Raw genomic sequence first — 40415 nt, 5'->3', positions numbered from 1 at the left:
GGGATGGACGGACCACTGGTGTATCTGTTGTCGACCAACGGCATGGCAGAGTAGCCAAGTCCGGAAGGGATAAACGCTGAAGGCATCTAAGCGTGAAGCCCCCCTCAAGATGAGATATCCCTTCCCAGGAGGAAGTAAGACCCCTTGAAGACGACAAGGTAGATAGGGCAGAGGTGGAAGTGTGGCAACACATGGAGCTGACTGTTACTAATAGGTCGAGGGCTTGACCAAAAGCGGAGAAAACAGGAAAGACATGCAGGAAGGCTGTGACGGAAGCTTGCTTACGGAACAGACGGCATGCATGCCTGGAAGTTTGCGTAGCAAACACATCGAGATGAAGCGAAGCGGAATCGAGATGACCTGTTTTGAAAGCAGTAAGAACAATAAATCGGAATCTGTATGAAGTTTTGAAGGTATGATAATACCTGTAATCCTCACAATTGGGGATTAATTTTTTCTAACAATCTGGCTCCATGGTCAAGCGGTTAAGACATCGCCCTTTCACGGCGGTAACACGGGTTCGATTCCCGTTGGAGTCACTTATAATACGGCCTAATGGCTCAGTTGGTTAGAGCGCCGCCCTGTCACGGCGGAGGTCGCGGGTTCGAGTCCCGCTTGGGTCGTTTGTAGAGAGTAGTTTGTTGATTTTGACACTCGCTACAAAGAATGCGTGGGATCTTAGCTCAGCTGGGAGAGCATCTGCCTTACAAGCAGAGGGTCACAGGTTCGAGCCCTGTAGGTCCCACTTTTTGCCGATGTGGCTCAATTGGCAGAGCAGCTGATTTGTAATCAGCAGGTTATCGGTTCGAGTCCGATCATCGGCTTCTACAATTTTATATTGTAGTAATGGGCAGATTCCCGAGTGGCCAAAGGGGACAGACTGTAAATCTGCTGCAATTTGCTTCGGTGGTTCGAATCCACCTCTGCCCATTATGTGTGTGTAGCTCAGCTGGATAGAGCACTTGGCTACGGACCAAGGTGTCGGGAGTTCGAATCTTCTCACGCACGTTCATCCAATTGGATATAATTATGGGATATTAGCTCAGTTGGTAGAGCACTTGACTTTTAATCAAGTTGTCCGGGGTTCGAATCCCCGATGTCTCATTATGAGAATCATATATACCGGATTCGAACCACGGACAACGTAGTTGTCTGGGGCGCACGAGGTCCGGGGGACCTCGGTTTTGCGCCGACCGAAGCGGAGCGTAGACCGAATCCCCGATGTCTCATTGCTCGACAGAGCATTAATTGAATATGGAGAGGTATCGAAGTGGTCATAACGAGGCGGTCTTGAAAACCGTTTGTCCGCAAGGGCGCGTGGGTTCGAATCCCACCCTCTCCGCTTTATGTGACGGGGTGTGGCTCAGCTTGGCTAGAGCGCCTGGTTTGGGACCAGGAGGTCGCAGGTTCGAATCCTGTCACCCCGATTTTTAAATAATAAATATAGAAAAGAGAGTTTGCAGAATATCAGATTGATATTTTGCTTTTTTTAATTTTCTTAAAAACAGCGAAAAAAAACACCACCAAATGCTTATCACATCTGTGGTGCTATTGCTTTGCATTCCCAACAAAGCAAGGGGGTTTTATAAAGGGAATAAAGGAAAGGGTTACAATATATAGTCAAAGTTAATAAATGGGGGCTTATTAACTTTTTGTCCTTAATGAAGTTCTTTTTCATTTGCAAGATTATAATAACATGGGTGAATTGATTCTACAACACGTTATATTTGCATAACAAAAATGACCGTGAATAATTAGTACTATTTTTTGAAAAAGAATATTGTGTTTTGACAATAAAGGTTGTATATTGTTAGAACATGTGTAAAAAACAAAGGAGGAAATCAACGCATGGCAAAAGATATGACATCGGGAAGTCCGTTAAAGATCATACTGTTATTTTCATTACCGGTTTTGCTTGGAAATATATTTCAGCAGTTTTATAATATGGTAGATACGATTATTGTAGGTCAGTATCTGGGAGAAGACGCTTTAGCGGCAGTTGGTTCGACCGGATGTCTGATGTTTTTAGTGCTTGGATTTGCGAATGGAATTGCACAGGGATTTGGAGTTATGGTGTCTCATGCGTTTGGGGCAAAAGATTTTCCAAGACTGAAACACTATGTGGCGCTGTCACTTATGCTGACTGTGATTATTTCTGTAATTTTGACGATTCCGACAGTTGCAGCATCCAGAGTATTTCTGGAATGGATGAAGACGCCGGAGAATATTATTGGAATTGCAGATTCCTATATTAAAGTAATTTTTGGCGGTATTATTCTTACGATGTCCTATAATGTGGCATCTGGAATCCTGAGGGGAATCGGAGACAGCAAAACACCGTTATATTTTCTTATTCTGTCCTCCGTTTTGAATATTGTACTGGATATATTTTTTATCGTAGTTGTAAAACTCGGAGCGCCGGGAGCAGCTTACGCGACCATTATCGCACAGGGTGTGTCAGCGCTGCTTTGTTTTATTTATATGTTCCATAAATATATCATTTTAAAAACACGAAAAGAAGATTATTATCTCGATGCTTCCGGAGTATTTCATATGCTGTCAGTTGGAGTGCCAATGGCTTTGAATTATTCCATTACGGCAGTAGGAACCATGATCCTGCAGGGCGCTGTAAATGTGTTTGGATCAAGCGTTGTGGCTGCGTTTACAGCGGCTTCGAAAGTTGAGAATCTTTCTACTCAGACAATGCCTACGCTTGGAACCGCAATTTCTACATATTGTGGACAGAACCTTGGGGCAGGGCGTCATGACCGCATTTATGAGGGAATGAAAAAGGGATTTTATATCTGTATTCTGCTTGCGGCAGGGGCATCTGCAGTCTGTGTATTTTTAGGCAGGTTTATTGTAAGCTGGTTTGTAAGCAATCCATCGGAAGATATTTTTAATTATGCAATGCAGTACCTGACAACGATCGCCTGGTGTATGCTGCCGTTGGCATGGATTTTCTTATACCGCAACGCACTTCAGGGATTGAACAGAGGATTTGTACCAATGATCAGTGGTGTGGTAGAATTAGTATGTCGTGTCCTTGTAATTATGATCACATTAAAGCCGTTCGGTTATTGGGCTGTCCGGCTTGCAAGCCCGATCACATGGATTTTTACGGGACTTCTTCTGATCGTGACTTATTATGTGTGGGAATATAGAGATCGCAAGGCACATAAGAAAATAAAAGCTTGAGGTTTATATGATACTGAAAAAACGAATACCGGAAGGATTTTATAAATTATTCCGGACAAGGAACATGGATGCTTATATGCAGTTCCTTGTAGCTATCTATGAAGAAAATAATGAGATTTATACATCGCTTGGTTTAACAATTGAGGAATGCAGGGCGATCATATCGGAAATGATCGCAAAACAGGGAATTTTTCTGCAGGAGGATGAACTTGAGGAGCAGGAAGACCGGGATGGCCAGATGGAATTTGCAGGCTTGCGGCATTCTCCGGCGGCAATTGTGACAAGATTGATTCATTGGGGCTGGATGCGAAAAGAATTTGATGACCGTCTGAACCAGTATGTAATTGGATTTCCGGAGTACAGCCAGCTTTATATCGAACTGTTTGAGCAGCTTTATCATGAGGATGACAGCAGGGAAAGAGAAAGCATTCTGGCAATCTACAGTGCACTTTATACGTATCAGTCAGATAAGGATAAAAATAACGATATTCTGATCAATGCCGTGCGAACCTGCAAACGGCTTGGACAGATGCTGTCCAATATGCAGGATGGCATGCGTGCGTATTTTGATGAGCTTTCCAGCAGAAAAAATTTTATTGGAATTCAGGAAGTGCTTGTCGAGGAGATCAATAACAGTGACAGTAAGAAATATGCGATTCTGACAACGAGTGACAGTTTTTACCGATATAAAGAGTCGGTAAAGGAACTGATCAGTGATATTCTGAGTGAAACAGAAGTGAGAAAGGAAACACTGCTTCGGGAACAGCAGGGAATGGAGCCGGAATCGGCTGCGTTTCGTTTTTCCCAGATGCGTATCCGGGATTGCGAGGAAGCGAGTGGCCTCGTATATCACATTGAACGGGAATTTGACCGGATTGAACGAAAATACAATAAACTGATTGAGCAGAAATCAGTTTTTGCTAAGAGAGCGCTTGCACGAATCCAGTACATTATGCAGGAAGGTGCGGATAACGAAGATAATATCGTAAATCTGATCGGACTTCTGAACAGAAGCGCAAACCGCGAGGACATTTTAAGGGATCTTTCCGGAAGAATGGGATGTACAACGCAGTATAAGATCTGGTCAGACCGCAGTCTGTTTACACCGCGGGGAACCACGCCGGCAGAATTTGCACCGGTGGCGGTAGAAAAAAAACAGCAGAGCGGGCAGGAGATTGCAGATTTTGTCCCGAAACCGTTATACACCAGGAAAGAGCTGGATGATTTCCGAAGAAAGAATCAGAGGGACGGGGCTTTTGTTGCTACAAAAGATACCGTACGATCGATCGAGGACCTTGAAAAATTACTGTTTTTATGGCAGGAGGCAACTGAAAACCGTCTGGAAGAAGATCGTGTAGCAATTGGAGAAGAGATTCAGTCAGAAGACGGGTTTACTTACTCAGGTCTTATGATCGCAGATAATACCAGCAAAGTACAATCAGAAACGGAGTAGCCGATGTTTGAATATATGGAAAATCTGTCTCCTACAGAGGCAGATAATATTAAAAAAACGATTCAGGATCTGTTTCGCCAGACATGCATTTTACAGGTGAAATATGATCCGGTCACAATGGAACAGAAGAATAATCCACGTTATCAGATCTGTATGAGACACAGAGATTTTATAGCAGATTATGTGTCTGTTATGGGATGTGAACTGATCTATGATGCAATGACACATATTTTCCGCCTTGGCGGGGAAGGTGCGCCGGTAGAGCATATGAATCTTTTTACCACAAAGCTTGTGGTACTTCTTAAGAAAATCTATTATGACAAAATCATGGGTGAAGGGCTGAATGCACCGGTTACCAATCTTGCAGAGATCAGGGAATACGGTATGGACACCAGTCTTTTGCCGGATCGTGTTCCTGAGCAGGACTGGAATGAGGCGCTTGGAACGCTTAAGGTACATCAGATCATCGAGATTCCGGGAGCAATCATGAATCTGATGGATAACACACCAATCTATATCAACACTACAGTGAATATGTATTGTTCAGCTGTGGATATCAATGAGCTCGTTGCAAAATACAGTGGAGAACTTGACATAAAAGAAGCGGGAGAGGAGAGAATGACAGATGAAACAGGCAAAGAAGATCTTTACCAGAATGTGTCTGAATAACTGGGGTGGAATCGATCATAAAATTCTGGAATTTCACGAATATGTGAATCTATTCAGTGGAAAAAGCGGATCGGGAAAATCAACCGTTATGGATGCAATCCAGGTAATCTTATATGGAAGCTTTTCATCTGCGTTTCTGAATAAGGCAGCGGATGATGCCAAAAACCGGCGAAGTGTTTTGAGTTATCTGCGTGGAGAACAGAAGGATGGTTCTGCCAACAGGGAAGGAAGAGACTTCTGTTCTGTTATTGCATTAGAGATTGAAGACACAGGAACACATATTGTAAACTGTGTGGGAATTGCATTTGAAGTAAGAAGAAATGATACCGACCTGAAAAAATACCAGTTTTTCAGTCATTCCGGAAGAATGCCGGAGAATGGTTATGTTACAGAGGAAGGATATCCGTATTCAAATGCGGACATCCGTAAACTGATCGAGAAACGTTCTGCTTCTACAGAAAATCGTGGAAGAGGAGACGTAAACCGTATTTATGCATCCAGAGAGTCCTATCTTGCAGTTTTATACGATGTAATTCTGGGATATATTGATGGTTCCCGCTTTATCACGATGGAAAAAAGTGCAATCGCACTTAAGATGTCAAACGGAACCGGACAGTTTATTCGTGATTATATGTTTCCGGCAAGTTCTGCAGACACGATTGAAAAGATCAGTGATCAGCTTGGCGCTTATCGCGATATACGTGAGAAAATTAATGATCTGAAGGATCGTATTGATCTGCTTACTGAGGTTCAGGAGGCAGGAAGAAAGAAAATCCAGGTAGAAGGAGACATCATTCATGCCAATGCTGTGATCCGCTGTCTGGAACTGCAGGAATTAGAGGCAAAGATTGAGGGCGGAAGTGAGAATCTTGAGATAAACCGGAAAGCCCAGGAAGCAAAAGAAAAAGAACTTTTAAAGATCCGTGAGGAGAAGAAAAAAGCCGATGAAGAACTGATCCAGATCAAAGCAGATTTAAAGGCAAGTGATCTTGGAAGCAAAGAGCAGCATCTGAAGGATCTGAAAGGTCACAGCGAGATGCTTGTAAATGCCAGCAGACAGTGGAGAACACTTGTCAGAGGGCTTGCAAGATGGGAAGAGGACGAATATGTCAACGAATATATTTCCAATCCTCTTTTACATATGATCGCGGAGTTTAAAAAAGGAAATGTAACGGCAGAGCAGGCTCAAAAACTGCGTGACCGTATCGCCGATGAAAAAGAGAATATTGAGTCCGAATATGAGGACTACAATGCGAGACGCCGTGAAGTGCAGAAGGAACTGAAGGAAAAACAGGAGCTGGTGGACGCCATGGTACAGGGCGTGAAACCATATCCGGAGAACCTGAAAAAAGCACGTGGGGCGCTGGAACGCCGTCTGAGTGAAGCATTTGGAAAGCCGGTGCATGTTCATGTACTGGCAGACCTGTTTGATATCCGTGAGGAAGAGTGGAAGAATGCAATCGAGGGAAGACTTGGCAGACTCAAGTTCTCGCTGATCACAGAGCCTCAGTACGCGCACGACGCAGCAAAAATCTTCCGCAACATGAAAAGTTATGAGAATGTTGATCTGATCAATTCGGCAGCGATTGAGAAAAGCAATCCGAAGGCGGATGACAACTCTTTATATGAAGCAGTTGCTGCAGACGAAGCCTATGTGGATACCTGTCTGAAACGGTATCTTGGACATATTGTAAAATGCCAGAGTATTGAAGAACTGGAAAAGGTACGGGACGGAGTTACGCCGGACTGTTATTCTTACAGCAATTTCATTTTCCGCCATTTACGGGAAGAAGATTATGGAAGAAGAGCCTGCATCGGACGAAAAGTGTCTAAAACAAAACAGGCAGAATACGAGCAGGAGATCTTAAAGCTTTCCAAAGAACATGCAGATCTTGTACGTATCACGGATGGATTAAAGGCATCACGTGATTTTGAGTGTTTAAGATCAGAGCCGGAAGATATTGCTGCATTGTCAATTGCAGGAGAAGAGCTAGATGTTGTGAATGAGGAAATTGCAAAACAGCATGAGCAGATCCAGACCTTAAAAGAAGGCAGATTTAAGGAACTGGACGAAAAACGCAGACAGCTTGAGACAGTCCTTTCCGGAATCTCAGACCGTGAGGCGCAGGTACAGAGTGAACTTACGGGAATGGTACGTCAGGAAGGTAATTTACAGCGTGAGATCGAAGAACGCAGACAGACTCTGGAAGAAAAGAAACAGGGTTATATCCCAAATGAACTGATTGAGCAGGAAGTGGAAAATGCACTTGCAAAAGCATCCGGACAATCTGTAAGAAATACACAGCTTCGTGCAATCAGCGCATTGGAAATCAAGGTACAGGATGAAACGGAGAATCTGCAGATGGCGAGAAACCGTTTTATCCAGAAATATCCGTCCTGTGGATTCAGTGGTATGGAGAAGACCAACGCAGCCTACGAGAAGCTTCTTCTGGATTATCAGAACGATTATGAACCGCAGTATCAGAAAGAGTTTTCCAAACAGTGCGATTTCATCTATAAGAGTCTGCGTGATAACGTCATTGCAACGATCCATGGTGACATCAAGGCTGCAATCCGTCACAAGAACGAGATCAACCGTCTGTTGAAAAAAACGAATTTCTCAGACAGTACCTATCAGATCAAAATCGAGCCTGCGGAAAATGAAAACGGACAGTTTTACGAGATGCTGATGGCAGAAGAACTTGACAGCAAGAATTTAAATAACGATGGCATGGAAGGCCAGATGAGTTTTGGAGAGGATGTATTTTTCCAGAAATACGAAAAGCAGATCGAACTTCTGACAGAGAAGTTTATGCCGGTCCGCGGTGGGGATGATGAACGTCAGCTTGAAAAACGGAAAAAAGAGATCGAGCAGTATGCAGATTACCGCAATTATCTGTCGTTTAGCATGTACGAGCAGGTAACCGATGAAAACGGCAATCTGATCCGAGAGAATCATGTCGATGACATGGCGGGAAGAGATTCCGGAGGTGAGGGACAGAATCCGAAATATGTTGCACTGCTTGCAGGTTTTGCAATGCTCTACATGCAGCAGAACAACCGTGATTCAAGAATCCGTCTGGTGCTTTTGGATGAGGCATTTTCGAAGATGGATCAGGAGCGAAGTGCAGTCTGCCTGAAATATGCAAGACAGATGGATCTGCAGCTTATCGTCTGTGTGCCGGATGAACGTCTGCAGTCACTAATCCAGAATGTGGACTGCGTGTACGGATTCCGACGCCATAATAACCGCATTTCCATGATGCACATTGATAAAGGTGATTATCTGGAGCTTATGGAAGGCAGAAACGAATAAGATCCGTATTTATTCCGGCAGATCCGGGATGATCTCAACGTAAATCTGATCAAAGGATTTGCGGAGTTCATCGCGGATCTCGTCGCGTATACGGTTTAATGTTTTCAGAGTAATGATATCGTTTGGGCTGTCAATATAGATCTCGACCCAGGTTTTTCGTCCGGTCTGGATGACATCCAGGAACTGAATGGTATAAGAAGATGTGGACATGCTCTGTTCTGCAATGGCACGGATCTTATCCATGATTTCCTGATTTGGTGCAAAAAGCACCAGACTTTTCAGATTCACAAAGATCATATGTATTGGTTCACGGATCAGAAAAAGAGCCATGACGATCGCCACAATCGGATCAATGTATGGACCGAACCAGGCAGCACTCGTTTTGCGCAGTATCACTTCAAGTGCAAAGGCAAGTGAAACACCGAGACTTCCGATGATATCCAGTTTCCAGGCATAGAGTTCTGCATGAATGGTCATGGATTCATAGCGTTTGCTGAAATAAGAAAGCAGCAGATAAAGCGCTACGCAGCCGAGAAAAATGACAAATTCAAAGATTGCGATCGCACCGGCATTGACACTGTGTCCACCATCGAGAATGGTTTGTACACTATCAATGATCAGCTGGATCGTGATAACAAGAAGTACGGTGTATTTGATAACGAGAAAAAGGGATTCCACCTGCGCAAATCCATATGGGCGGCGTTCTGTTACCGGACGGTAAAGCAGTGGAACGAGAAAAAGAAAAGGACCGATCATGACAAGATCCGTCACATCAAACACGCAATCCATCAGAATGGAATGGGAATGTGTGATGTAGGCCATAATTCCTTCAACGATCATAAAAAGGATACTTCCGATCAGGGAAAGATCCATGATCCGTTCTTCGATTTTTTGCTTATTTTCTGAATTCATAAAAAACTCCTGTGTATGATTGGTTGTTGCGCTCCTTGTATCATGTGCGTAACAGCTCCGGCAAAAGTCCGAAAAACCTTTGGTTTCCGGACTCGCGGGCACGTTCTCATTATATCATATATCCAGGGGAATGCGAAACTAATATAATAATGATAGACAACCTGTCCTGCAGGTACAGGTAACTCGCAGGTGCTTCAGAGCGGCCGGTACTTAGACGGCGTATTTTGACGTCTTATGTACCGCTGCCAGCGATGAGCAGCGGAAGCGTGCCTGCGATTATCTGTACTTGTAGGACATGTTAGAATAAATACTGGAAATATTGACTAAAAATGCGGAATAAGATATTCTGAAAGATAGCAAGTACAAATACAAAGGTAAAATAGGGCATGAACCAGCTGAAGACCAAATGGGGAGAACAATTGAATACCGGGAAGATACACAGTGAATATCCTCGTCCGACTATGGTCAGGGACAGTTTCTTCAGCCTGAACGGAGAATGGGATTATGCAATCGGCGGAAAGGAAAAACCTTCAAAATACGATGGCAGGATCCTGGTTCCGTTTTCTCCGGAGACGGAATTATCCGGCGTGCAGAAAGTATTGCAGCCGGAGGAATATCTGCATTACCGGAAAATATTCACGATTCCGGAAGCGTTTATAAGTGAACGGGTACTGCTTCATTTTGGTGCAGTGGATCAGGAATGTGAGGTCTGGATCAACGGGAAATGGATCGGAGGACATAAAGGCGGATATCTGCCGTTTACGTTTGATATTACGGATGGTCTTAAGCCGGAAGAGGATAATGAACTGACTGTGCGGGTGCGCGATCTGACGGAGAAATCTTCGCATGCAAGGGGCAAACAGAAGCTTGTGCGGACCGGAAAGATGGCATCCATTTTCTACACACCAAGCAGTGGCATCTGGAAACCGGTATGGATCGAAAGCGTGCCGGGCAGATACATAAAAAGCCTGAAACTGACACCTCTTTTTGATGAGGGAAAGCTTGAGATCAAGACTGTCACAAACGACGGAGAAGGACTTTTCGGACCGGAAGAATATCATGGAGTGCTTGAGAGAAACCCATATCCGAATATGCTTCATATTCAGATCTTTTTCAAAGGCGCATGTATTTATAATGGAAAAATGGACAAAAATGCCGAAGATACCACGATCACGATCCCTGAAATGCATCCATGGACACCGGAGACACCGGACCTCTATCAGATCCGGATCCAGTATGGAAGGGATGTTGTTCTGTCGTATTTTGGAATGCGCAAATTCCACAAGCAAAAGGACGGGAATGGAATCTGGCGTTTTTATCTGAACAATCAGCCATTTTTCTTTCATGGAGTGCTGGCACAGGGCTACTGGCCGGAAAGTCTGATGACACCTCCGACAGACCAGGCACTGAAATATGACATCATGAAGATGAAAGAACTTGGCTTTAATACTCTGCGGATGCATGTAAAGGTAGAGACGGAGCGTTTCTACTACCATTGTGATAAACTTGGAATGATCGTATGGCAGGATATGCCAAATGGCGGGGGAGAATACAATACCACATTCGTTACCTATCTTCCGAATGGCATTCCGATGATTGGAAAACACGTAAAAGATAAGCATTATGGATGGTTTGCAAGAAAAGACGAGGCAGGCCGGCTGCAGTATCAGAAAGATTTGCAGGAGATGATTCTGTTTTTATATAACCATCCGTCAATTGCCCTCTGGACGGCATTTAATGAGGGATGGGGACAGTTTGATGCGAAAAAGGCAACGGAACTTATCCGCGCCGAAGATCCATACCGGCTGATCAACGAAGCCTGTGGCTGGTTTGACCAGAAGGGCGGAGATGTGAACAGCATCCATAATTATCTTCGTCCGCTCCAGTTCAAAACGGATGGAAAACGGGTGACTGCATTGACAGAATTTGGAGGTTATGCGTGTCCGGTGCTTGGACATCTGTACAGTGAAACAGAATTTGGCTATAAGGACTGCAAAAATGAGGATGGACTTAGCGATGCATACGAACAGTTGTATGAGAGGGACATTTATCCGAACATCAGCAAGGGACTCAGCGCAACAATCTATACCCAGTTAAATGATATTGAGGATGAGATCAATGGAATACTGACCTATGACCGCAAGATCTGCAAATTTTCAAAAAGCAGGATCAGAAGGGTTAATGAAAAGGTATACCGTGTGTTTGAAGAGAGTGTTGAATAGACCTCCGGTAAAGAAACGGTAAATAATTCCATAAAAATAACTTAAAAACTTTATAAAAACTTTATAAATTTGTCGATTCCGTAGAAATTTGTCGTTATTTGCGGAATCCCCTTTTTATTTTGCAGGAACTTTGCTAAACTAATATTAGTTTAGTTATGTGATGGGACAGATTCTCGTAATTTGTCCCTTTTCTTATGCAAAAAAGAAAGGATTTAGTTATGAAAGTTTTTCGCCCAATGCTGTTTACTACCATGAAAAATTATAGTAAAGAGCAGTTTATCAAGGATGTAATATCCGGTATTATTGTAGCAATCATTGCACTGCCATTGTCGATCGCACTGGCACTTGCGTCCGGTGTTGGACCGGAGCAGGGACTTTACACTGCGATCATTGCAGGATTTTTGATCTCGTTTTTCGGTGGAAGTACCGTACAGATTGCAGGACCGACAGCAGCGTTTGCGACGATTGTTGCCGGAATCGTAGCTACAAGCGGAATGTCAGGACTCATCGTTGCCACCGTTATGGCAGGTATTTTCCTGATTCTTATGGGAATTTTCCATTTTGGAAGTTTGATCAAATTTATTCCGTATACGATCACAACCGGTTTTACAGCAGGTATCGCTGTCACAATCCTCATCGGACAGCTGAAGGATTTTGGCGGGATTACTTATCAGCATGGGGAAAAACCGGTAGAAACCGTAGAAAAATTTCATGCATTTATCTCGAATATCGATACGATCAACTGGATGGCAGTTCTCGTTGGCGTGATCTGTCTGGCGATTCTGATCATCTGGCCATATATTAATAAAAAAATTCCGGGTTCTCTTATTGCAGTTGCTGCCGGAATTCTTATGGTGAAAGGTCTGAACTTAAAGGTTAATACCATTGGTGATCTTTATACGATCAGTAATAAGCTTCCGACTTTTGCACTTCCGGATTTAAGTTTTGGACTCATCAAATCGCAGCTGTCCAATGCACTCGTTATCGCAGTACTGGCTGCAATCGAATCCCTTCTTTCCTGTGTGGTTGCGGATGGAATGGTAAACAGTAAGCACAGATCCAATACGGAGCTGATCGCACAGGGAATCGGTAATATGGGATCGGCACTGTTTGGAGGAATCCCTGCAACCGGTGCAATCGCAAGAACCGCAGCCAATATCAAAAGTGGCGGACGTACGCCGGTAGCCGGAATGGTGCATGCACTGACGCTGGTGTTGATTCTTGTTGTACTTATGCCGTATGCAGCATGGATTCCAATGCCGACGATCGCAGCAATCCTGTTCCAGGTCGCTTATAATATGTGTCAGTGGCGGCCGTTTGTGAAGCTTTGTAAAACAGCACCGAAAAGTGATATTTTTGTCCTTGTTGCGACGTTTGTACTTACCATTGCATTTGATCTTGTTGTAGCGATTGAGTTTGGAATGGTCATGGCATGTCTGTTATTCATGAAACGTATGAGCGATGAGACGGACGTATATGGCTGGCATTACAAAGAGGAAGAAGATCTGGATGTGGATAAGAATGAACTGGCAGATGTACCAAAACATGTCCGCGTTTACGAGATCTCAGGTCCTCTGTTCTTTGGAGCTGCAGAAGTGCTTACAGAGATTGAATTCAAGGATTTTACAAAGTGTCTGGTACTTCGTATGAGATCAGTTCCGGCGCTTGATATTACTGCAATGAATGCACTTGAGAACCTTCTGGATATCTGCAGGAAACAGAATATCCGTCTGATCTTATCCCATGTCAATGCACAGCCGATGCATGTTATGGAAAAAGCCGGATTTATCGATAAAGTTGGAAAAGAGAATTTCCGTCCGAATATTGAGGCTGCTCTGGAGTGGGCAACGCAGTGTGCGACAGGAAATGAGGAATAAAATGCGAACATCTGAATAATCATAGGATATAGGAAAACTATGAGGGTCAGATGTGGCAGGAAGAAGAAAAATTTATCGTTTTGCAAGAAGCAGAGCCAGCCGCGTAAAGTGGCTGGCTCTTGGCATTGGTGCGGAGCTTTTGGGGATCATACTTGTCATGATACAGATTGTATCACATACTCCGGAGGAGAACACAAAGTTCGCAGAGGCGAACAAGAACAGCGGTGATTACATCCACTATGTGGAATTTAATCCCACTTATGAGGCTTTGTGCCGGGCATATGAGCTGGATGTAAAATCGCATGAGAAACAGGACACAAAGGCAGCTGAGAAGTCGGATGATACGGAAAAAACGGTCAGCTGGATCGATCTGCTCGCCTACGCAGCTGCAAAAAATGGAGGCAAATTTGGAAAAAATGCCTTATCCTGTGTTGACGAAGCCGCAGAAAGCCTGGAGTCTGGAACTTCTCTGGAGGAACTTACCGAGGGTATGGAGTATTTTAATTATTATGAAAAGGCATATACGGCCGTACTTGGAGGAATGGTTGGCACATTTCAGGAAGAGACCGAGGATGGAAGTATGAAAGAGCAGTATGGACTTATGGCGTATTCCCCGATTGCGGAGGGTTTCGACTATTCTTCAGGAGATGATTTTGGCTCTGCCCGGTCGTATGGCTACAACAGACCGCATCTCGGACACGATATGATGGGACTCATCGGTACACCGATCATTGCAGTGGAAAGCGGGTATGTAGAAGCGCTTGGATGGAACCAGTATGGTGGCTGGCGGATTGGAATCCGCAGTTTTGACAGGCAGAGGTATTATTACTATGCACATCTGAGACAGGATCGGCCATATGCGGAAGGACTGAAAGAAGGGGACATTGTTACGGCTGGAGACGTAATTGGCTATATGGGGCACACCGGATACAGTAAAAAGGAAAACGTGAACAACATTGAAGTCGTACATCTGCATTTTGGAATGGAACTGGTCTTTGACGAAAGCCAGAAAGAGAGTGATAATGAAATCTGGATCAACTGTTATCCGCTGACAGAATTTCTAAAGAAACACCGGAGTGCGGTGACAAGGGACGAAAAGACAAAAGAGTGGAGCAGGACAACGAAGATCTGCATTTCGGAAGTAGAGAAACAGAAGGCGCAGTAAGAGAGAACGGGCGGTATACAGAAAAAGGAGCTGCACACAAAAGTGTGTCAGCTCCTTTTAAATAATCTGGATTATTCTGCTCTGGACATAGCTTCTTCGAAGTCTTTTGTTCCTTTGAATACTTCCTGTTTGTATGGGTTGATTCCCTGTGCTTTTGCACGTTTTGCGATAGCAAAGATGCAGATTACGTTTGCAACGAGTGCAAGTACAGCTACAACACCCTGCATAGTAGGATTTACAGCAGATGGATGTGTTAATTTATCCATTGTGCCGTCTGCGTATAATACAGGGAGAACTGCGAATTTACCCTGATCCTGGAATAATGGGAATACCTGGGCAAACATGCACCATAATGCAAGTGTGTTTGCACGGTTCTGAATCCAGCCACCCTTGTTCCAGAATACATTTGCAAATGTAGGAGCAAGCAGTAATGCAAGACCACAATACCAGGAATGTGTAGGAAGGTTGTTGTATGTGTAGGTGAAGTTCCAGATGTCATAAGCAACGATAAATGCCCATGTCATATCCGGCCATAACATATCATCTTTTTTCTTGGATGAGTAGATTCCCCACCATCCTGTCATACAGAAGATGTTAATCAGACCTGCGATACCATTGACAACGTTCCACCATCCACCGTATAACCATACGCCTTCAGATGATAACCACCATCTTGTTCCTGTTTCAGATAATGCCTGAGCACCGCAGATAGCAGATTCGAAATCACTTCCGACAGCGATCAGAATGTTGATTGCTACGATTACGAATGGGAAAACTTTAAACCATTCTTTGGAACCGATGCTCCATTTGTATTTGAGCATCATGAAACCGATACATCCTGCAGTTGCAGCATATAACTTCGCATAGTGGAACCAGCTGGTCATATGTACGTAAGTCGGGTTGTTTAAAGCCCACTCGGCACCGTTTGCCGCACTTACATAGATTGCAATAAAGTAAACGGTAAGAATTGCTGGAAGAACTACAAAGCAAAGAAGTCCTCCGATTTTTGTACGACGTGCGATCTCATTCATGATTACAAGAGCTGCGAATACAAGAATCCAGCCGAGTAACTGATAAGAAGATCCGTCACCATAAACTTGAAATAACATATGTATACTCCCTTCTTTTGTATAATGTTATTTAAAAATGTTATAAAAAAAGTATGAACTTTATAAATTAATTATAATGGGTGGATTTGTTTTGTGCAATATACATTTCTTTAGATATGAGTGCAAATTGGTATGGAAAAAAATACCAGAAAATGCTACATTGATAAGTGTGAAAAACGGAAGGATGAGGAAATATGAACAGAGAAGCAGCAAAACAGGCTTTTGCTGAATATACGGATCACTATAACAGCAGCGATCCGAAAATAAAGCTTAAGATTGATCATACATACCGCGTGGCAGGACTGTGTGACCGGATCGGCCGTTCGATCGGACTTTCCGGCGAAGAACTGGATCTGGCATGGATGTGCGGACTTTTACATGATATCGGAAGGTTTGAACAGATACGGAGGTATCATACATTTTCGGATGCGGATTCCGTTGACCATGCGCAGTTAAGCTGTGAGATCCTGTTTGGAGAAGAGGGGCGCATACGCAGCTTTCTGCCTGAGAACAGATGGGACAAACTTCTTCAGACCGCTGTGCGGTGGCACAGTGCATACCGTATTCCGGAAGGACTTGATGAAAAAACACAGATGTACTGTAATCTGCTGAGGGATGCCGATAAGATCGATATTCTGCGCGTAAACCTTGACACACCGATGGAAGAAATCTACAATGTGACAACAGAAGAACTCCGCACCAGTGAAGTTACCGCAGAAGTGATGCAGGCATTTGACGGGCATCATGCGATATTAAGAAGTTTAAAGAAGACGGCAGTGGATCATGCAGTGGGACACATTTCCCTTGTGTATGAGCTTGTGTACCCTGAGAGCCGGGCAATTGTAAAAGAACAGGGATATCTGGACCGGATGATGGATTTTCCGACGGATAATCCGGTGACAAAGAAACAGTTCGTCCATATCAGGGAAGAGATGAACCGTTTTCTGGAGCAGGACAGGAACTTCCAGACATAGAATAATAAGAAAGAGAACAGGAAAATGCAGGACTTTTTAAAAGCAAATTATCATGCGCATACATTCCGATGCCAGCATGCAAACGGAACAGAAAGAGAATATATTGAGGCAGCAATTGATATGGGAATCGAGACATTCGGATTCTCGGATCATATCCCATGTCCGTTTCAGGATGGTTTTGTTTCCAATATACGAATGACGATGGATCAGGCAGGAGAATACGTTGGATGTATCCGCAAACTTGCAGAAGAATATAAAGATGACATTAAGATCTATGTTGGATTTGAAGCTGAATATATTCCGGAGTTTTATCCACAGCAGATGGCAATGTTCAGAAGCCTCGGCTGTGATTACATGATCATGGGACAGCATTTCTTCAAAAGCGAGAAAGATGGTCCGTATACGGGAACTCCAACGAATGATGAGAGCAGGATTCGGGAGTATGTAGACATTGTGATCAGCGGAATGGAGACTGGAAGTTATCTTTATCTTGCACACCCGGATATTATAAACTATCAGGGAATGGATTCGGTATATGACTGGGAGATGACCAGACTCTGCAGAAGAATGAAAGAACTGCAGATTCCGTTGGAAGTCAATGTTCTTGGCATGGCAGAGGGAAAACAGTATCCGGCTGACCGTTTCTGGAAAGTTGCCGGTGAAGTGGGAAATGATGTAGTACTTGGACTGGATGCACATTGTGTGAATAATATAAAAGATGTCGATAATTACAGAAAATGTATGGAGCTGGTAGAACGTCATCACCTGCATCTTCTGGATGAACTTACGATCGGAGAATAGAAAAAAACACCATCAAATGGGGGTACATTTGTGGTGTCGTGCTCTGCATTCCCGGCAGAGCTGGGGGTATATAATTTTATAAGGGGAATAAAGGAAAGGGTTACAATATATAGTCAAGTCAAAAGATGGGGTCAATTGACTTTATTTGCTTCATTCTCAGGAAAATGTTTTACTTCGTTTCCTGTTTACAAGAGTATAATAGCATGGTATATTTGTGGAAACAAGGTGTAAAATTTGCAGGACAAAATAGACCATGGTGCAAAAGCACCAAAAATGGAGGACTATGGAAACGCTTCAGATTTATACAAGGAAATTTGATATTAGTGAGATCACAGATTCCGCTTGTTTTGGACCCTTTGAGAGAACGGTAAAGGAGTTTCATCTCAATCATGCCTGTGATATGGATTTGAACAGGCCGTTGCTTTTTCTGATCCGTTTTACAAATGCGGAAGGACATGGGGAAGCATATCAGGAATGGGTAAATGAGAACCATGAGACGCTCTGGAATTTTTTTGACAGATTAAAGACCAGAAATAAATGTGCCGCAGTGATTTTGTTTATACAGGAGAAAAGCTTTGAACTTTTGTACCGGGCAGTGAAGGCACATGTCGATGAAGTGATCCTTGAAACTGAGGATTCCGGCGAGATCACAGAACGGATCGCCAGATGTACGAGACGGCTTCTGGCGCTCTGCAAGCAGCGTGAGGATCGAAGACGGCTGGAAGAATATGAGTTCAACAAAAGGCAGAAGATCATGGAACGGCTTTTACAGTATCTTCTGGATAAACCGGAGGATGTGGATTATCTGCTTCCGGAGATAAATCGGAGATATGGAACGAAGCTGAATGCACTTCACTATCAGGCTATTGCAATTACGGTGGATCAGTTTGAACTATATAATAAGGATTCCAGGTTTTTGCGGGAGATTTCACTGCTTATTATTCATCAGCTGGAGAGCGCCGGTGAAATCATCATTGGGGAAGTAGATCCGTTTGGACTGGTTGCGATCGTAAATTACCCGGAGGATTGTGTAGAGTCACGTAAGAGAGAAGAACTGGAAGAACTGCGCAGACAGATCACACAGATGCAGGATACGTATGGTAAATTTGAGGTTACGATTGCTGTTGGGCCAATGGTGGAACAGATGAAAGACATCCGTGCGTCCTTGGATGGCGCTATGTACGTGTCGGAATACCGCATGGCAGAACCGGGGCAGGTATTATATGCGAGTGAACATCCGGGAGTGACAGAACGTCTCGACCGCTGCCTGTCGAACCGTAGTATCCGTGAGTTGTGCCGCTATGTGGCTTTGGGAGATATGGAGCATATCGAAGCATGGTTTGAGCATTTTTATCAGGAAACGGAGCCAAAATTTCAGGAATATCCCCCTGCATATGCAAGGTTCTGCTGGCAGATGCAAAAGCAGGTCAAGAAAATGGAAAAGGCAAGCCGGATCAGGATTTTTCCGGATATGCGTTTTTTTGCTTTGCAGCATGTATTTGACGGACATGAGAGGATGAAGGAATTGCAGCTTCTTCTTCTGGAGATCAGCCATATGATGCAGAATGAATTATCGGATGAACACGAACTGGCTTCACATGCGATTGCTTATATGAAAGTGCATTATGCGGAGCCTGTGAATCTGGAGACGATCGCAGAACACTGCGGGTTCAGTACGAGTTATTTCAGCCGTAAATTCAAGGAACAGACCGGAGAAAATTACATTGATGTTTTGACGGAGATCCGCATGAAAAAGGCGCAGCAGCTTCTTCGGGAAACGGATCTTGGCATTGAGCAGATCATAGAACAGACCGGATATTATGATGATAAACATTTCCGAAAACTGTTTGCAAGACAGACCGGAATGACACCGAGTGAATATCGCAGACTGGAAAAAGAAAAGCGGTCATCCGTTGCAAAATGAGAGAAATAGTAGTATAGTACTTCCTTGGACTTTGATCCAAGGGAGTTTTCATTTATGGAAAAAAAAGAAAGAGATTATTATTTTGATAATTTAAAAGCAGTATTGATTTTCCTTGTGGTGCTGGGGCATTTTCTGCTTCCAATCCACGATAATGCTGTGCTTGTTATATTGAAGCGGCTGATCTATGTGTTCCACATGCCGCTTTTTGTATTTGTGTCCGGCTATTTTGCCAAGACGATCTATCGCAACGGAACGTTTAATTTTAAAAGGATATTATATCTGATCAAGGCATATATTCTGTTTGTTATTGCGATCCAGCTTGTATATGTGCTGGCTGGTTTCCGGAGCTTTGCACAGATTAACTTCTTTGCGCAAAGCGGTGCACCGTGGTATCTGTTTGCAATGATTGCATGGTATCTGTGCATTCCGCTTATCCGCAGGCTGCATCCCGCGGTTGTCCTCGGAGGAAGTGTTCTGCTTGCACTGGCAGCAGGGTATTTCAGGCAGATCGGAGATTTCCTGTGCCTGTCGAGAATCCTTGTGTTTGGTCCGTTTTTTTATCTTGGCTATTATATGAAAAAAGAAGACATACAGAAAGTATTGTCTCCAAAACTGAAAAAACCGGTCATAACGGCTGCGTCGGGAATCTGTATCGGAATTCTGTTGTTTGGCGACCGCCTGCATGACGAATTATCAATGGTATATGAAAATATTTCATATTTTGAACTGGATCACTGGGCAGAGGGTGCAATCGTGCGTCTGGTTCTTATGGTGTGCGCAGTTTTTCTGTCCTGGGCAGTGATGTTCTTAGTGCCGGACCGGAAAACACAGATATCATTTATCGGGGAAAGAACGATGCCGGTGTATATGCTCCACCGTTTGATCCGTGACATTCTGATGTTTATGGGAATGTATGATTATCTCGAACAGCTGGATCTGCTTTCCGTATTGCTTTTGATCTGCGTCGCAATCTGCCTGACTTTCTGGCTGTCCAGTGAATGGGTCACAAAACAGGTCAACCGGGTGCTTCGGTTAAGGCTGTGGTAAAATGTTTGTAAAGTCCTTTTTTGTGCAATCAAAGAGTGTTAGAATGAATTTACAGGGGAATCCGGGAGGGGATTCTTTCTGTAAATTTTTTGTTTTATAGGAAAATATAATGCAGGAGGTTTTTACATGAAACTGAATACCCGACAGACCATACGGATCGGCTTTGCATTTCTGTCGATCTGTGCGTTCTGGCAGATGTATAATAGCGTGATTCCACTTATGCTGACCAATACATTTTCCATGAACGAAACATTTTCCGGCATGATTATGGCAGCGGACAATGTGCTTGCCCTGTTTTTGCTTCCGCTGTTTGGAGGAATCTCAGACCGGTGCCACAGCAGGATCGGAAAACGAAAACCGTTCATTCTGTGCGGAACGATTGCAGCGGTATTTTTTATGCTGATGATCCCATTTCTGGATAATGCATATTTTACAGAACCATCTACCGCAAAACAGGTGATCTTCATCTGCGTGCTGGGAGGGCTGCTTGTTGCAATGGGAACTTATCGGAGTCCGGCGGTTGCACTGATGCCGGATGTGACGCCAAAGCCGCTCAGGAGCAGAGCGAATGCAATCATCAATCTGATGGGAGCCGTTGGCGGAATACTGTATCTGCTGATTGCAAGTGTGATGTATTCTTCGTCGCAGACAAAAGGGCTTGCACATGTGAATTATGTTCCGCTTTTTCTTGTGGTTGCTGGAATCATGATTTTGTCTCTGATCATTGTGATGTTTGCGGTAGATGAGGTGAAATTAAACAGGGAAATGGAAGCGTATGAGGCTGCGCATCCGGAAGAGAATCTGGCAGAGGAGAACCCGGAAGGGAAGGAAGTGCTTCCAAAGGAGGTAAAGCGGAGTCTGACATTTCTTCTGATCTCGATCGCACTCTGGTTTATCGGTTACAATGCAGTTGAAACATGGTTTACGACATTTGCCAGCCGCATGTGGGATATGAGTCTTGGCGGTGCGTCTATGTGTCTGACAATTGCAACCGGAGGAGCCATCCTTTCTTACATACCGGTGGGACAGCTGGCAAGCCGGATCGGCCGTAGAAAGACAATCATCGGCGGTGTGTTACTTCTGACAGCATGTTTTGCAGCAGCATTTGTGTATACCTGCTTTTTCCATACATTTCATGCAGCGTTGTACCTGCTGTTTTTACTGGTAGGGCTTGCGTGGGCTGCCATTAACGTCAACAGTCTTCCGATGGTACTTGAAATGTGCAGTGGAAGCGACGTTGGAAAATTTACCGGATATTACTATACGTTCAGTATGGCAGCACAGATTGTGACACCGATTGTGGCGGGATTTCTGCTGAACCGGATCGGTTACAATGCACTGTTTCCATATGCCGCAGTTTTTGTATTTGGATCATTCCTTACGATGACAATGGTCAGACATGGAGATAATAAAGTTGAAGCAAAAAAGGGCCTTGAAGCCTTTGATGTAGATGATTAAAAATGAGGTGACAGATATGAGTTTTACAAATTTCAAAAAAAATGGAAATGCCCCGCTTGTATGGGCACACAGAGGAGCAAGTGCATATGCACCGGAGAATACGCTGATCGCATTTCAGAAAGCAGTTGATATGAAAGCGGACGGTGTAGAACTGGATGTGCAGCTGACAAAGGACGATCAGCTTGTGGTCATCCATGATGAAAAGATCGACAGAACCAGCGATGGAAAAGGCTGGGTCAAAGATTATACGCTGGAAGAACTGCGCAAATTTAATTTTAACCGGACGCATCCGGAGGTGGAGCATGCGGACATTCCGACACTTCGCGAAGTGTATGAGCTGTTAAAACCGACTGATCTTACCATTAATGTGGAACTGAAAACCGGAATCGTTTTCTATGAGGATCTGGAACGAAAAGTAATCAATCTTACAAGAAAAATGGGAATGGAAGACAAGGTACTTTATTCTTCATTTAACCATTATACCTGTGTAAAACTGCATCAGATCGATCCAAAGGCATATGTTGGATTCTTATATGCAGATGGACCGATCGCCATGGCAGAGTACTGTGCAAAACATGGCGGCAATGCCCTGCATCCGGCTCTTTACAACCTGCAGTTCCCGAATTATATGAAGGACGCTGCGGCAAACGGACTGGATGTAAACGTATGGACCGTAAACGAGAAACCATATATGCAGATGTGTTGTAAGCTTGGTGTAAATGCGATCATCACCAATTACCCGGATGTGGCACGCGAGGTTACGGAACAGTTTAAATAACATAAAGTTTTTATTAAACAAAAATAAGAAAATCTTAAACAAACATTGGAGGACTCTATGATACAATGTACGCGAAGGCAAAAGTGAGCATACAGTCCGGAAAAACGGAGGTTTTTCGGACTTTTGCCGTAGCGGTTAAGCAATATCAGCCGAAGGCATCATGTGCGGAGCACATGATATATAATCAGTGTACAGACAGATAGGAAAAGGAGGAGGAAAATGTTAGCAGGTCTTGGAATTTTCAATATCGGGAATATTGAGATGGAAATGTATTTTGTGATGGCAGTAGGGCTTCTTTCCGGAGTGTATTGTTATCATATGTTTAAGGAACTGGATCTTGTATACGTTGGGATTTTTGGGTCGGTCATTGCAGTTGCATTTTGCGAACTGATCTCGGTGATCGGATATGGCACGGCATCCGAAAGTCTTTTCCAGCTGATTGCAATGCTGGCGCCACTGTTTGAATATTTTCTTGTTCCTTTCGCAATCGGACAGCTTGGCAATCTGCTCTATGAATATTTTGGAAGAAAAGTGTTCAGACGTGTGTGAAAATTTTAAAAGTGACGTGTATGTCTTAAACGCCCCGTCAATGGGGCGTTAAGACTTTGGCTGCCGTCCATGGCAGCAAAACACTATATACAAGCAGGCAAACTAAGATTTTCTAATTTTTTCCATGTTACAAAATCAGGCATTGTTTTGTGCAATCTGCCAGTTACTAAGTTAAAAGTCACCTTTTGACACCCGAATCTTTTTTAAAAATAAAATAAGTATACTCAATATTGCGAATGTGATGAAAACAACGATTCCAATCAATATAGGTAATGAGGAATTGGTGTTATGATAGGTTCCGTTACCACCGGTGAGACTTGTGTCGGAAGGATAATCAATTTCTCTCGCATGTTTGATGATGTCAGGATAGGAGTAAACTTCATCCTCAGTATTTTCATTTGCAAACATGACGGTATTCTCATCGGAACTGCTGGTATCAGGAATTGCATCATAGGTAAATCCGAGAGATATCACATCACAGGCTTCACCATTTCGAAATGAAATTGCCACTGGATTCTGTAAACCATGCAGACCGCCAGCAAATACAACCCGGCTGTATGAAGACCAGTCAATGCTTTTTTCCTTTAGGTAAGCAATGTAAAAAGAATGAGGAGATTCCCCATATGAGGCAATTCCCCATTTGCCTTCATTTTCAATTACTTGTTGCTGCTCCTCGATGGTGAGAGATGTTTTGCTATCTTCCGGTAATGGAAGTCCTCTTGAGATTGTGACATCATATTGATTTAAATATGGAAAGAACCAAACGTAATTACCAGATTCAAGAGTGTTAAGCACATCTTTTTCGCGAATGGAATTTAAGTTGATCAAATCACTGTCAACATATATTTTGAATGCTTGTTTATAATCATCGTCTGTTAATTTTACAGGTTTACCTGTGTATTGTGACAAATCTGTTTCAATCTCTGCCTCAAGCTGCTTTATTTCAGAGTAATCTTCACTATAGTAGAGAATATCTTCTTTGGAAACTGGTGGAACGCTTTCTGTCTGCGATGCACCGACAGGAAAGGAATGATTCATAAGTACAAAAAGAACAATTGCAAACGTAATTATTTTTTTCATATACAGCCTCCTATACTAATTCCCATGTTAAAATATACCGACCGGTTCCTGATGCAAGAGTTATTCCAGTTCTTAACTTATCATATGAATAACTGCGTGTTGCAGAATTACCATATGGATCAACTATTGTAACATTATGATTTGCATCATATCCACTAATGATTACAGCATGAGAACCCCCGCTATTCCATTGAACTTTAATTGGTATTGGTCTGTATCCAGATATGTTTTTTGCATATCATCATAGGATAATGCATTATTTTTAAGGGATATTGAATATTTATGACCTATTGCATAATAAATAGCAGATTTAACTTGTGAATCAGATTTTTAATACCGATTGACAGCAACTTAAACTGTTACGTCTCTACCCTCTTCCCGTTTATTTTCAATATATAATATCGTAAAAATAGATGTCAATATATTTGTAAAAATAGAGCCTAAATATCAGAATATAGCTGAAAAAATATAGAAATGCAACACCATTGCTTCTGGCTGGATGTTTTATGCCTGAAAATTAGAATTGCCATTTGCAGAAAAATTCTCCGTAAATTGAACACAAATCAGTTTACGGAGAATCATGCAGATACATGATTGCTTACATCTTATCCCTTCAAACCTCTGGATTGTCTGTCCATATCTTCGACTACAATATCATAGATCTCGCCGAGAGAAGCACAGTATTCAAGCACTTTCCAAGGCTCGTTGGTGTGGAAATGGATTTTGATCAGTTCATCATCACCGACAGCCAGAAGGCAGTCACCCTTGAAATTATTTGTGAAATACTCATTGATGGCATCTTCATCGAGATTTGTACCTTCAATCAGTAACTGGGTATCATATCTGAATTCAATCATTTCGAATCCTCCTAAAAATAATCTAAAGTTAATGAGGCTATTCTAGTCCTGTTAAGAGCTTGCGTCAATAGAACAGGCAGGCGTGTAATTGAGAAAATTTCGCGTTTCTGCATCTTGACAGCATACCCCATGGGGGTATACAATGACCGCGTGAAATGAAAATACAGGCAATTATGAAACGAGTGAAAAAAGGAGATACTTATGGGAGACAATCAGGAAGAAAAGAAATGCTGCTGTTGCCAGGACAAGACAAAGCACCGCAGTGAGAAAGAATATAAAGATCTGATCAACCGGTTAAGCCGGATTGAGGGACAGGTCCGCGGCGTAAAGGGAATGGTGGAAAATGATGCCTACTGCCCGGATATTCTGATGCAGGTATCTGCGATCACTGCTGCATTAAACAGTTTTAATAAAGTGCTTCTGGCCAATCATATCCGGACCTGTGTTGTGGACGATCTGCATGCGGGAAAAGATGAGGTTGTGGATGAACTTGTGACAACGCTGCAGAAACTTATGAAATAAAAGAAAACGAGTAAGTATCTGTAAAGAAAATACAGGAAAGGATGGAAAAATATGGACAAATATCAGGTGACAGGAATGAGCTGTGCAGCCTGCAGCGCGCATGTGGAAAAAGCAGTACGCGCAGTGGATGGCGTCGATGAGGTTGCCGTCAGCCTGCTTACGAATTCCATGACCGTTGAGGGAAGTGCTTCCCCGGACGCTGTGATCAGTGCAGTGGAAAAGGCAGGGTATGGAGCAGCACTTGAGAATCCGAATGGAGATGCACAGAATGCGGGTACCCATGGAGGGTATCAATCCGCAGATTCACTGAAGGATACAGAGACACCAAAGATTGCGAAGCGACTGATCGCATCGGTATGTTTTCTGATTCCGCTTATGTATATTTCCATGGGACATATGATGTGGGGCTGGCCGGTTCCGGAGGCAATCAACAATCATGTTGCAATTGCACTGACACAGTTACTTTTTACGGTGATCATAATGGTCATCAACCAGCACTTTTTTATCAGTGGATGGACAAGTGCTATTCACGGAGCTCCGAATATGGACACACTGGTCACACTTGGAGCGGCTGCTTCGTTTGGATACAGTGTATATGCGATGTACGCAATGGGCGCAGCATTACAGACCGGAGATATGGAGCTGGCACACAGCTACATGCATGAATTTTATTTTGAATCGGCAGCGATGATACTGACGCTTATCACCGTTGGAAAAATGCTGGAGTCCTACTCCAAGGGAAAAACAACGGATGCATTAAAAAGTCTGATGAATCTGGCTCCAAAGCAGGCGGTTCTGCTTAAGGATGGCAAAGAAGTGACTGTTCCGGTGGAACAGGTACAGATCGGTGACATTTTTGTGGTGAGACCTGGGGAGAGTATTCCGGTGGATGGCGTGATTTTAGAGGGAAGCAGTGCGATCGATGAGTCTGCTTTGACCGGAGAAAGTATTCCGGTAGACAAGAAAGAGGGAGATTCTGTATCAGCAGCAACGATAAACCGTGTAGGTTATCTGAAGTGCCGCGCAACAAGAGTCGGTGTAGATACCACATTGTCACAGATCATCCAGATGGTCAGCGATGCGGCAGCAACCAAAGCTCCAATCGCCAAGATCGCAGATAAGGTATCCGGAGTATTTGTACCGGTTGTAATAACAATCGCAGCGATTACAATTCTAGTGTGGCTTTTCGCCGGAGAGACTGTTGGTTTCGCACTTGCACGGGGAATCTCAGTGCTTGTTATAAGCTGCCCATGTGCACTCGGACTGGCGACACCGGTAGCAATCATGGTGGGAAATGGAATCGGTGCTCGCAACGGTATTTTATTTAAAAATGCCATGGCATTGGAGAACACCGGAAAAGCAGATATCGTTGTCATGGACAAGACCGGAACACTGACAACCGGAAAGCCTGTCGTAACGGACGTGATCCCGGTTGCAGCAGAGGAAAAACAGCTTGTTTCGATCGCCTGTGCGTTAGAGTCGAAGAGTGAACACCCACTTGCACATGCCGTTGTAAATTATGGAAAAAATGCTGAGCGTACGGATCATACAGTAGAAGATTTTACGGTGCATCCTGGCAATGGATTAAGCGGAACAATTGACGGGAAGATGGCATTTGGTGGCAATTTATCCTTCATGGAACAGCAGATGAGCATTGATGAGTCTGTGAGGGCACAGGCAGACAGGCTTGCAGGAGAAGGAAAAACCCCGGTGTATTTTGCATACGATGGCAGACTTCTTGGAATGATAGGAATTGCAGATGTATTAAAAGCAGATGCAAAAGATGCAATTCAGAAATTGCATCATATGGGAAAACGCGTTATGATGTTAACAGGCGATAACGAACGCACCGCACAGGCAATCGCAGCACAGGCAGGAGTTGATCAGGTAATTGCCAATGTGCTCCCACAGGACAAGGAAGCAAATATCCGCAAACTTCAGGGAAAAGGACTCGTGATCATGGTTGGAGATGGAATCAATGATGCGCCGGCACTGACGAGAGCGGATATCGGAATTGCGATCGGAGCAGGTACCGATGTGGCAATCGATGCAGCTGATGTGGTACTGATGAAAAGTGATATTTCGGACGTACCTGCAGCCATCCATCTGAGCCGCAAAGTATTAAAAAATATCCATGAGAATCTGTTCTGGGCGTTTTTCTATAACGTAATCGGAATTCCGCTTGCAGCAGGTGTGTGGATTCCGCTGTTTGGCTGGAAACTGAATCCGATGTTTGGTGCAGCTGCAATGAGCCTTTCCAGCTTTTGCGTGGTAACCAATGCCCTGCGGCTGAATCTGATGAAATTTGACAAAAAGAAAGCAACAGCAGAATCCGACAGCGGAGAATGCTGCTTAGATAAGAAGGAGGATCATAAAATGAAACAGACACTTGAAATCGAAGGAATGATGTGTGCACATTGCCAGGCACATGTAACCAAAGCACTCAATGATATGGAAGGTGTGACCGCAGAAGTCAGCTTTGAAAAAGGAACCGCAGAGGTGACAACGGACCGCGAAGTATCCAAAGAGGAATTTGCAAAAGTCATTGAAGAGGCTGGCTATAAGCTGAAAGGAATCCACTAACAGCATTGAAGTGGAGCGGGGATGGAATATAAATAATCTGGGGGATTTTATTTATGCAGGAAAAACAAAAGAAGAATGTGACAACGATCCTGAAAGCTGCCGGAATCGTTGTTGCAATTGCAGCAGCTGCTTTTCTGATTCTGATACTTGTACTTACCGTTACAGAATTTAAGCCGGCTGCGAAGGAGACACTGGATGTAGGTGGAAATGCATCCGGAACGCTTCATGAGGGAGACGATTTTTCCATTGTCACATGGAATATCGGTTATGGAGCGCTGGGAGCAAACGCCGACTTTTTCATGGATGGTGGAAAGCATGTTAGCACAGCCGACAGGGAACAGGTGCAGACGAACATTCAGGCAATCAGCGAGGAACTGAAAACATTGGAGCCGGATGCGGCGTTTCTTCAGGAAGTGGATCTGGATTCCAAGAGGTCGCACGGAATCAATGAGCAGGATGCAATCGTTGACGAATGGAAGGATTCTACATATAGTTTTGCAACCAATTATAAGGTACTCTATGTGCCATATCCGATTCCGACAATTGGAAAAGTAGATTGCGGAATCCTTACGCTGTCCGGCTATGAGATGGAAAATGCGGAGAGAATCTCACTTCCATGTCCATTTTCGTATCCGGTCAGAATTGCCAATTTAAAACGTTGTCTGATGGTGGACCGTATTCCAGTCGAAGACAGTGACAAGGAACTTGTTCTTGTCAATCTTCATCTTGAAGCCTACGATGATGGGGAAGGAAAAGCTGCTCAGACCAAAATGCTGAAGCAGGTGCTTCAGGAAGAAGTAGATAAGGGAAATTATGTAATCGCCGGAGGTGATTTTAACCAGAGCTTTTCCAATGTGGATATTAGTATGTATCCGCAGATCGATGAGGATCTCTGGCAGCCGGGATGTGTGGACGTTGATGAATTCGGCTCCGATCTGAATTTCGTGACAGATAACCGCACACCTTCCTGCAGGTCGCTTGACCAGCCGTATGAAGGTGCAGACCCGGATAAATTCCAGTATTATCTGATTGATGGATTTATTGTGTCATCCAATCTGACTGTGGATTCGGTCGAAACACAGGATCTTGGATTTGCAAATTCGGATCATAACCCGGTTCTTATGAAGGTTACGCTTGGAAAATAACAGGTTTTGAAACTGCCGCTTTACGAAAGGAATTTCGTGAGGCGGCTTTTTTCTGTGAAAAATATTTATTCAAAGGTTAAAACATCAGAATATAAAATTTTTTCTTCTTCATTTGCTTTCAGAATAGCTTTGATGCGATAGGTTCCTTTGGTTAACGCATAAGTTTCGACAACATTTGCACAGCGAGTTTTGGGAAAAACTCTCCATGACATGATTTTATCCCAATGATTTGGTTTTGTCTGCTGTTGTAGGATTAGATGAATATAAGTAGATTTTGTCTCTCCATTTCCATATACATAGGCGGTTATATTGGCATTCCCTTTTGGGGAAATGTCAAAAGCAATACCATAATTTGAAAGATATCCTAATTGTAATTGTGCCCGGTCTGCATTTTTACCAAAAACACTCATAGGCAGAAGTATAAGCAGAAAACAGATAATCAGTACAGTTTGTAAGATCTTTTTTTTCAATAGTTGTACTCCTTCGGTATTATTTTATCCAATGTTCGTAGATTCGTTTTATTTCATCGGTCTCCATATTATTAGCATTTATCATGAATATACTGCTGTGAAATTCACAATATGTAAAAACGGAACCATCATCGTATCTTTGAATTGTAATATCAACCCCGTTCATTGAGACGGTATCTTTTTGATCATACATATCATCAAAATAATTCTGAGCATGCTGGCTTACTGCCTGTTGATGAAGAATTAGTTGTTCGCCATTCGTATTCTCATAGGTTCGAATAATCGTATTTTCATTACAATGTGTATCTTGCAGAAAATAGCTGTCTGGAATGTATTCAGGAGTTTTTTCTTCAAAAGTATCTGAAGATGTAGTGTTATATGAAAAAAGCACTGTATTGTCGTATGAAACAAAGCTTTTTATTGTTTCGAAAAATTTTACTCGATAAGCATCGACGCTCATTACAATGGAAAAAAAGGATATGAAAATAATACATATAAAAATGGCAACACGAGAGGTTATTTTCTTTACTTTTTTCCACATTTCAATTTTACGTTCTTTTTGAAACAATCGATGCATCTTCCTTTCGAAAGAAGCAGAAAATACATAATTTGTGTCAGTAGATTTTTCCAGAGTATGTAAGATAGCAGAATCAACAACCGGCATATATTGATATAATATTTCATCATTTAATTTGACCATTATATTTCCTCCAGTTTTTTTAAAGCATCTTCGATCAGCTGTTTTCCTCTGAAAATTCGCTGTCTTACAGTTCCTTCGCGGATTTCCAGAAGTTGAGCAATTTCAGAATTGCTCATATGAGAAGAATATTTAAGTAAGAAAATATCTCTGTATTTAGGAGGAAGATCCTTTAGGATATCAAGCAGATCATTTTCCAAATCTGTATGCATATAGGTGACAGGAAGTTGGTTCTCTCCGAGTTCATCTACAAACATTTCCTGTTTCCGTTGTCTGTTTTGTCTGCGGTATAAATCAATTGCTGCATTTTTTGCGACGGTGACTAGATAACGCTTTGTATATAAAGATTCTATTTCGCCGATTTTATTCATATTTTGGGCAATATGGACAAAAGCGTCATGAACGGCATCCTCTGCAAGATATGGATCACGGAGAATATTCCGTGCAATTTTGAACATCAAATACCGATATTTTTCATATAGGATTACAAATTTTCGTTTGTCTTCTGGTGTATCGATCATCATCAGTAAAATCATGTTTGTACCTCTTTTGCCCACTTACTATTAATTATAACGAAAAAGGGGGTTACTTTGTTACATTTTTATAAAAATACAGATAAGAAAAAACAAATGTAACAAAATGATATTTCTCTTCGTTATATTTTTAAGAAAGAAATACAAGAAAAGGGGGACAATGAAAAAACAAAATAAAGCGCATCCTTCATTCATATTTACAGGAGAAGTAAAAAACAAGTACGAAAGAGAGGAAATATAATGGCTAATTATCCAAAATCATGTACAATCAAATGGATGGGACATGCATCATCAGAAAATAATGGAAATATTTCAATGGACTATTCAAAAGGGAATTTGTTTATGGGGATTCTCCTTTCTGGAACACCAATTATGGGGAGAGCATGTATTATATCAGCACATGCGTTAAATTTTGAATTTAAAGATGGAGGAAAGGAAGTACGTTTAGGAATTGATGGTGGAAATTTCGGGAAAACAATTCTTATGGATGTCACACCTAAGAATACTTATAAAGGAAAATCATTAGACTTTGCGGTTACGATTGCTGCGGCAACTACAAGTGTAATTATTGCAAAAGTAGGATGGTGAAAAGAATAGTTTACTTTTTTAATTTTTATATATAATTAAGTTGAGACCTAAATTTTGCGTATATGGGGGGAATAACAATGAAAATAAATAAAGCAGTAAGAGTTGCATGGATCTTGTTGGTCAGCACATCGTTTATGGGGTGCGGAACAGATCCGGCGGAAGATACGCAAAAAACAAATCAGAACGCAAAGGAGTCAGCCATTACGATCCAGAACATTGAGACAGAAGAAAATACAAAAACATTTCATATGAGTGCTGTGATACGAACGGAAGAGGAGATTGCGTCAGGGGAGTATGAACCGGATCATGCGCAGGTATACCGGACAGATATAGAACCGGTTGAACAGGGCTGGAGTATTGACTGGTATGGATTTTACAATGATATCGAACAGGTGGAAACACCAGTTATAAAACATAATTTTGAGACGTGTTTTAATGTACAAGGAAAACCTGTGGTTGGCAAAATAGAGGCCAGGCAGTTTGAAGTGAGCACAGACGGGAAACAGTTTGTAGTGTGGTTGACCCCATATTCCATATGTGTGCAGGGCGATACGGATATCAGCGAGGAGAATATCTTTTATACGATCACTGCTTCTGGAACAAAACAGAACGAATATTATGTTACCAGATTTCCAATATCTGATGAGAGAAAGGTATCTGAGAAAAAAGAAGAACCGCTTACAGAGACGGACACAGATGCAATTCCACAACTTGGAGATGGATTCGCCGGAGGCGATGAATCAGGCAATTCCAGTGCAGAATATATTTTCAGAGAAACAATCGCCCCCGCAGTATGGTCAGATATTCAGCAATTTCATTTTGAAACTGCCATCGAGTAGAAGTAATAGAACAAATTATCAGAAAATAACGCACAAATAAAACAAAATATAGAATAAAATAAGAGAATGTAAAAATAATTAGAAAAATATATTGACAATATGTAAAATGCATGCTATATTAAAGACAACAAAAGAACAGACATAGCAATCGAAGTTCTTAATCTAAGAAAGAGAGGTATAGTCCAAAAGGAACTGCATTTTGTTGAGGAGCAACCAAGCACACCAGACTTCATTCGGAAACCAGTGGCATTGATGATGAATAAGACAGGGAAGGAACTTTGAATAGATCCGTTCATCTGATACAAAGTCAATCCCAACCGCCATTTGAGGTGAAACATAAGAACAGAATCTGGAAAGAGAAGAGGTATCGTCCATTGGAAAATGAACAGCATTAGGCGCCATCTGAAGTAACAGGATTCGGATGGCGCCTTTTCATAATATTTAACAATGGGCAATGGAATGCAGGAATGTCATTCTGTGCAACTTTTTTTTACAGAAAAACAGATAGTACTTTATGACTATAACTTATCGCGTGAGCAAACGACTAACATTTCGTCAAGTGAAAATTTGGACAAATCCCGGAGAATCATTTGTCTAAAATGCCACATGGTTTTCTGATACAAGATATTGTATAATAAAGTTCGTTGGATACAAAGCTTAGTTAAGGAGTATTGTTATGACGAACGAAGTGTTGGATGAAGTTATGTTAAAAGGACAGTGTCATGGTAAGGCAGACGCAATCGTAAATTGCCAGTGCCATATTCAGGATGCAAAGGTTCGCTGTGAACAGGCGGATCATTGCATGTTTTACTCATACTACAAATGCAGTAAACACTGGAAAAGATTAGCATAACAGGGGTTATGATTCAAAAGGAAAAGGAAACGGTTTTTACAAAAACTCTTGAAACGGCAAAGCTGTCGTTGCAGGAGTTTTTTGCATTTTACAGAAAAATCTGCTATGATCGTTAGCAAATAGAATGGACAGGGATATTATATGAAGAGGATTTTGGTGCTGAGTGATTCGCATGGAAATGTAAATAATATGGTACTGGCAGTCAGAAACGAGAACCCGGATATGATCATCCATCTTGGAGACTGCTGGTCGGATGCTGCCCAGCTCCAGAAGAAATTTCCGCACATTCCGATGGAACAGGTTCCTGGAAACTGCGACTGCAGTCATGAGTTTGAGGAACGCATTCTGATGATCGAGGGAAGACGCGTTTTTATCTGCCACGGGCATACGATGAATGTCAAGGCGAGTTATCTGCGGCTTGCAATGACGGCAAAGGCGGAAGAAGTGGATGCGGCGCTTTTTGGACATACACACTGTGTATACCAGGATTTTTATGAGGGCATTGTTTATCTGAATCCCGGAAGCATTGGAGCACCACCGTACGGAACTCCGCCATCTTATGGAATTCTGACCATCGATGGAGGAACGGATCTTATTGATACCGATATCATATATATGGATTAAAGGCATTTGAATCTATATCTGTTACTTATGGGACATAAGTATGTTTATTACCAAGACGAATGATATTAATAATTAAATACTATAATTGAAACACAGGAAAAAAATTGACGAATTTTAAGCATATGGTATAATTAGCGGAGCGAGTTTTAACCTGAAACGGCTAAGAAAAGCGGTTAAAACGCGGGAAGCATTTTGAAATTGATGGGTCAGTAAGGAGCGAAAGAAATGGTTAAGGTTGTGAAATTTGGCGGAAGTTCACTTGCAAGTGCGGAGCAGTTCGCAAAGGTAGGAAAGATCATCCGTTCGGATAAAGAGAGAAAATACGTTGTGCCAAGTGCACCGGGTAAACGTAACTCAAAGGATACAAAGGTTACCGATATGCTGTATGCATGTTATGCACTTGCAGAAGAAGAGAAAGATTTCCGTGTTCAGCTGATGAAGATCAAAGACCGTTATGATTCGATCATCAACGGATTACAGTTAAAGCTGTCTCTGGAAGAGGAATTTAAGAAGATTTCCGAGAATTTTAAGAAGAAAGCCGGAGTAGATTATGCGGCAAGCCGCGGAGAATACTTAAACGGTATTATCATGGCTAATTATCTTGGATATACATTCGTGGATTCTGCAGAAGTAATCTTTTTTGACGAAGATGGCAATTTTGATGCAGACCGTACCGATAAAGTACTTTCCGCAAAACTTGAGAAGATTCCTACTGCAGTTATTCCTGGATTTTACGGTTCGAATCCGGATGGAAGCATCCGTACATTTTCAAGAGGCGGTTCCGATATTACCGGATCTATCGTGTCAAAAGCAGTACACGCAAGCATGTATGAGAATTGGACTGACGTATCCGGATGTCTGGTAGCAGATCCTCGTATTATCAAAGATTCCAAACCGATCAAGGTTATCACATACCGCGAACTTCGCGAGTTATCCTACATGGGAGCATCTGTTTTACATGAGGATGCAATCTTCCCGGTACGTAAGGCTGGTATTCCAATCAATATCAAGAACACCAATGCTCCGGATGATGAGGGAACACTGATCGTAGAAAGCACATGTCAGAAGGCAGAATACACCATTACCGGTATCGCTGGTAAGAAAGGATTTGTTGCCGTAAGCATCGACAAAGATATGATGAACTCTGAAGTTGGTTTCTGCCGAAAAGCACTTCAGGCATTCGAGGAGAACGGTATTTCCATCGAACATATGCCATCCGGTATCGACACCATGACTGTTTTTGTTCATCAGGCTGAGTTTGAAGGAAAAGAGCAGCAGGTTATCAGTGCGCTGCGCAGACTGGCTCATCCGGACATCATTGATCTTGAAGCAGATCTGGCACTGATCGCAGTTGTTGGACGTGGAATGAAGTCACAGAGAGGTACTGCTGGACGTATCTTCTCCGCACTTGCACATGCAAATATCAACGTTAAGATGATCGACCAGGGATCTTCTGAGTTAAATATCATCATCGGTGTAAGCAATGACGATTTTGAAAATGCAATTAAAGCGATTTATGATATTTTCGTTGAAACAAGACTTTAATATTTATAAAAATGCAGAACATAAAGTGCTCTCTTTCATATGATATATGGAAGGGAGCGTTTTTTTATGGATAGATATACGGTTATATTTGTAACAGATCAAAGACAGCAGTATATTGGCGATTATCTTCCGGGAAGATGTAAGGAAGGCAGTGTCAGGGATCTTGCGAATCTCATACGCAATGCGGGGAGGGTGATTCTTCCGACTCCGGTTTTGAAAATAGATAAATTACAGGACATCCGGTCCGTCGTCCGGGAGAATCTGATGATCAACCGTGAGGAAGGCATGATTCCGCAGCTTACGGTATTTGGAGGAAAGTTCTCAGAGGAGTGGAGACAATTCCTGGAAAAATATGAGATCCGTTACGTGGATTTTATGGATGAAGAGCAGGTTACACTGGAAAATGCGTGTGTGACAGCGGAAGCTGCGATCGCTGAACTACTGTTTCATAGCAGATATTCTATCCGAAATGAGAAATATATTGTTACCGGGTATGGAAGATGCGCAAAGGAAATTGCCGCAAGAATAGCCCTTCTTGGAGGAAGGGTCACTGTGCTTGCAAGAAGTGTAAGGGACCGGAAAGCGGCAAAAACAGATGGTCATAATGCTGCAGATTTTTCCTATGCACCGGAGGAGGCTTATGGAACACGCGGTGTAATCAACACGGTTCCGGCAATGGTAATCACAGAATCCATGATCCGGGAAATGCATAAGGATACCGTGATCATTGACATTGCCTCAAAACCTGGTGGAACGGATAAAAAAGCCACCGCAAAATATGAGATCCCTGTGATCGAAGCACTTGGACTTCCGGGCATCTATACACCGAAAAGCAGTGCAAAGATTCTTGCTGATTCTGTGATCCGGCATACGCTTCCGGAGGATGTAAGAAAAGAGGATAAATCATGGATTTTTCAAATTATAATATAGGATATGGAATTACCGGGTCTTTCTGCACATTTTCCAAATCCAGAAAGGAGGTCATCCGGCTGAAGGAGATGGGAGCGAATGTCATTCCTGTTTTCTCTTTTGCAGCACAAAGCTGTGACACCCGTTTTGGAAGTGCGCGGGAATATGTGGATGGAATCTGTGAGATTACGGAAAATGAGGGAATACGCACGCTCAGTCAGGCAGAACCGATCGGTCCGAATAACTTTCTGGACATTATGGTGATTGCCCCATGTACCGGTAACACGGCCGCAAAGCTCTGCAACGGCATCGTGGATACGCCGGTCCTTATGGCAGCGAAGGCGCATATGCGCAATGGAAAAGCGCTTGTAATCGCAATTTCCACGAATGATGCGCTTGGAGCAAACTTTAAAAATATCGGAATGCTGATGAACACGAAAAATATTTATTTTGTTCCATTTGGTCAGGATAATTTTAAAAGCAAACCAAATTCGCTGGTTGCGAAAATGGAACTTTTGCCGGAAACGATCGAACTGGCATTGAAGGGAAAACAGATCCAGCCGATCCTTCAGCCGCTGGACTGAAAAAGACAGCATTCATACCAGTATGAGCAGATAAAACAGATACAATAGAAAATGCCGGCTGACTGCCATGTTTTAGGTATCATGGAAGCCAGACCGGCATTTTGCAGAATCTTTACCAGATCTGAGATTATTTCTGGGAAGCCTCGATCAGTGCGTGTGCAAGCTGGTCTCCGCAGGATGTGTTTTTAAATCCACACTTGATGCCCTCCAGACGTGAGATGACTTCATCGACTGGAAGTCCTTCTACAAGGCTTGCAACTGCTTTCAGATTACCGTTGCATCCGCCTGTGAAATGAACATTATGTACTTTGTTGTCCTCGATATCGAATGTGATATCGGTAGAACAGGTTCCTTTGGTTTTGTATTCGTAAGTCATAGTAAATCCTCCTGTTTTGGTAACATTGAAACTTTGATGATTATAACAGGGAACCCTTGATTTTTCAACGGAACGTTAACAAAAAGTTTATAATTCGTTCACTCGTTCATGTTGTGTAAAGACATTGAAAGTGATACAATATCCATATTGCGTGAATAGGAGTTATAAATATGAGTACATTAACCAAAATTTTTGGTACCCACAGCCAGAGGGAATTGAAGAGAGTCTACCCGATCGTAGATAAGATCGAATCCTATAAGGAACAGATGGGTGCACTCTCAGATGAGGAATTAAAAGGAAAAACAAAAGAATATAAAGAGCGTCTGGAAAAAGGCGAGACTTTAGATGATCTGCTTCCAGAAGCTTATGCAACAGTAAGGGAAGCAGCACGCCGTGTGCTTGGCATGGAACATTACCGTGTCCAGCTGATCGGTGGAATCATCCTGCATCAGGGACGTATTGCAGAGATGAAAACAGGTGAAGGTAAGACACTGGTGTCTACACTTCCGGCATATCTGAATGCCCTTGAAGGAAAAGGGGTTTACATTGTAACCGTCAACGATTATCTTGCAAAACGAGATTCTGAGTGGATGGGAAAAGTTCATGAGTTTTTGGGGCTTACCGTTGGTGTTGTATTAAACAGCATGAACAATGACGAACGCCGCGACGCATATAACTGCGACATTACTTATGTAACGAACAATGAGCTTGGTTTCGATTACCTGAGGGATAACATGGTAATCTATAAGGAACAGCTTGTTTTAAGAGGACTTCATTATGCTGTCATCGATGAGGTCGATTCCGTACTGATCGACGAGGCGAGAACACCACTGATCATCTCCGGACAGAGCGGTAAATCAACCAGATTATATGAGGCCTGCGATATTCTTGCAAGACAGATGGAACGTGGTGAAGATGTTCCGGAGTTTTCCAAGATGGATGCACTGATGGGCATGGAGCAGGAAGAGACCGGAGACTTCATCGTAAATGAGAAGGACAAGATCGTCAATCTAACACAGCAGGGTGTCAAACGTGTAGAGCAGTTCTTTAAGATCGACAACCTTGCTGATCCGGAGAACCTTGAGATCCAGCACAACATCATTCTTGCACTTCGTGCACATAATCTGATGTTCCGTGATCAGGATTACGTAGTAAAAGATGATCAGGTTATGATCGTCGATGAATTTACCGGACGTATCATGCCGGGACGCCGTTATTCAGACGGCCTGCATCAGGCAATTGAAGCAAAGGAACATGTAAAAGTAAAACGTGAGAGTAAAACACTTGCTACGATCACATTCCAGAACTTCTTTAACAAATTTGACAAGAAATCCGGTATGACAGGTACTGCGCTGACTGAGGAAAAGGAATTCCGTGATATCTATGGAATGGATGTTATTGAGATTCCTACCAACCGTCCAATTGCACGTATCGATCATGAGGATGCGGTATACAAGACTAAGAAAGAGAAATTCCACGCAGTCGTAGAAGAAGTGAAAATGGCACACGAAAAAGGACAGCCGGTCTTAGTAGGTACCATTAATATCGATACCTCAGAACTTGTCAGTGGAATGCTTAAAAGAGAAGGAATCCCGCACACGGTATTGAATGCAAAATTCCATGAACTTGAGGCCGAGATCGTTGCACAGGCTGGACAGCATGGAGCTGTTACCATTGCCACCAACATGGCCGGACGTGGTACGGATATTAAGCTTGATGATGATGCCAAGGCAGCAGGTGGACTGAAGATCATCGGTACGGAGAGACATGAGTCCAGACGTATTGATAATCAGCTGCGTGGCCGTGCAGGACGTCAGGGCGATCCGGGTGAATCCCAGTTCTTTATCTCTCTGGAAGATGATCTGTTAAGATTGTTTGGATCTGAGAAGCTTATGGATATGTTTACAACACTTGGAGTTCCAGAGAATGAGCAGATCCAGCACAAGATGCTTACATCTGCGATCGAGAAGGCTCAGCAGAAGATCGAGGCAAACAACTTTGGAATCCGTAAGAATCTGTTAGAGTACGATCAGGTTATGAATGACCAGCGCGAGATTATTTATGCAGAGCGTCTCCGCGTATTAAATGGCGAGAACATGCGTGAGGTTATCTTTAAGATGATCCAGGACCGCGTGGAAAAAGCTGTCAATACCTGTATCTCAGCAGAGATTCCGAAAGAAGAGTGGAACCTTACCGAGTTAAATGAACTGATTCTTCCGCTCATCCCATTAGAGCCGATCACAGTAGAAGATCTGGATTCAGTAAAGAATAACAAACAGCTGATCCAGTATCTCAAGGAGAAAGCAGTTCTTCTCTATGAAGCCAAAGAAACCGAGTTCCCGGAGATCGAACAGTTCCGTGAGATCGAGCGTGTCGTTTTACTGAAAGTCATTGATCGTAAGTGGATGGATCACATTGATGATATGGATCAGCTCCGTCAGGGAATCGGCCTTCAGGCATATGGACAGAGAGATCCGCTGGTTGAGTATAAGATGGCTGGATTTGATATGTTTGATGACATGATCGCAGCAATCCAGGAAGATACCGTCCGTCTTCTGTTCCATGTCAAGATCGAGCAGAAGGTAGAACGTGAGCAGGTAGCAAAAGTTACCGGAACAAATAAAGACGAGACTGCGCAGAATGCTCCAAAGAAGCGTGAAGCAGCGAAAGTATATCCGAACGATCCGTGTCCATGCGGAAGCGGAAAGAAATACAAACAGTGCTGCGGACGACTGAAATAAAGAAGCACATAATATAA

34 protein-coding genes, 9 tRNA genes and 1 rRNA gene are annotated in these 40415 nt (G+C 42.8%); 36 read left to right on the top strand and 8 right to left on the bottom strand.

What is annotated here, in order from left to right:
* The 15 genes from FYJ75_RS07170 to FYJ75_RS07100 all read left to right on the top strand — a co-directional run.
* Window positions 1-231: ribosomal RNA gene (locus FYJ75_RS07170) — 23S ribosomal RNA — on the top strand; the annotation flags it as partial.
* A gap of 22 nt (window positions 232-253) precedes the next feature.
* Window positions 254-403: a hypothetical protein gene (locus tag FYJ75_RS07165; protein WP_195838967.1), complete on the top strand. Its 150-nt coding sequence runs from the start codon at window positions 254-256 to the stop codon at window positions 401-403.
* A 64-nt stretch (window positions 404-467) separates the two neighbouring features.
* Window positions 468-539: transfer RNA gene (locus FYJ75_RS07160), tRNA-Glu, on the top strand.
* A 10-nt stretch (window positions 540-549) separates the two neighbouring features.
* Window positions 550-623: transfer RNA gene (locus tag FYJ75_RS07155), tRNA-Asp, on the top strand.
* Window positions 624-672: 49 nt separating this feature from the next.
* A tRNA-Val gene (locus FYJ75_RS07150) sits at window positions 673-745 on the top strand.
* A 6-nt stretch (window positions 746-751) separates the two neighbouring features.
* Window positions 752-824, top strand: a tRNA-Thr gene (locus tag FYJ75_RS07145).
* A gap of 24 nt (window positions 825-848) precedes the next feature.
* A tRNA-Tyr gene (locus tag FYJ75_RS07140) sits at window positions 849-930 on the top strand.
* Between the two features lie 4 nt (window positions 931-934).
* Window positions 935-1008: transfer RNA gene (locus FYJ75_RS07135), tRNA-Arg, on the top strand.
* A gap of 23 nt (window positions 1009-1031) precedes the next feature.
* A tRNA-Lys gene (locus tag FYJ75_RS07130) sits at window positions 1032-1104 on the top strand.
* Between the two features lie 152 nt (window positions 1105-1256).
* Window positions 1257-1342, top strand: a tRNA-Ser gene (locus FYJ75_RS07125).
* A 10-nt stretch (window positions 1343-1352) separates the two neighbouring features.
* Window positions 1353-1427: transfer RNA gene (locus FYJ75_RS07120), tRNA-Pro, on the top strand.
* Window positions 1428-1848: 421 nt separating this feature from the next.
* Window positions 1849-3198 carry an MATE family efflux transporter gene (locus tag FYJ75_RS07115; RefSeq protein WP_154429777.1) on the top strand — a complete coding sequence of 450 codons (1350 nt, stop codon included), beginning with the start codon at window positions 1849-1851 and terminating at the stop codon, window positions 3196-3198.
* Between the two features lie 7 nt (window positions 3199-3205).
* Window positions 3206-4651: a Wadjet anti-phage system protein JetA family protein gene (locus FYJ75_RS07110; protein ID WP_154429776.1), complete on the top strand. Its 1446-nt coding sequence runs from the start codon at window positions 3206-3208 to the stop codon at window positions 4649-4651.
* A gap of 3 nt (window positions 4652-4654) precedes the next feature.
* The gene (locus FYJ75_RS07105) at window positions 4655-5320 is read left to right on the top strand and encodes a DUF4194 domain-containing protein (RefSeq protein ID WP_154429775.1); all 666 of its coding nucleotides are present in this window, start codon (window positions 4655-4657) and stop codon (window positions 5318-5320) included.
* Window positions 5277-8636, top strand: coding sequence for an SbcC/MukB-like Walker B domain-containing protein (locus FYJ75_RS07100; RefSeq protein WP_154429774.1), 3360 nt, complete (start codon window positions 5277-5279; stop codon window positions 8634-8636). The genes FYJ75_RS07105 and FYJ75_RS07100 overlap by 44 nt, the downstream gene beginning before the upstream one ends.
* A gap of 9 nt (window positions 8637-8645) precedes the next feature.
* Here FYJ75_RS07100 and FYJ75_RS07095 read toward each other — a convergent pair whose 3' ends face one another.
* Complete coding sequence (locus FYJ75_RS07095) at window positions 8646-9548, bottom strand: cation diffusion facilitator family transporter (protein WP_154429773.1); 903 nt, start codon at window positions 9546-9548, stop codon at window positions 8646-8648.
* A gap of 386 nt (window positions 9549-9934) precedes the next feature.
* Here FYJ75_RS07095 and FYJ75_RS07090 point away from each other — a divergent pair, with 386 nt between their 5' ends.
* The 3 genes from FYJ75_RS07090 (at window position 9935) to FYJ75_RS07080 (ending at window position 14812) form a co-directional block, all read left to right on the top strand.
* A complete protein-coding gene (locus FYJ75_RS07090; protein WP_154429772.1) occupies window positions 9935-11770 on the top strand; it encodes a glycoside hydrolase family 2 protein in 1836 nt (611 codons plus the stop codon).
* A 218-nt stretch (window positions 11771-11988) separates the two neighbouring features.
* Entirely contained in the window at window positions 11989-13647 is a 1659-nt protein-coding gene (locus tag FYJ75_RS07085) for a SulP family inorganic anion transporter (RefSeq protein WP_154429771.1), read from the top strand.
* A 52-nt stretch (window positions 13648-13699) separates the two neighbouring features.
* A complete protein-coding gene (locus tag FYJ75_RS07080) occupies window positions 13700-14812 on the top strand; it encodes a M23 family metallopeptidase (RefSeq protein WP_328596882.1) in 1113 nt (370 codons plus the stop codon).
* 71 nt (window positions 14813-14883) lie between these two features.
* On the opposite strand, the gene FYJ75_RS07075 is transcribed toward FYJ75_RS07080, so the two are convergent.
* A complete protein-coding gene (locus FYJ75_RS07075; RefSeq protein WP_154429770.1) occupies window positions 14884-15921 on the bottom strand; it encodes a DUF5692 family protein in 1038 nt (345 codons plus the stop codon).
* A 194-nt stretch (window positions 15922-16115) separates the two neighbouring features.
* Between FYJ75_RS07075 and FYJ75_RS07070 the strand changes: the two genes are divergently transcribed.
* The 7 genes from FYJ75_RS07070 to FYJ75_RS07040 all read left to right on the top strand — a co-directional run bounded on the left by FYJ75_RS07070 (window position 16116) and on the right by FYJ75_RS07040 (window position 23452).
* A complete protein-coding gene (locus FYJ75_RS07070; RefSeq protein ID WP_154429769.1) occupies window positions 16116-16895 on the top strand; it encodes an HD domain-containing protein in 780 nt (259 codons plus the stop codon).
* A gap of 24 nt (window positions 16896-16919) precedes the next feature.
* Entirely contained in the window at window positions 16920-17696 is a 777-nt protein-coding gene (locus tag FYJ75_RS07065) for a histidinol-phosphatase (protein ID WP_154429768.1), read from the top strand.
* A gap of 283 nt (window positions 17697-17979) precedes the next feature.
* Window positions 17980-19620: an AraC family transcriptional regulator gene (locus tag FYJ75_RS07060; protein WP_195838966.1), complete on the top strand. Its 1641-nt coding sequence runs from the start codon at window positions 17980-17982 to the stop codon at window positions 19618-19620.
* 54 nt (window positions 19621-19674) lie between these two features.
* Window positions 19675-20667, top strand: a complete 993-nt coding sequence (locus FYJ75_RS07055) for an acyltransferase family protein (protein WP_154429766.1) — start codon at window positions 19675-19677, stop codon at window positions 20665-20667.
* A gap of 126 nt (window positions 20668-20793) precedes the next feature.
* Window positions 20794-22125, top strand: coding sequence for an MFS transporter (locus FYJ75_RS07050; protein ID WP_154429765.1), 1332 nt, complete (start codon window positions 20794-20796; stop codon window positions 22123-22125).
* 16 nt (window positions 22126-22141) lie between these two features.
* Window positions 22142-22903 (top strand): glycerophosphodiester phosphodiesterase, encoded by a 762-nt coding sequence (locus FYJ75_RS07045; protein ID WP_154429764.1) that lies wholly within the window; start codon window positions 22142-22144, stop codon window positions 22901-22903.
* Window positions 22904-23122: 219 nt separating this feature from the next.
* Window positions 23123-23452 carry a hypothetical protein gene (locus FYJ75_RS07040; protein ID WP_154429763.1) on the top strand — a complete coding sequence of 110 codons (330 nt, stop codon included), beginning with the start codon at window positions 23123-23125 and terminating at the stop codon, window positions 23450-23452.
* A gap of 171 nt (window positions 23453-23623) precedes the next feature.
* Here the strand turns inward: FYJ75_RS07040 and FYJ75_RS07035 are convergent, their stop codons facing one another.
* Window positions 23624-24532, bottom strand: coding sequence for a hypothetical protein (locus tag FYJ75_RS07035; RefSeq protein WP_154429762.1), 909 nt, complete (start codon window positions 24530-24532; stop codon window positions 23624-23626).
* 605 nt (window positions 24533-25137) lie between these two features.
* A complete protein-coding gene (locus FYJ75_RS07025; protein WP_154429761.1) occupies window positions 25138-25389 on the bottom strand; it encodes a kinase to dihydroxyacetone kinase in 252 nt (83 codons plus the stop codon).
* A gap of 201 nt (window positions 25390-25590) precedes the next feature.
* On the opposite strand from FYJ75_RS07025, the gene FYJ75_RS07020 reads away from it, so the two are divergent.
* Genes FYJ75_RS07020 through FYJ75_RS07010 form a run of 3 tightly spaced genes read left to right on the top strand, consistent with a single transcriptional unit; the run spans window position 25591 to window position 29639 of the window.
* On the top strand, window positions 25591-25911 hold the full coding sequence (locus FYJ75_RS07020; protein ID WP_154429760.1) for a metal-sensing transcriptional repressor: 321 nt from the start codon (window positions 25591-25593) through the stop codon (window positions 25909-25911).
* A gap of 51 nt (window positions 25912-25962) precedes the next feature.
* Window positions 25963-28494, top strand: coding sequence for a heavy metal translocating P-type ATPase (locus FYJ75_RS07015; RefSeq protein ID WP_154429759.1), 2532 nt, complete (start codon window positions 25963-25965; stop codon window positions 28492-28494).
* 53 nt (window positions 28495-28547) lie between these two features.
* Complete coding sequence (locus tag FYJ75_RS07010) at window positions 28548-29639, top strand: endonuclease/exonuclease/phosphatase family protein (RefSeq protein WP_154429758.1); 1092 nt, start codon at window positions 28548-28550, stop codon at window positions 29637-29639.
* Between the two features lie 65 nt (window positions 29640-29704).
* Here the strand turns inward: FYJ75_RS07010 and FYJ75_RS07005 are convergent, their stop codons facing one another.
* Genes FYJ75_RS07005 through FYJ75_RS06995 form a run of 3 tightly spaced genes read right to left on the bottom strand, consistent with a single transcriptional unit; the run spans window position 29705 to window position 31342 of the window.
* Window positions 29705-30109: a hypothetical protein gene (locus tag FYJ75_RS07005; RefSeq protein WP_154429757.1), complete on the bottom strand. Its 405-nt coding sequence runs from the start codon at window positions 30107-30109 to the stop codon at window positions 29705-29707.
* A gap of 19 nt (window positions 30110-30128) precedes the next feature.
* A complete protein-coding gene (locus FYJ75_RS07000) occupies window positions 30129-30809 on the bottom strand; it encodes a DUF4367 domain-containing protein (RefSeq protein ID WP_154429756.1) in 681 nt (226 codons plus the stop codon).
* Window positions 30809-31342, bottom strand: coding sequence for an RNA polymerase sigma factor (locus FYJ75_RS06995; RefSeq protein ID WP_154429755.1), 534 nt, complete (start codon window positions 31340-31342; stop codon window positions 30809-30811). The genes FYJ75_RS07000 and FYJ75_RS06995 overlap by 1 nt, the downstream gene beginning before the upstream one ends.
* Window positions 31343-31579: 237 nt before the next feature.
* Here FYJ75_RS06995 and FYJ75_RS06990 point away from each other — a divergent pair, with 237 nt between their 5' ends.
* The 7 genes from FYJ75_RS06990 to FYJ75_RS06965 all read left to right on the top strand — a co-directional run bounded on the left by FYJ75_RS06990 (window position 31580) and on the right by FYJ75_RS06965 (window position 37281).
* Window positions 31580-31927, top strand: a complete 348-nt coding sequence (locus FYJ75_RS06990) for a hypothetical protein (protein WP_154429754.1) — start codon at window positions 31580-31582, stop codon at window positions 31925-31927.
* Between the two features lie 77 nt (window positions 31928-32004).
* Window positions 32005-32766: a hypothetical protein gene (locus FYJ75_RS06985; RefSeq protein ID WP_154429753.1), complete on the top strand. Its 762-nt coding sequence runs from the start codon at window positions 32005-32007 to the stop codon at window positions 32764-32766.
* 676 nt (window positions 32767-33442) lie between these two features.
* On the top strand, window positions 33443-33619 hold the full coding sequence (locus FYJ75_RS14305) for a hypothetical protein (protein WP_195838965.1): 177 nt from the start codon (window positions 33443-33445) through the stop codon (window positions 33617-33619).
* A 141-nt stretch (window positions 33620-33760) separates the two neighbouring features.
* Window positions 33761-34243 carry a metallophosphoesterase family protein gene (locus tag FYJ75_RS06980; RefSeq protein ID WP_154429752.1) on the top strand — a complete coding sequence of 161 codons (483 nt, stop codon included), beginning with the start codon at window positions 33761-33763 and terminating at the stop codon, window positions 34241-34243.
* A gap of 225 nt (window positions 34244-34468) precedes the next feature.
* Window positions 34469-35788 (top strand): aspartate kinase, encoded by a 1320-nt coding sequence (locus FYJ75_RS06975; protein WP_154429751.1) that lies wholly within the window; start codon window positions 34469-34471, stop codon window positions 35786-35788.
* Between the two features lie 66 nt (window positions 35789-35854).
* Window positions 35855-36718, top strand: a complete 864-nt coding sequence (locus FYJ75_RS06970) for a dipicolinate synthase (protein WP_154429750.1) — start codon at window positions 35855-35857, stop codon at window positions 36716-36718.
* Entirely contained in the window at window positions 36694-37281 is a 588-nt protein-coding gene (locus tag FYJ75_RS06965; RefSeq protein WP_154429749.1) for a dipicolinate synthase subunit B, read from the top strand. The genes FYJ75_RS06970 and FYJ75_RS06965 overlap by 25 nt, the downstream gene beginning before the upstream one ends.
* 127 nt (window positions 37282-37408) lie before the next feature.
* On the opposite strand, the gene FYJ75_RS06960 is transcribed toward FYJ75_RS06965, so the two are convergent.
* Window positions 37409-37657 (bottom strand): TIGR03905 family TSCPD domain-containing protein, encoded by a 249-nt coding sequence (locus tag FYJ75_RS06960; RefSeq protein WP_154429748.1) that lies wholly within the window; start codon window positions 37655-37657, stop codon window positions 37409-37411.
* A gap of 170 nt (window positions 37658-37827) precedes the next feature.
* On the opposite strand from FYJ75_RS06960, the gene secA reads away from it, so the two are divergent.
* Entirely contained in the window at window positions 37828-40398 is a 2571-nt protein-coding gene (secA, locus tag FYJ75_RS06955; RefSeq protein ID WP_154429747.1) for a preprotein translocase subunit SecA, read from the top strand.
* The last annotated feature ends 17 nt before the right edge of the window (window positions 40399-40415 follow it).

This window comes from Roseburia porci (genome assembly GCF_009695765.1).
Lineage (GTDB): Bacteria > Bacillota > Clostridia > Lachnospirales > Lachnospiraceae > Roseburia > Roseburia porci.
This window is presented reverse-complemented; position numbering and strand designations above follow the sequence as displayed.

Bases quoted from the DNA above. Each gene is read 5' to 3' on its own strand.
- FYJ75_RS07100 (WP_154429774.1), top strand. From the start codon at position 5,277: ATGAAACAGGCAAAGAAGATCTTTACCAGAATGTGTCTGAATAACTGG.
- FYJ75_RS07025 (WP_154429761.1), bottom strand. From the start codon at position 25,389: ATGATTGAATTCAGATATGATACCCAGTTACTGATTGAAGGTACAAAT.
- FYJ75_RS07105 (WP_154429775.1), top strand. From the start codon at position 4,655: ATGTTTGAATATATGGAAAATCTGTCTCCTACAGAGGCAGATAATATT.
- FYJ75_RS06970 (WP_154429750.1), top strand. From the start codon at position 35,855: ATGGATAGATATACGGTTATATTTGTAACAGATCAAAGACAGCAGTAT.
- FYJ75_RS07015 (WP_154429759.1), top strand. From the start codon at position 25,963: ATGGACAAATATCAGGTGACAGGAATGAGCTGTGCAGCCTGCAGCGCG.
- FYJ75_RS07040 (WP_154429763.1), top strand. From the start codon at position 23,123: ATGTTAGCAGGTCTTGGAATTTTCAATATCGGGAATATTGAGATGGAA.
- FYJ75_RS07065 (WP_154429768.1), top strand. From the start codon at position 16,920: ATGCAGGACTTTTTAAAAGCAAATTATCATGCGCATACATTCCGATGC.
- FYJ75_RS06985 (WP_154429753.1), top strand. From the start codon at position 32,005: ATGAAAATAAATAAAGCAGTAAGAGTTGCATGGATCTTGTTGGTCAGC.
- FYJ75_RS07045 (WP_154429764.1), top strand. From the start codon at position 22,142: ATGAGTTTTACAAATTTCAAAAAAAATGGAAATGCCCCGCTTGTATGG.
- FYJ75_RS07095 (WP_154429773.1), bottom strand. From the start codon at position 9,548: ATGAATTCAGAAAATAAGCAAAAAATCGAAGAACGGATCATGGATCTT.
- FYJ75_RS06990 (WP_154429754.1), top strand. From the start codon at position 31,580: ATGGCTAATTATCCAAAATCATGTACAATCAAATGGATGGGACATGCA.
- FYJ75_RS07165 (WP_195838967.1), top strand. From the start codon at position 254: ATGCAGGAAGGCTGTGACGGAAGCTTGCTTACGGAACAGACGGCATGC.
- FYJ75_RS06965 (WP_154429749.1), top strand. From the start codon at position 36,694: ATGGATTTTTCAAATTATAATATAGGATATGGAATTACCGGGTCTTTC.
- FYJ75_RS14305 (WP_195838965.1), top strand. From the start codon at position 33,443: ATGACGAACGAAGTGTTGGATGAAGTTATGTTAAAAGGACAGTGTCAT.
- FYJ75_RS07010 (WP_154429758.1), top strand. From the start codon at position 28,548: ATGCAGGAAAAACAAAAGAAGAATGTGACAACGATCCTGAAAGCTGCC.
- FYJ75_RS07090 (WP_154429772.1), top strand. From the start codon at position 9,935: ATGAACCAGCTGAAGACCAAATGGGGAGAACAATTGAATACCGGGAAG.
- FYJ75_RS06980 (WP_154429752.1), top strand. From the start codon at position 33,761: ATGAAGAGGATTTTGGTGCTGAGTGATTCGCATGGAAATGTAAATAAT.
- FYJ75_RS07110 (WP_154429776.1), top strand. From the start codon at position 3,206: ATGATACTGAAAAAACGAATACCGGAAGGATTTTATAAATTATTCCGG.
- FYJ75_RS07060 (WP_195838966.1), top strand. From the start codon at position 17,980: ATGGAAACGCTTCAGATTTATACAAGGAAATTTGATATTAGTGAGATC.
- secA (WP_154429747.1), top strand. From the start codon at position 37,828: ATGAGTACATTAACCAAAATTTTTGGTACCCACAGCCAGAGGGAATTG.
- FYJ75_RS07055 (WP_154429766.1), top strand. From the start codon at position 19,675: ATGGAAAAAAAAGAAAGAGATTATTATTTTGATAATTTAAAAGCAGTA.
- FYJ75_RS06960 (WP_154429748.1), bottom strand. From the start codon at position 37,657: ATGACTTACGAATACAAAACCAAAGGAACCTGTTCTACCGATATCACA.
- FYJ75_RS07075 (WP_154429770.1), bottom strand. From the start codon at position 15,921: ATGTTATTTCAAGTTTATGGTGACGGATCTTCTTATCAGTTACTCGGC.
- FYJ75_RS06975 (WP_154429751.1), top strand. From the start codon at position 34,469: ATGGTTAAGGTTGTGAAATTTGGCGGAAGTTCACTTGCAAGTGCGGAG.
- FYJ75_RS06995 (WP_154429755.1), bottom strand. From the start codon at position 31,342: ATGATTTTACTGATGATGATCGATACACCAGAAGACAAACGAAAATTT.
- FYJ75_RS07020 (WP_154429760.1), top strand. From the start codon at position 25,591: ATGGGAGACAATCAGGAAGAAAAGAAATGCTGCTGTTGCCAGGACAAG.
- FYJ75_RS07000 (WP_154429756.1), bottom strand. From the start codon at position 30,809: ATGGTCAAATTAAATGATGAAATATTATATCAATATATGCCGGTTGTT.
- FYJ75_RS07070 (WP_154429769.1), top strand. From the start codon at position 16,116: ATGAACAGAGAAGCAGCAAAACAGGCTTTTGCTGAATATACGGATCAC.
- FYJ75_RS07050 (WP_154429765.1), top strand. From the start codon at position 20,794: ATGAAACTGAATACCCGACAGACCATACGGATCGGCTTTGCATTTCTG.
- FYJ75_RS07085 (WP_154429771.1), top strand. From the start codon at position 11,989: ATGAAAGTTTTTCGCCCAATGCTGTTTACTACCATGAAAAATTATAGT.
- FYJ75_RS07035 (WP_154429762.1), bottom strand. From the start codon at position 24,532: ATGAAAAAAATAATTACGTTTGCAATTGTTCTTTTTGTACTTATGAAT.
- FYJ75_RS07115 (WP_154429777.1), top strand. From the start codon at position 1,849: ATGGCAAAAGATATGACATCGGGAAGTCCGTTAAAGATCATACTGTTA.